41 protein-coding genes, 1 pseudogene and 1 riboswitch (1 of these 43 running past the window's edge) are annotated in these 57,671 nt (G+C 46.3%); of the genes and pseudogenes, 32 read left to right on the top strand and 10 right to left on the bottom strand.

Annotated elements, in window-relative coordinates; translation table 11 throughout:
* Positions 1–671: 671 nt before the first annotated feature.
* Positions 672–2,006 carry a sodium:proton antiporter gene (locus OU793_RS12450; RefSeq protein WP_159404025.1) on the bottom strand — a complete coding sequence of 445 codons (1,335 nt, stop codon included), beginning with the start codon at positions 2,004–2,006 and terminating at the stop codon, positions 672–674.
* A gap of 191 nt (positions 2,007–2,197) precedes the next feature.
* Between OU793_RS12450 and metH the strand changes: the two genes are divergently transcribed.
* Positions 2,198–5,878, top strand: a complete 3,681-nt coding sequence (gene metH, locus OU793_RS12455) for a methionine synthase (RefSeq protein WP_020835326.1) — start codon at positions 2,198–2,200, stop codon at positions 5,876–5,878.
* Between the two features lie 123 nt (positions 5,879–6,001).
* Here the strand turns inward: metH and lysC are convergent, their stop codons facing one another.
* Positions 6,002–7,354: a lysine-sensitive aspartokinase 3 gene (gene lysC, locus OU793_RS12460; protein WP_005480997.1), complete on the bottom strand. Its 1,353-nt coding sequence runs from the start codon at positions 7,352–7,354 to the stop codon at positions 6,002–6,004.
* A gap of 102 nt (positions 7,355–7,456) precedes the next feature.
* Positions 7,457–7,635, bottom strand: a riboswitch (Lysine riboswitch).
* A 326-nt stretch (positions 7,636–7,961) separates the two neighbouring features.
* Here lysC and OU793_RS12465 point away from each other — a divergent pair.
* Positions 7,962–9,083 carry an alanine--glyoxylate aminotransferase family protein gene (locus tag OU793_RS12465; protein WP_017449452.1) on the top strand — a complete coding sequence of 374 codons (1,122 nt, stop codon included), beginning with the start codon at positions 7,962–7,964 and terminating at the stop codon, positions 9,081–9,083.
* A 117-nt stretch (positions 9,084–9,200) separates the two neighbouring features.
* Here OU793_RS12465 and OU793_RS12470 read toward each other — a convergent pair whose 3' ends face one another.
* From OU793_RS12470 to OU793_RS12485, 4 genes are all read right to left on the bottom strand, one after another.
* Positions 9,201–10,979 (bottom strand): PglL family O-oligosaccharyltransferase, encoded by a 1,779-nt coding sequence (locus tag OU793_RS12470; RefSeq protein ID WP_140103017.1) that lies wholly within the window; start codon positions 10,977–10,979, stop codon positions 9,201–9,203.
* Between the two features lie 67 nt (positions 10,980–11,046).
* On the bottom strand, positions 11,047–13,869 hold the full coding sequence (gene uvrA, locus OU793_RS12475) for an excinuclease ABC subunit UvrA (RefSeq protein ID WP_025522377.1): 2,823 nt from the start codon (positions 13,867–13,869) through the stop codon (positions 11,047–11,049).
* Between the two features lie 137 nt (positions 13,870–14,006).
* A complete protein-coding gene (galU, locus tag OU793_RS12480; RefSeq protein WP_005466627.1) occupies positions 14,007–14,879 on the bottom strand; it encodes a UTP--glucose-1-phosphate uridylyltransferase GalU in 873 nt (290 codons plus the stop codon).
* 257 nt (positions 14,880–15,136) lie between these two features.
* Complete coding sequence (locus OU793_RS12485) at positions 15,137–15,781, bottom strand: LuxR C-terminal-related transcriptional regulator (RefSeq protein WP_140103016.1); 645 nt, start codon at positions 15,779–15,781, stop codon at positions 15,137–15,139.
* 278 nt (positions 15,782–16,059) lie between these two features.
* Between OU793_RS12485 and OU793_RS12490 the strand changes: the two genes are divergently transcribed.
* The 26 genes and pseudogenes from OU793_RS12490 to tldD all read left to right on the top strand — a co-directional run bounded on the left by OU793_RS12490 (position 16,060) and on the right by tldD (position 46,503).
* The gene (locus OU793_RS12490) at positions 16,060–16,590 is read left to right on the top strand and encodes a single-stranded DNA-binding protein (protein WP_005466625.1); all 531 of its coding nucleotides are present in this window, start codon (positions 16,060–16,062) and stop codon (positions 16,588–16,590) included.
* Positions 16,591–16,830: 240 nt separating this feature from the next.
* Positions 16,831–18,840, top strand: coding sequence for an RNase E specificity factor CsrD (gene csrD, locus OU793_RS12495; protein WP_011106082.1), 2,010 nt, complete (start codon positions 16,831–16,833; stop codon positions 18,838–18,840).
* 11 nt (positions 18,841–18,851) lie between these two features.
* Positions 18,852–20,297 (top strand): MSHA biogenesis protein MshI, encoded by a 1,446-nt coding sequence (locus tag OU793_RS12500; RefSeq protein WP_005481017.1) that lies wholly within the window; start codon positions 18,852–18,854, stop codon positions 20,295–20,297.
* The gene (gene gspM / locus OU793_RS12505; protein ID WP_140103015.1) at positions 20,294–20,944 is read left to right on the top strand and encodes a type II secretion system protein GspM; all 651 of its coding nucleotides are present in this window, start codon (positions 20,294–20,296) and stop codon (positions 20,942–20,944) included. The genes OU793_RS12500 and gspM overlap by 4 nt, the downstream gene beginning before the upstream one ends.
* A complete protein-coding gene (locus OU793_RS12510; protein ID WP_005481006.1) occupies positions 20,937–21,266 on the top strand; it encodes an MSHA biogenesis protein MshK in 330 nt (109 codons plus the stop codon). The genes gspM and OU793_RS12510 overlap by 8 nt, the downstream gene beginning before the upstream one ends.
* A gap of 20 nt (positions 21,267–21,286) precedes the next feature.
* Positions 21,287–22,892: pseudogene (gene mshL, locus OU793_RS12515) on the top strand (pilus (MSHA type) biogenesis protein MshL).
* 43 nt (positions 22,893–22,935) lie between these two features.
* Entirely contained in the window at positions 22,936–23,781 is an 846-nt protein-coding gene (locus OU793_RS12520) for an ExeA family protein (protein WP_005497278.1), read from the top strand.
* Positions 23,778–24,854: a lipopolysaccharide assembly protein LapB gene (locus OU793_RS12525; RefSeq protein ID WP_193237448.1), complete on the top strand. Its 1,077-nt coding sequence runs from the start codon at positions 23,778–23,780 to the stop codon at positions 24,852–24,854. Before OU793_RS12520 ends, OU793_RS12525 begins: the two co-directional genes overlap by 4 nt.
* Positions 24,851–26,575, top strand: coding sequence for a GspE/PulE family protein (locus OU793_RS12530; RefSeq protein WP_005456306.1), 1,725 nt, complete (start codon positions 24,851–24,853; stop codon positions 26,573–26,575). Before OU793_RS12525 ends, OU793_RS12530 begins: the two co-directional genes overlap by 4 nt.
* Before the next feature lie 8 nt (positions 26,576–26,583).
* Positions 26,584–27,807 carry a type II secretion system F family protein gene (locus OU793_RS12535; RefSeq protein ID WP_015297334.1) on the top strand — a complete coding sequence of 408 codons (1,224 nt, stop codon included), beginning with the start codon at positions 26,584–26,586 and terminating at the stop codon, positions 27,805–27,807.
* Between the two features lie 3 nt (positions 27,808–27,810).
* On the top strand, positions 27,811–28,272 hold the full coding sequence (locus OU793_RS12540) for a hypothetical protein (protein WP_025504363.1): 462 nt from the start codon (positions 27,811–27,813) through the stop codon (positions 28,270–28,272).
* Between the two features lie 294 nt (positions 28,273–28,566).
* Entirely contained in the window at positions 28,567–29,022 is a 456-nt protein-coding gene (locus tag OU793_RS12545; RefSeq protein WP_025504361.1) for a type II secretion system protein, read from the top strand.
* 70 nt (positions 29,023–29,092) lie between these two features.
* Entirely contained in the window at positions 29,093–29,323 is a 231-nt protein-coding gene (locus tag OU793_RS12550; protein WP_005432800.1) for a type II secretion system protein, read from the top strand.
* 119 nt (positions 29,324–29,442) lie between these two features.
* A complete protein-coding gene (locus OU793_RS12555) occupies positions 29,443–29,928 on the top strand; it encodes a type II secretion system protein (protein ID WP_025504359.1) in 486 nt (161 codons plus the stop codon).
* Complete coding sequence (locus tag OU793_RS12560) at positions 29,925–30,491, top strand: type II secretion system protein (protein ID WP_005481015.1); 567 nt, start codon at positions 29,925–29,927, stop codon at positions 30,489–30,491. Before OU793_RS12555 ends, OU793_RS12560 begins: the two co-directional genes overlap by 4 nt.
* A complete protein-coding gene (locus tag OU793_RS12565; protein ID WP_029828005.1) occupies positions 30,492–31,205 on the top strand; it encodes a PilW family protein in 714 nt (237 codons plus the stop codon).
* The gene (locus OU793_RS12570; RefSeq protein WP_009707649.1) at positions 31,195–31,629 is read left to right on the top strand and encodes a hypothetical protein; all 435 of its coding nucleotides are present in this window, start codon (positions 31,195–31,197) and stop codon (positions 31,627–31,629) included. Before OU793_RS12565 ends, OU793_RS12570 begins: the two co-directional genes overlap by 11 nt.
* Positions 31,630–31,634: 5 nt before the next feature.
* Positions 31,635–35,531 carry a DUF6701 domain-containing protein gene (locus tag OU793_RS12575; RefSeq protein WP_140103012.1) on the top strand — a complete coding sequence of 1,299 codons (3,897 nt, stop codon included), beginning with the start codon at positions 31,635–31,637 and terminating at the stop codon, positions 35,529–35,531.
* A 151-nt stretch (positions 35,532–35,682) separates the two neighbouring features.
* Positions 35,683–36,726 carry a rod shape-determining protein gene (locus OU793_RS12580; RefSeq protein WP_005381144.1) on the top strand — a complete coding sequence of 348 codons (1,044 nt, stop codon included), beginning with the start codon at positions 35,683–35,685 and terminating at the stop codon, positions 36,724–36,726.
* 137 nt (positions 36,727–36,863) lie between these two features.
* Positions 36,864–37,760, top strand: a complete 897-nt coding sequence (gene mreC, locus OU793_RS12585; protein WP_005461822.1) for a rod shape-determining protein MreC — start codon at positions 36,864–36,866, stop codon at positions 37,758–37,760.
* On the top strand, positions 37,750–38,238 hold the full coding sequence (gene mreD, locus OU793_RS12590; RefSeq protein WP_005461823.1) for a rod shape-determining protein MreD: 489 nt from the start codon (positions 37,750–37,752) through the stop codon (positions 38,236–38,238). The genes mreC and mreD overlap by 11 nt, the downstream gene beginning before the upstream one ends.
* A 4-nt stretch (positions 38,239–38,242) precedes the next feature.
* Entirely contained in the window at positions 38,243–38,812 is a 570-nt protein-coding gene (locus OU793_RS12595; protein ID WP_005461824.1) for a nucleoside triphosphate pyrophosphatase, read from the top strand.
* A gap of 18 nt (positions 38,813–38,830) precedes the next feature.
* A complete protein-coding gene (rng, locus tag OU793_RS12600) occupies positions 38,831–40,300 on the top strand; it encodes a ribonuclease G (protein ID WP_005461826.1) in 1,470 nt (489 codons plus the stop codon).
* 11 nt (positions 40,301–40,311) lie between these two features.
* Entirely contained in the window at positions 40,312–44,190 is a 3,879-nt protein-coding gene (locus OU793_RS12605) for a YhdP family protein (RefSeq protein WP_029797984.1), read from the top strand.
* A gap of 34 nt (positions 44,191–44,224) precedes the next feature.
* Positions 44,225–45,046, top strand: coding sequence for a carbon-nitrogen hydrolase family protein (locus OU793_RS12610; RefSeq protein ID WP_140103009.1), 822 nt, complete (start codon positions 44,225–44,227; stop codon positions 45,044–45,046).
* A gap of 11 nt (positions 45,047–45,057) precedes the next feature.
* Positions 45,058–46,503: a metalloprotease TldD gene (gene tldD / locus OU793_RS12615; protein WP_020835343.1), complete on the top strand. Its 1,446-nt coding sequence runs from the start codon at positions 45,058–45,060 to the stop codon at positions 46,501–46,503.
* A gap of 70 nt (positions 46,504–46,573) precedes the next feature.
* Here tldD and OU793_RS12620 read toward each other — a convergent pair whose 3' ends face one another.
* Positions 46,574–47,950 carry a PhoH family protein gene (locus OU793_RS12620; protein WP_029797986.1) on the bottom strand — a complete coding sequence of 459 codons (1,377 nt, stop codon included), beginning with the start codon at positions 47,948–47,950 and terminating at the stop codon, positions 46,574–46,576.
* Positions 47,951–48,507: 557 nt separating this feature from the next.
* On the opposite strand from OU793_RS12620, the gene rapA reads away from it, so the two are divergent.
* Positions 48,508–51,417 carry an RNA polymerase-associated protein RapA gene (rapA, locus tag OU793_RS12625; protein ID WP_159404027.1) on the top strand — a complete coding sequence of 970 codons (2,910 nt, stop codon included), beginning with the start codon at positions 48,508–48,510 and terminating at the stop codon, positions 51,415–51,417.
* Between the two features lie 69 nt (positions 51,418–51,486).
* Here the strand turns inward: rapA and OU793_RS12630 are convergent, their stop codons facing one another.
* The gene (locus tag OU793_RS12630; RefSeq protein ID WP_140103007.1) at positions 51,487–52,752 is read right to left on the bottom strand and encodes an NRAMP family divalent metal transporter; all 1,266 of its coding nucleotides are present in this window, start codon (positions 52,750–52,752) and stop codon (positions 51,487–51,489) included.
* Positions 52,753–53,079: 327 nt separating this feature from the next.
* On the opposite strand from OU793_RS12630, the gene rluA reads away from it, so the two are divergent.
* Together rluA and OU793_RS12640 are read left to right on the top strand one after the other, a co-directional pair.
* The gene (gene rluA / locus OU793_RS12635) at positions 53,080–53,832 is read left to right on the top strand and encodes a bifunctional tRNA pseudouridine(32) synthase/23S rRNA pseudouridine(746) synthase RluA (RefSeq protein ID WP_005461846.1); all 753 of its coding nucleotides are present in this window, start codon (positions 53,080–53,082) and stop codon (positions 53,830–53,832) included.
* Between the two features lie 34 nt (positions 53,833–53,866).
* Entirely contained in the window at positions 53,867–54,829 is a 963-nt protein-coding gene (locus tag OU793_RS12640) for a D-2-hydroxyacid dehydrogenase (protein ID WP_005478829.1), read from the top strand.
* A 72-nt stretch (positions 54,830–54,901) separates the two neighbouring features.
* On the opposite strand, the gene yjgA is transcribed toward OU793_RS12640, so the two are convergent.
* Positions 54,902–55,429: a ribosome biogenesis factor YjgA gene (gene yjgA, locus OU793_RS12645; RefSeq protein WP_005457057.1), complete on the bottom strand. Its 528-nt coding sequence runs from the start codon at positions 55,427–55,429 to the stop codon at positions 54,902–54,904.
* 110 nt (positions 55,430–55,539) lie between these two features.
* Between yjgA and pmbA the strand changes: the two genes are divergently transcribed.
* The gene (gene pmbA / locus OU793_RS12650; protein ID WP_005459755.1) at positions 55,540–56,883 is read left to right on the top strand and encodes a metalloprotease PmbA; all 1,344 of its coding nucleotides are present in this window, start codon (positions 55,540–55,542) and stop codon (positions 56,881–56,883) included.
* Between the two features lie 76 nt (positions 56,884–56,959).
* Here pmbA and mgtE read toward each other — a convergent pair whose 3' ends face one another.
* Positions 56,960–57,671, bottom strand: partial view of a magnesium transporter gene (gene mgtE, locus OU793_RS12655; protein WP_005468659.1) — the 3' portion only. It continues 644 nt past the right edge of the window; 712 of the gene's 1,356 nt are visible here — the last part of the coding sequence; the start codon falls outside the window, past its right edge; its stop codon occupies positions 56,960–56,962.

Genomic DNA, 57,671 nt, shown 5'->3' on the forward strand with positions numbered 1-57,671 from the left:
TGTCTTTATGAACCCAAGGGACAACGATAGCCTCACCAATTCCTTTTCTGGGACAGACTGAACCGAACAGATAAGCATACTCAAATTGTTATTGCTTCACGGCTCTTGGGTGAGTTGCTTTTTCAGTCCATAAGCGTGTTGTCGTGTTGTCGTGTTTTGTTGCCCAAATCTGGCTTTGTCCTGAAACCAGACATCAACACACTCTAAAGCTATATGTTCTGGGATCTTAAGGATTGTTTCGATTTTGATTTTTTCAAATCCTCCTGTGCTTGGCTTTTCTTACAGTCCTTCCGGCCCTTCTTCAAAAAAGGTTTGAACCCACTTATTGATACTAGTTCGGCTTACCTTGAGAAACTTGACGATTTGTGTGCGTGAGTCCCGTCATTTGAAATGAGCAAGGGCTAGCAGTTTCATTTTCATCTGAATGGATTTTTGCTGACTTGCGAGCTTTTTAAAGTCGATATTATTGAGGCTATCCATAGCGAATACGTTCTATTGTTGAATGGTCTCAATTAGATCATATTTTTACTTAGATTGTTATTAGGCTTGGGCTTCGCTCTGAGGAGAGTAGAACGGGGAGGGTTCTAGATAATATTGCTGGTGAAGTCTTTGAATTTTTGAGTATTTAAAAAGCAGCCCTAAGGCTGCTTTTTAAATATGGGAGAGTGGAATTAGGCTTCTGTTTGCTCCCTTTGTTCTGCTAAAGAGCTTTGAGCTAGCTTTTCATCTTCCATCTTTTTTTCTTCAGCTTTCGCCTTTTCAATCATTGGTGTAATGGTTGAACCTTGAATCAGGATAGAGAACACCACAACCGAATAGGTCATTACAAGGATGATCTCTTTTACATCGATCAGCTTGTCTTGAACCACCCAAATCCCTGATGGAATCGAAAGTGCCATTGCTAGCGCTAGGCCGCCACGTAGACCACCCCAAGTCAGAATCTTTACTGACCATGGGTTGTATTTTCTGTAACGTTTAAAGCCTATGTATGAGACAAAGACGCTGAGATAGCGAGAGGCTAGCACCAGAGGGACTGCAATTGCCATCATGATCCAGTCTTCTTCATGGAACTTAAATAGCAGCATCGACATACCAATTAATAGGAATAGCACGCCGTTTAGGAACTCATCTACTAACTCCCAGAAGTGGTCTAGGTGGTCTTCACTCTCTTTAGAGAAGCCAATAAAGCGAGTCCAGTTACCGATCATAATTCCCGACACTACCATTGCAAGTGGGCCTGAAACATGAATGTACTCAGCAAATGCGTAACCTGCTGTAGGAACACCGATGGTAAGTAGTAGTTCCATTGAGTGATCGTCAGTAGCACTGATTAGGTAGTGGAATACTAAGCCCAATAGAAAGCCATAGACGATCCCGCCAATCGCTTCTTGGATGAAGAGTAGAGTGACGCTACCGACTGTTGGTGCTTCTGAGCCAAATGCAATGGTGAAAAGCGTGACGAAAATAACCAAGCCGAAGCCATCATTGAATAGTGACTCCCCTTCGATCTGTGTCGAGATACGTTTAGGTGCATCTAACTTTTTAACGATAGCTAGAACGGCAATCGGGTCGGTAGGCGAGATTAATGCGCCAAATAGCAAGCAGTAAACCAAATCAAACTGTATGCCGATCAACATACAAAGGCCATAAAGAACGAAGCCGATGAAGAAGGTTGAGAACAGGGTTGCTCCAAGAGCCAATACCGTAATTTCCCACTTTTGATCTTTTAAGTTGGGTAGCTTGATGCCCAAGCCGCCAGCAAAAAGCAAAAATCCAAGGATGCCTTTCAACAAAAAATCTTCAAAGTTGATCCTTGTTACCGTCTCGGTTGCAATCTCCGTAAGGTGAAACCAGTTGTTTTGACCTGCGATCAAAATAAGTAGAGAAAGAACCATTGAACCAGCTGTAATGGCGATGGTGGTTTGCATCTTTCCTATCTTGCTGTTTACAAAAGCAATTAGCATTGCAGCTGCGGATAGAAAACATAAAGTATGATAGACCGACATAGAGCTCTCTATTTGTAACATTTTATGAATGGAATTCTCGGCTGATGCTGTCTAAATAGCAAACATTTTTTCGGGTTTATTTTGCAAGTTAAGAAGGAGATAAAATAATCATTAAATCTCCATTTAGACGTCTAGACTCCTGAAGTTTGTGTGATAGGATGGAATCATAACTAAAGGAATGAGGCTGTACTGTGGGAAGCAAAGTAAGACAACAGATTGAAGCTCAATTGAAGCAACGTATCTTATTGATTGATGGTGGTATGGGCACCATGATCCAAGGGTACAAACTTGAAGAGCAAGATTACCGAGGAGAGCGCTTTGCCAATTGGCACTGTGATCTAAAAGGCAACAACGACTTGTTGGTGCTAAGCCAGCCTCAACTAATTAAGGAAATCCATAGCGCTTACCTTGAAGCCGGCGCTGATATTCTAGAAACCAATACCTTTAACGCGACCACCATTGCGATGGCTGACTATGAGATGGAAAGCCTGAGTGAAGAGATTAACTTCGCCGCGGCAAAACTGGCTCGTGAAGTTGCCGATGAGTGGACGGCGAAAACGCCTGACAAACCTCGTTACGTTGCAGGTGTACTTGGTCCAACCAACCGAACGTGCTCTATCTCCCCTGATGTGAATGATCCCGGCTACCGCAATGTTTCTTTCGATGAGCTGGTTGAAGCGTATTCCGAGTCAACTCGAGCGTTAATCAGAGGTGGCGCTGATCTTATTTTGATCGAAACTATTTTCGATACATTGAATGCTAAGGCATGTGCCTTTGCTGTCGATTCTGTATTTGAAGAGCTTGGTGTTGCACTGCCTGTCATGATTTCCGGTACGATTACCGACGCTTCGGGGCGCACGTTATCAGGGCAAACCACGGAAGCATTTTACAACTCTTTACGTCATGTAAGGCCGTTATCTTTCGGTCTTAACTGTGCATTGGGGCCAGATGAACTGCGCCCATACGTGGAAGAGCTTTCTCGTATTTCTGAATCATTTGTTTCCGCACACCCTAACGCAGGTTTGCCGAATGCTTTTGGAGAATATGACCTTTCTCCAGAAGATATGGCAGAGCATGTAAAAGAGTGGGCTAGCAGCGGCTTTTTAAATCTGATTGGTGGCTGTTGTGGTACAACGCCGGAGCATATTCGCCAAATGGCGCAGGCCGTTGAAGGTGTTACACCTCGCGCTTTGCCAGATTTGCCTGTTGCTTGTCGTCTCTCCGGATTAGAGCCATTAACGATTGAGAAAGAGACTTTATTCATCAATGTCGGTGAGCGAACTAACGTCACAGGTTCTGCTCGCTTTAAACGTTTGATCAAAGAAGAACAGTATGACGAAGCATTAGAAGTCGCGCGTCAGCAAGTTGAAAATGGTGCCCAAATCATCGACATCAACATGGATGAGGGGATGTTAGACGCACAGGCTTGTATGGTGCGTTTTCTAAACCTATGTGCCTCAGAACCAGAAATCTCCAAAGTGCCAATCATGGTCGACTCTTCCAAATGGGAAGTGATTGAAGCGGGTCTGAAATGCATTCAAGGTAAAGGTATTGTGAACTCTATCTCTTTGAAGGAAGGCAAAGAGAAATTTGTTGAGCAAGCTAAACTGATCCGTCGTTATGGCGCAGCTGTGATCGTCATGGCATTCGATGAGGTTGGTCAGGCAGAAACGCGCGCGCGCAAGCTAGAAATCTGTACAAATGCTTATCGTATTTTGGTAGACGAAGTTGGCTTCCCGCCAGAAGACATTATTTTTGACCCGAACATTTTTGCCGTCGCAACGGGTATTGATGAGCACAACAACTATGCTGTTGATTTCATTGAAGCTGTAGCGGACATCAAGCGCGATTTGCCACACGCGATGATTTCCGGAGGCGTGTCGAATGTTTCTTTCTCTTTCCGTGGCAATAACTACGTTCGTGAAGCTATCCATGCTGTATTCCTCTATCACTGTTTTAAAAATGGTATGGATATGGGGATCGTGAACGCGGGGCAGCTTGAAATTTATGACAACGTTCCGGAAAAACTACGAGAAGCGGTAGAAGACGTTGTGCTTAACCGTCGAGATGACGCTACAGAAAGATTGTTGGATATCGCGGCTGAGTACGCAGATAAAGGCGTTGGCAAAGAAGAAGATGCCTCTGCGCTTGAGTGGCGAACTTGGCCTGTCGCAAAACGTTTAGAGCATGCGTTAGTTAAAGGGATCACAGAGTTCATTGTCGCAGACACTGAAGAAGCACGTGTGAATGCGGCAAAACCACTTGAAGTGATTGAAGGCCCTTTGATGGATGGCATGAACGTGGTGGGTGACCTATTTGGTGAGGGTAAGATGTTCTTACCTCAAGTAGTGAAATCTGCACGTGTAATGAAGCAAGCTGTCGCACATTTAGAGCCTTTTATTAACGCGGAAAAACAATCCGGTAGCAGTAACGGAAAAATTTTGTTGGCGACGGTGAAGGGTGACGTGCACGACATCGGCAAAAACATTGTGGGCGTTGTACTGCAGTGTAATAACTACGAGATCATCGATCTTGGCGTGATGGTACCGTGCGAAAAGATCTTAAAAGTCGCGCTAGAAGAGAACGTTGATATTATCGGTTTGTCAGGGTTGATTACCCCATCTCTAGATGAAATGGTTCATGTTGCTAAAGAGATGGAACGTCTCAATTTTGATCTTCCGCTTCTGATTGGCGGGGCTACCACATCCAAAGCGCACACCGCCGTTAAGATTGAGCAGAACTACAAAAATCCGGTGGTTTACGTAAACAATGCGTCGCGCGCAGTAGGGGTTTGTTCGTCATTACTCTCCGATGAACGTCGACCTGCCTTTATAGAAAAACTGGATGCGGATTATGAGCGTGTTCGTGACCAACACAATCGTAAGAAGCCGCGTACTAAGCCTGTCACTTTAGAACAAGCGCGTGCAAACAAAGTCGCGATAGATTGGGATGCATACACGCCACCAGTTCCTGCAAAACCAGGCCTCCATATTTTCGATGATTTTGATGTCGCAACCTTACGCAAGTATATCGACTGGACGCCGTTTTTCATGACGTGGTCGCTGGTAGGAAAATACCCGACAATCTTCAAACATGAAGAGGTGGGTGAGGAGGCTCAGCGTCTGTTCCATGATGCCAATGAGTTGCTTGATCGAGTTGAACGTGAAGGATTGCTTAAGGCTCGCGGGATATGTGGTCTATTCCCAGCGGCAAGCGTGGGTGATGATATTGAAGTGTACACCGATGAGTCGCGTACCGAGGTTGCTAAAGTATTGCGCAATCTTCGTCAGCAAACAGAAAAGCCTAAAGGCTTTAACTACTGCTTGTCGGATTACATCGCGCCAAAAGAATCTGGCAAACAGGATTGGGTTGGTGCGTTTGCAGTAACTGGCGGTATCGGTGAGCGTGAGTTGGCCGATGAGTACAAAGCGCAAGGCGATGACTACAACGCAATCATGATTCAAGCGGTGGCGGATCGTTTAGCCGAAGCTTTTGCTGAATACTTGCATGAGCGTGTCAGGAAAGAAATTTGGGGCTATGCAGCAGATGAAAATCTATCGAATGATGAGCTCATCCGTGAAAAGTACCAAGGGATTCGTCCTGCACCGGGTTACCCAGCTTGTCCTGAGCATACAGAGAAAGGCCCGCTTTGGGAGTTACTGAATGTTGAAGAGAACATCGGTATGTCACTAACAACGAGCTATGCAATGTATCCGGGGGCATCAGTGTCCGGTTGGTATTTCTCACATCCAGACTCTCGCTATTTTGCGATCGCTCAGATCCAAGACGATCAGTTAGAGAGTTATGCAGATCGTAAAGGTTGGGATAGGATCGAAGCTGAAAAATGGTTGGGGCCAAACATTAACGGCTAAATCAAGTGAACAAGCAATAAAAAGGGCTGCCAATGTGCAGCCCTTTAATTTGTCGTTGTTCCCTCAAAAACCACGTTATGCTTTTTGAACCACGGTAGTGGTCACTTGAGGAACAAACCAATATTATTGTTCGAAGAGCTCTGTATGCAGCTTCTGAATGGCTTGCTTCGCCACCGACTCATTCACAAGGAAGCACAGGTTATGAGGGCTTGCTCCATAACAGATCATGCGTAAGTTCAAATCTTCTAGCGTACCAAACACTTGCTTCGCATAGCCTTTACGTTCACTCATCTTGTTACCAATCAAGGCTACCAAACAAAGGTCATGTTCTACTTCGACCTTACACAACTCTTCCAACTCTTCACGTGCTGCTTGAGGAAGTTGTGGTGCGCCTCCTGAGGTATCAGTTTGATCCAGTGTGAGTGACACACTGATTTCTGAAGTGGTGATAAGGTCTACCGAAATTTTGTGCTTGGCTAAAATCTCAAATACTTTTGCTAAGAAGCCGTACGCATGGAACATGTTCGCACTACGTAGAGTGACCATCGTTTGATTACAACGCAGAGCGAGAGCTCGGAACAGTGGTGAGCTTTCGACTTGATGACGAATCCACGTGCCGCCTTTTTCTGGTTCTTTGGATGAGCCAACAAAAACCGGGATATCATGGCGCAGAGCAGGGACCAGTGTTGATGGGTGTAATATTTTCGCACCAAAGTTAGCCATTTCAGAGGCTTCACTAAAACTGATCTCGGGGATTGGTGACGCTTTTGGTGCGATGCGAGGATCGGTCGTGTAAATACCAGGAACATCTGTCCAAATTTCAAGTCCAGATGCTTTCACACCTTCAGCAATCAAGGCTGCACTGTAGTCGCTACCACCACGGCCTAACGTTGTTGTATTGCCTTCTTCGTCAGAGCCAATGAAGCCCTGTGTGATGACGACAGAATCAAGACATAAAGGGATAAGCTTCTCTTGGGCTAGTTGAGCAATGGCTTCGACATTCGGTTCTGCGCGACCAAAGTTGTCGTCGGTTCTTAGTACTTCACGAATATCAAATCGTACTGCATTGATACCACGCTCTCGCATGAGCTGCGCCAAAATGTGCGTCGACATTAACTCACCACATGCCACAAGGTGGTCGGTCAGTTTGGTGTTTGCTTGAATTGAGGCGGCTTCTGCAAGGCTGGTCACGGTATCTAAAATTCCGTACACCTCTGAAGAGGCTTCTGTCGCATCTTCCAATTGAGCCAAAATGGAATCATGGATCTCAGCTAGGTTTTTTAGTAACTCAGCACGGTGTTCCTGATCTTGAACGCCATTGGCCAGTTCTACCAAGATGTTGGTTACCCCAGAGCAAGCGCTGCTAACAACAAGGCGAGTATTTGGATTGTTTTCGATGATGGTGGCACAACGACTCATTGCCTCAAAATTGGCAACACTGGTCCCACCGAATTTAGCTACGTTAAATGCGCTCACTGCGTTTCTCCCACGACTTCCTAAAAAATATACACATCCAATGTTTTGTGAGGAAAGGAACAGAGCAAAAAGAGAGGTAGTTAGATTGTCATTTGAAAATGTACCCTCAGAAGCTCTTCATCAGACGGTGCTGATGACAGTTGATGGGACTCAACCCAAGTCAACCGACAAGCCAAACCCTGCAATTTTGACTTACCTCGGCACTACTCCCCCTGAATGATTGGTATTGGAATTGCGGTTCCACAAATCATCTGCCTGGGCAGTGCTCCTCTTCTACATAAAGCTCAAACATTGAACGGTTTTGACGTCACAATGTCAATCAATATTTCAACCAGAATGATGGTTTTTATTAACGAAATTGTGACAGTGGTTTGACCTCTATACTTAGGGCTAATTGCCGTGTGCAACAAAATACATTAGTGTGAAACCTTTGATGCCTGAATGTATTGCTAATCGAAATAAAAATTGCTCCTGTTTTCTGGTGAACGACTTGTTAAATAATTCAAGTGAGTTTTCTTGCAAAGCATGAAGAATGACGATGTTTTGATGGCAAATAATTCTAAAAATGACTTCTTTCAGGCTAAATGACTGCAATCAAGGAGCTGACATGCCGATCCAAAGCTTTATTCCCCCTCACCGAATTTTAATGGGCCCTGGTCCTTCCGATGTTTATCCGCAGGTATTGCAAGCCCTTAGCCGTCCAACGGTTGGTCATCTAGACCCTCTGTTTATCGCGATGATGGATGAGCTTAAACAGCTGTTGAAATACGCTTTTCAAACCGAAAATGAGTTCACTATTGCGGTTTCTGCTCCAGGCAGTGCTGGGATGGAGACTTGTTTCGTTAACTTGATCGAGAAAGGTGACAAAGTCATCGTTTGTCGAAACGGTGTCTTTGGCGAGCGCATGCGTGAAAACGTTATTCGTGCTGGTGGCGAAGTGGTGCTAGTCGATGATGAATGGGGTGCGCCTGTTTCAGTAGATAAAGTTGAACAAGCACTACAGCAACATCCTGATACAAAAATTCTGGCTTTTGTGCATGCTGAGACATCAACCGGTGCTGTCAGTGATGCGCAAACTCTAGGTAAGTTAGCCAAGCAATATAATGTGCTGTCGATTGTGGACGCCGTTACATCGTTAGGCGGCGTACCGTTAAAAGTCGATGAATGGCAGCTTGATGCTGTGTACTCAGGCAGTCAAAAGTGTTTGTCGTGTGTACCTGGCTTGTCTCCGGTGACGCTGTCTCCGGCTGCTATCGAAAAAATTCAATCGCGCACTACGCCAGTTCAAAGTTGGTTCCTCGATCAAAGCTTAGTGTTGGGGTACTGGAGTGGGGAAGGTAAGCGTAGCTACCATCACACAGCTCCAGTGAATAGCCTATATGCATTGCATGAAGCGCTGCTTGTGTTACAGAACGAGGGGCTTGAGAACGCGTGGGCTCGCCATCAATTGATGCATGAGAAGTTGAAAGATGGTCTTCAGAAACTGGGTTTTGAATTTGTAGTGGAAGAAGCTTACCGTTTACCTCAATTGAACGCGATTTATGTGCCGGAAGGGATCGATGAAGCGAAAGTTCGCGCGCATCTACTTGAAACTTACAACCTTGAAATTGGTGCAGGGCTAGGTGCGTTAGCTGGCAAAGCATGGCGTATTGGGTTGATGGGATACGGTGCTCGTGCGGAAAACGTCGCACTGTGCTTGAAGGCTCTGGAAGAGTCTTTAACTGAGTAAGAGTTGCGCATTAGAGCGTCTCAAGAGCTTGGAACTCTATTACTCATAACCAACAGGGCCTAAAATCATTGGGCTGAAAGCAAAAAAGCGAAGGAAGTCCTTCGCTTTTTTGTTTGTCTATTTCGCATCAGACACTCTAGGCGTTGTCGATTGGGCTTGTGAGGGTGGTTGATAATTTACTTGGCTAAAGTCGATGTTCGGAAATAGGAATTGAGCCTCTGCACGAATTTGTTCTGCTTTACTGCTGTCATCCAGTCCTTGATAAGCCAAGATCAAGTTATTGTAGAACGCAGGGCGTGGCTTATCTTTAATGATCTGCAATGACCAATCAATATAAGGTTGAATCAAACTTGGATCTTGCTTGTACAGACCAACATTCAAAAAGGTACTGTAAACGTCCCAGTCAAATCTGTCTTTCCATACGACCGGGTTACTTACCTGATTCAAAATATCAGGGTTAGTTGGTCGCGTAGTTTCGAACTTCGTCAGAATGTAGTTCGTGTGTAGTGCGCTCACCATATAGAAGGTAAACACGGCCGGAATCACCAAGCTAAAAACGCGCAGTAGACTTTTGGTCACTTTGCCAAACCCAACTTGGCGATAGCGCGAGACACGCTGGTCGACCCAATACAGCAAAATGATGAAAATCAGCCAGTGCACGAGAGAGTGATAAAACGGATATTCCAACTGAGAGTGAAGTACGATAGGAATGAATAACGCAAGCAACGCTAGGCGTGTGCCACGTTTGGCTTGATAAATCCGATGTAAAACCAATCCCATTGCGAGGATTATGCCTAATACAGGCAGAAGCCCACCTTCTACGCCCCAGTACAACATTTCATTGTGTGGATGATCCATCGATGGCAAGCCTGCAGGATAGTTCTCATTCAGCGCATGCTGGCGCGCGGTGTACAGCATGTACTCAGATTCAAACTTACCGTAACCGTAGCCAGTGAACGGTTTCTCGATCACCATATCCAAGGTTTGAGGGAAAGTGTACGCTCGAGGCGATTCCATATTCACTTTCTCTGTCGCCAGTCCACTTCCATCCGGGAATGCAATGCTCATTACAACGAACGAGAGCACCAAGCCCGTAACCAAAGCTGCGATCCAGCGAATAAAGCGGCCTTTGGTTGCAAAGCGATACATATACGGAATCACTAACAACAAACCGATGATGGTCGCTAGCCATCCTGTGCGCGAAGCTAACGCGACAATCAACGGCAAGGTAACAACAGGTACGGCATATAAAAGGTAAACGTCGCTTAGCTTACGTGAGTACTTATAGGGTTGACGAGCTAGAAGGTAACTGGCAATGACTAATCCAGTAGCGAGAAAGCTAGCCATCACATTCGGTTGCTGAAAGATCCCGTACGGACGGTTAGCAATCGTGTCGTAGCCGAAAGGATTCCCTGGTTTTAGAAAAAGATATTGTGTCAGACCAAATAGAGCTTCAATCACGACAGCCAGTACGATGAACCAAAGTAACCGTTGGCGATGCTTATTACTGAAATGAAATTGCTGTAAGACAACAAAAAACAGGAAACCACTCCACAGGCCGATAAGTTTGTTCGCTGCCAGAGTGCTGTCCGCATTGGGGTAGAATACTGGCAACGTCATGATGATCGCGCTGATCAGTAACCCTATGGTTAGCTTTGAATAGCGTAAAATGCGGTTACTCGCGAGCTGATAGCAACCGATACCTAACGCAAAGCTAAATGCAATCCACGTTGTTGCGTTGAAGGATAAGGCTAACCCTGATCCACCTGGATTGGGCATAAAAAAGTGCATGGCCAGTAAAAACAGAACGGCCAAGGCGATGAGAAACTTGCGATTGAGAGGAACTTGTACTTTTTCAGGAGAAAGTTTGGTTCCACTTACATGTATAGTAGCCATATATATTGCGTTGTTTTGAATGAAAAAAGACCAGCGTTGGCTGGTCTTTGTACTTTACCCGTTTTTTCTATTTCAACATAGGCTTAAGGAATCGAGCTGTGTGCGAACCTTCGATCTGAGACACATCTTCTGGTGTTCCCTGGGCAATGATCTCTCCGCCGCCTTGTCCGCCTTCTGGTCCTAAGTCGATGATCCAGTCTGCTGTTTTGATGACGTCCAAGTTATGCTCGATAACCACAACGGTATTCCCGTGATCGCGCAGGCGATGAAGTACGGTCAATAGCTGCTGAATATCATGGAAGTGCAGACCAGTTGTTGGCTCATCCAGAATGTACAAGGTTTTACCCGTATCACGCTTGGATAGCTCTCTTGCCAATTTTACTCGCTGCGCTTCGCCGCCTGATAATGTGGTTGCCGCTTGACCTAAACGAATGTAAGACAGACCAACGTCCATTAGAGTTTGCAGCTTGCGGGCAATCGCAGGAACAGGATCGAAGAAGGTGCGAGCATCCTCGACGGTCATTTCCAGTACTTCATCGATGGTTTTGCCTTTGTAGCGTACTTCCAGTGTTTCGCGGTTATAGCGCTTCCCTTTACACACATCACATGGCACGTACACGTCTGGTAAGAAGTGCATCTCGACTTTGATAACACCATCCCCCTGACAAGCTTCACAGCGACCACCGCGAACATTAAAACTAAAGCGGCCAGGTTTGTAACCACGTGAACGTGATTCCTGCGTACCTGCAAACAGCTCGCGAATAGGGGTAAAGATTCCCGTGTACGTCGCAGGGTTCGAGCGTGGTGTTCGGCCAATTGGGCTTTGATCGATGTCGATAACCTTATCGAAATGTTCTAGACCTTTAATCGACTTATAAGGCGATGGGTGTGCAGTAGTAGCGCCATTGAGTTGGGTGTGTGCAATTTTGAAGAACGTATCGTTGATCAAGGTTGATTTACCGGAGCCAGACACGCCAGTAATACAGCTAAACAATCCGACAGGAATAGACAAGTCGACGTTCTTCAGGTTGTTACCTGTTGCGCCTAGTAGCTCGACGGTTTTCTTGGGATCGCGAGGGGTACGCTCTTTAGGGACTACTATCTCTTTTGCGCCACTTAGATACTGACCTGTGAGAGAGTTCGGGTTGGCGATGATCTCATCCATCGTTCCTTCGGCAACCACATTACCGCCGTGTACCCCCGCTCCCGGGCCAATATCAATCACGTGATCGGCACAGCGAATGGCATCTTCATCGTGTTCTACCACGAGTACGGTATTACCTAAATCGCGCAAATGAGTCAGTGTTTTTAGGAGTCGTTCGTTATCACGCTGGTGGAGGCCAATTGACGGTTCATCTAAGACGTACATGACACCAACAAGACCTGCACCAATTTGGCTCGCTAAGCGAATGCGTTGTGCTTCGCCACCGGATAGTGTCTCTGCACTCCGGGATAAATTAAGGTAGTTCAAGCCCACATTTACAAGGAACTGTAGACGATCATTGATCTCCTTCATGACCTTTTCTGCGATTTGCGCACGTTGACCTTCTAGCTTGAGTGTTTGGAAGAAGGTAAGGGCATCTGCAATACTGAGCTCAACGATCTCAGGTAAGGTAGTATCGGCAATAAATACATTACGTGCTTCAAGGCGTAGACGAGTACCGCCACAGCTTGAGCATGATTTTGTCGAGATGTATTTGGCCAACTCTTCTCGAACTGAGTTGGACTCGGTGTCGCGGTAACGACGTTCAAGCGTATTTAAAATCCCTTCGAATGGGTGGCGCTTTACGCGAATGTCGCCGCGATCATTGATGTATTTAAACTCGATCTCGGTGCGGCCTGAGCCTTTGAGAATAACGTCTTGCGTTTTCTTTGGCAGAGAGTTGAACGGAGCATGCAAATCAAATCCATAATGATCCGCCAATGAAGTCAGCATTTGGAAGTAATAGTAATTCTTTTGATCCCAGCCACGAATGGCACCTTGTGCCAAACTGAGTGAGTCATCTTGAATCACTCGGCTTGGATCAAAATACTGTTGTACACCTAAGCCATCACAAGTTCCACACGCGCCTGCTGGGTTGTTAAATGAGAACAATCTCGGTTCCAGCTCTTGCATGCTGTAGCCACATTGCGGACAAGCGAAGTTCGCGGAAAAGATGATTTCTTCCCCATCGCCATCCATCGGAGCAACCACCGCAATACCACCAGAAAGCTCTAGCGTCGTCTCAAATGACTCTGCTAAACGTTGTTGCAGATCTGGGCGAACTTTGAATCGGTCGACCACGACTTCAATGGTGTGTTTTTTGTGTAGCTCCAGTGTTGGAGGATCTGAAAGATCGCAAGTTTCGCCGTCAATACGCGCTCGAATAAAACCTTGTGCGGCAAGGTTTTCTAGTGTTTTTACATGCTCACCTTTGCGCTCTTTTACGATTGGAGCAAGCAGCATCATTTTGCTGCCTTCTGGCAGTTCCAATACTTTATCCACCATCTGGCTGACAGTTTGTGCGGCTAATGGGGCGTGGTGAGTAGGACAGCGTGGTTCACCAACACGAGCGTAAAGCAGACGTAAGTAGTCGTAAACTTCGGTGATGGTACCGACGGTTGAGCGAGGGTTATGAGATGTCGATTTTTGTTCAATAGAAATCGCCGGTGATAAACCTTCGATATGGTCGACATCTGGTTTTTCCATAAGAGACAAAAACTGACGAGCATAAGCAGACAGTGATTCGACATAACGTCGTTGGCCTTCTGCATATAAGGTATCGAATGCGAGAGAGGACTTACCGGAGCCGCTTAACCCAGTAATTACTGTCAGTTTATCGCGAGGAATAGTCAGATTGATGTCTTTGAGGTTATGGGTTCGGGCACCGCGAACTTCTATTTTATCCATCATTTTTGCTCTATGTATAACCAAGTTGGGCAAGTATTACATAGTGTGAGAAATGTGCAAAGGAATACTGGACAAAAAAACAGTAAACAAAAAGCCCGGTATAAAACCGGGCTTTAGAGTCTAGGCTGATGAAAGGTTTACACTTCTTTCTTTGTTGCGTGCTTACCTAATTCAGACTTCTTTTCATCTTTTAGGTACAAGTTTTCGAAACAGTAGTTTGTTGCTTCAATGTAGCCTTCTACGCTACCGCAATCAAAGCGCTTACCTTTGAATTTATATGCGAGAACACAACCAGCTTTTGCTTGTTTCAGCAGCGCATCCGTAATTTGGATTTCACCACCTTTACCTGGCTCTGTGTTTTCGATCAGTTCAAAAATATCAGGGGTAAGGATGTAACGACCAATGATCGCAAGATTGCTTGGCGCTGTGCCTGGTTCTGGTTTTTCTACCATGTCATCTACGCGGTAGATGTCATCTTTGATCATTTCACCAGAAATCACGCCGTATTTGTGCGTCTCATCAGCAGGTACTTCTTGCACTGCCACGATAGAACAGCGGAATTGCTTAAACAGCGCAACCATTTGAGCAAGAACGCCTTCTTCCTCGTTCACACACAAGTCATCGGCAAGTACTACAGCGAAAGGTTCATCACCAACCAGTTCACGACCCGTTAGAATCGCGTGACCTAGACCTTTCATTTCACGTTGGCGAATGTAGGTAAAGTTCGCTGATTCAATGATCTCACGAATATCGACAAGTAACTCTTCTTTGTTGGTACCGCTAATTTGGTGCTCAAGCTCGTAGTTCTTATCAAAGTGATCCATGATTGAGTGTTTGCCACGGCCTGTCACAATACACATACCGTTCATACCAGCTTGAATTGCCTCTTCAACGCCGTATTCAATCAACGGTTTGTTCACTACTGGCATCATTTCTTTTGGCATTGATTTCGTCGCCGGAAGAAAGCGCGTGCCATAGCCTGCAGCAGGGAACAGACATTTTTTAATCATTGGGGGAATATCCTTTCTCGTCATTATCAAGAATCTGCGCAACACTTTAACACGAGAGTCGCGCATGAATCATGAATAAAGTAGGAAAAAATGTGAGACGCAGTGCGGAAAAAAGCATGATCAGTCAGGCCGTGCCGCTGTTGAGGAGCTATGTCTAACAATAATCAGGAAACTTACCCTCTCCTTGTGTTCACTATTCGACTCGCTGGGCTCGTAATCTCTGGTTCTATTAGTCGTCTTAATACATGAATGTAAGGTTAAGACATCAAGTTTTGATCGGCCCAAGCGATGGCTTGAACTCGGTTTTTCACTGAGAGCTTTTTAAAGATCTGATACAGGTGCGACTTGATCGTAAATTCGCTAACAAACAGTTCTTCTGCCATCTGGCTATTCGATGCTCCAGCTTGCAGACAACGCAGCACTTGCAGTTCGCGAATGGTGAGATCGACGGTTGCTGGCGCGGTGTGAGTATTTATCACATTTCGATAGTAGTGCAGCAGTTGGCTGGTTACGTTGCGTGGTAGCCAGTTTTGCCCGTTGACAATGCCTTTCAGTCCTTCGCCTACTTGTTCTAAAGAATCTTCGCTGTAAAACAAGCCTTTTAATTGACCGAAGGCGAGCAGTTCATCCGTAGTGAGGCGTTTTGGAACGTTGAACACGACCGTCTCAAAGTTCTTCCAAACCAATGGTAGGTTTTTAATCGATTGAACGAGTGATTTATGTTCACTGAAGTCAATGAGTAGAATTTTATTTCGATGTTCGGGTTTCGCTTCCATTAGGGCATCGGTTGAGATTATAGGAATGCTCATATCGATGTACTTTTCTAATGATGCGACTTTCTGCGCAGCATCGTCTTCCATACTAATCAGAAATAGCTTTCTTGCGTAAGCCGACTTTCTCACGTGTTCAAATCTCCCAAGGTTCAGTAGAGGCCGTAAGTTGGCATTAAAGTATGGGGAGAGCTATAGCTTTGGTGAATAAATGCGTTGAGATTCAAAGGTTCACGAATGAAGTCTGCAACGCGAATCAAAAATGCTACATATGAAAGTTGAACTGAGATTTTGGTTCTAGCGTAGGGCGTGATCGAACACAATGGCATTGGGCTTTAACCAAAACATCAAAGCGTGTATTCTATTGCGCTAAAATTAATATACAGATCCAGAGTGAAACGGAGCACATCATGGCCAGCCGTGGAATTAACAAAGTTATTTTGGTGGGGAATCTAGGTAACGACCCTGAAATTCGTTACATGCCTAATGGCGGTGCGGTAGCAAACATCACGATTGCTACTTCTGAGTCATGGCGTGACAAAGCGACTGGCGAACAGCGCGAAAAAACAGAATGGCACCGTGTTGTGTTGTTCGGTAAGTTGGCAGAAGTTGCTGGTGAATACCTGCGTAAAGGTTCACAAGTTTACGTTGAAGGCCAACTTCAAACTCGTAAATGGCAAGACCAAAGTGGCCAAGATCGCTACTCAACAGAAGTTGTGGTTCAAGGTTTCAATGGTGTAATGCAAATGCTTGGTGGCCGTGCTCAAGGTGGCGCTCCTGCAATGGGCGGTCAACAACAGCAGCAAGGCGGTTGGGGTCAACCTCAACAACCGGCTCAGCAGCAATACAATGCACCTCAACAGCAGCAACAGGCTCCGCAGCAACCACAGCAGCAATACAACGAGCCACCAATGGATTTTGATGACGATATTCCGTTCTAAATCCCCGCTATGTTTGAATCGAAAAGGCCGCGAATATCGCGGCTTTTTTATTGCCTGAATTCAGCATGTGAGCCCGATCTTTTTAATCACTTCACACTAACGATAAAGCTTATCAATGAAAGCAATTCTCTATATGCTTCAAACTCTCACAATCAGACTAATCCGATTGTTTGCCGAGCACTTATCAAGTATAAATATTTCAATAAGGTATATGATGAATAGAAAAGGAATTTGGTATTCATGAGGTATACCCCAACTCTTAAGCTAAGCACGCGGCTGGTGGCTTTTGTCACCATGATCGTTATATGCGCAATGTTTATCTTGTTTGTCGGCGGCACCCTCTCTTTCAAACGACTTGGGCAAGAATATCTTACCCACTACTTGGAAGGGATTGTCGAGGTTGTTGATAAAGAGATGGAAGATCCTGATGCAGCTTATTCTATGCAGCGTTGGATGCCCAAAATGTTGCAAGCAAGCAACATCGTTGAAATGACGCTCTCGACAAACAACGCCGTCGTTTATCGGTTCAAAGACACTTCGCATCAAATAGAAGCGTCGGCCTTGTTTGAAACTGAGTACCAGCTGACTCACAATCAAGACTATGTCATCCGCTTTAAAGCCATCCCTCCTTACTTAGGTTACAGCTACTCCATGCAGGCGTTGTGGTCGATCACTCTCGCCGTTATTTTGATCATCTTTTGTTTGATGCGCGGTGTTGCGTGGCTAAAAGAGCAGCTTGCTGGTTCAGAAATGCTGGAAGAGCGAGGAAGAATGATCTTGGCGGGGCGAGTTGAGCAATACGCCAAGGGAGATAAAAAAGAGTGGCCTTACACCGCGAGTGAAGCACTTGACGTGTTGATTGAAGAATTACAGGATGCGCGCCAGGAGCGCAGCCGCTTTGATACCTTTATCCGCACTCAAACTTTTCTCGATAAGCTCACTGGAACAGCCAATCGAGTGCTCTTTGATAGCAAGCTGGAATCGGCTCTTTTAGAGAGTGGCGCACGTGGCGCGGTCTTGCTGATTCGTATTCAAGATTGGAAGCTCGTGGAAGAAGAGCAAGATAAGCAAATCACCGATGAGTTTATTGTTGAAGTCGGCAGCTTGTTATCCAATTTAGTGCAGCGTTACCCTGATGTGGTGTTCTCGCGTTATTACGATGCCGATTTTGCACTGTTCTTACCTCATCAAAGCGCCAAAGATGTTGCCAACTTGGCCTCACAATGTATTCGTCAACTAGAGAAACTTACGCCGCCAGATCCGCTCGACCCCGACAACTGGTGCCATATTGGTATCACTATGTACAAAGAGGGAGAGCGACACAGCCAAATTATTGATGAGGCGGAAACGGCACTTAGAAGTGCGCAGCTACAAAACAACAATAACTGGAGCCGTTTTAAGAAATGGAACCACGATGAAGAAGCGCGCGGAAGTGTGAGATGGCGTACGTTATTTGATACGGCACTTACATCAGAAAATGTGATACTCTACGCACAATCGGTTCACTCAATAAGTGATGCGACGCATAAAAAAGCCTTACACGAAGAGTTAACATGTCGAATTCGGGATCCTGAAAATGGCATTGTTAAAGCGTCCCGGTTTATCTCTGCTATCAGACAAGTGGGCTATGAAGCTCAAATGGATAGAGCTGTACTTCATAAATTCTTAAAAGACTTTAAAGAGAATTTTGACAGCTCTAAAAATTATGCTCTAAATCTAAATGTGACGCCTTTTTCGAGTCGCGAATACTTCAAGTGGTTTCGTGATGAACTTTTACAGTTGTCACGCGAGCAGAGAAAGTGTCTCAATTTTGAGTTTGTGGAAGCACAATTTGTAAGACACTTAGACTTTATGCGACCAGTCGCTAAAATGCTGGCTGGTTTGGGATGCCATCTCATGGTGGGGCAAGCGGGACGAACCATCGTCAGCACTCACTACCTAAAAGAAGTGGACATTCGTTATCTCAAGCTTCATCGCAGCTTGGTAGCAAAAATCGATCAGCGACATGAGAACCAGCTTTTTGTCCGCAGTATGCTAGGTGCAGCGGCGAACAGCAAAACCAAAATCATAGCAGTGGGAATTGAGAATCAACAAGAGCTAAACACGCTTCTTGAATTAGGTGTGTACGGCGGACAAGGACGCTATTTTTCTGCAGAGCAGCAATATCTTCCTCGCCCACAAACAGCGCAACATTCTCAATCAGAATCCCAAGTTAAATTGGGAAGACGAAATCGCTGGCGGAAAAAATAAAGATAATAATCATGGAATTTAAAGCAGTATTCGACAAGCTGATGCGATCATCTGGTGGTGGTCGCTCTTGCTTTTTGGTTATTCAGCCAGACGCAGTTTATTTATCATCACCAGCTAAAAGTGGCCGTCCGTCTCAGTTTGAAATTTCTGAATCAAATTGGGAACGCGCTGTTGAGCAAGCGTTAAGCGTTGCCGCGAGCGCTTATGATTCTCTGACCGTAGTGCTGTCACACAACTACTATCAGATGTATCAAATCGACAAGCCAGCCATGCCACGCCAAGAGTGGTCGGCGGCGCTGCCGTTTTTACTCAAAGAGCTTATTTCTGAGCGTGCCATCGACATCATCGCTGATGCGGTAGAGCTACCAAACTCAAGTAAAGTGCAAGCTTATGTTTTATCAAGAAAGATGCTTGATAAAATTGTGCTACTGGCTAGTCGTGCTCAATTGCCGTTAGAAGCGATCATTCCGGAAGATGATGTTTGGGGTGATACCGCTGGTGAGCTTGGTAACTTTTTGTTGCTGCAACGCAGCGCTCGTGGGCATTTCCGCATCAGTGCTTTTGTTGAGCACACCATTGCATTCCATCGTTCGATTCGTAGCGTGACACCTCCTCTTACTGGCGTACCGTCAAGCGAGCTACAGATGGACAGTTTGTCTCTGGAGCTACAACGTTCGATAGACTACCTCTCTGCTCAGCTTCGTCAGGTTCAGTTGCACCAATTGAAAGTGTGCTGTGATGAAGAAGATGAGAACGAATTGGTTCAGTCGCTTAACTACCGCTTAAGCACCAAAGTATCGTCACTACTGCCTGAAGAACATGAACTCTCTGGTCATGTGCTTGCGGATGCGGCGGCGGCGTCTACAAATCGACGCGTCAATCTATATCCTGATCATTTAAAGCCGAAAAAAGATCTCCTTACGCTAAAAAATGTGGCGATTTCTTGGGGTGCGGCTGCGGCTGTGATTCTGTTGTCTTACGGCTACGTGTCTTGGCAAAGTGAAGGTTTGGAAGATGAAATCGCGATTGTGAAAGGCAAGGGCGATATTCTTAAGTCTGACTTAGATTACTACCAAGTGAAGCTGCGTAAGCATCAGCCTGATCCAAATAAGTTAGCGGCCAAAGCGCGTCTAGAGCGTGAAGTCAAAGCTAAGCGAGATTCCTTGAAAGCGGTGGGCAAGTACGATGATTCGCAACGCACGGGTTACTCAGGTGTGATGCAGTCATTAGCAAAATTGGGCAACCAAGAAATCTCTTTATCCGAAATTCGCATCAACAACAACACCTTGGATTTAAAAGGCTTAGCGAAAGCTCCGAGTTCAGTGCCGAGTTGGGTAAGCCAGTTCAAGAATGAGATCAGTCTTGTTGGGCGAACATTTGACGACGTGAAAATCGGTCGCAATGAGAAAGACATAGTGACGTTTGAGTTGAAAACGCGCGAGGATAAAGAGAAATGAACGAATTCTGGAGCTCATTAGAAGAGCGCTTTGGAGACATGAGCGCGCGCGAGAAAATGCTGGTGGCGCTGTGTGGCTTCGTGACCGTAGTTATGTTGCTGTTTACGTTGGTGCTAGAACCTAAGCTCAATCAGATCTCAAACAATGAAAGACAGCTGAGTAACTTAAAGCAGTCAAACCAAAAAACAGAAATTGATATTTTACGTGTTAAGGCTCAATTGAAGAAAGATCCAAACGCGGATATTGATTGGGAAATTTCCAACCTGTTGACGGAAAGTCAGCATCTTTCGATGCAGTTGTCACAAATTATTGAACACTTGGTAACGCCTTCACAAATGGCGGGCGTATTAGAGAGCGTATTAGAGCAGCAAAGTGGCATTCACTTGGTGTCATTGCAGACTCTGCCATCTGAGCCGATCACAGAAGATAAAGAAGCATCACAATACTCTGGCTACTACGTACACCCAGTACGCATGGAGCTAACTGGTGACTACTTTTCTATCGCCAACTACTTAAACAAGTTAGAGAGCTTACCTGCCAGCTATTTTTGGCGTAGCTTCAGTTACAAAGTAGAAGAATATCCAAAAGCGAAGTTAGTGCTTGAAGTGTACACATTAGGTTCTCGAGAGGAGTTTATCGGTGGTTAAAAAACTCATTATCTCAATCGCGGCTATCGCCTTGTCTGGTTCAGTCTTGGCAAATCAGGATCCAACTGCACCACTTGGTTGGCAAAAACCAGCAGAGGTGTCTGCCAAGCCCAAAGCGAAACAATACCGCTTGCCGACACTGAACAGCATTGTCTGTAAGCCGAATACCGAATGTGTCGCAATCATGAATAACCGACTTGTCGAACAGGGTGAACTGTTTAACGGTTATCGAGTAGCAAGCATCAATAGTGAATTTGTAACTTTAAAGCGTGGTAGCCGTCAGTGGAACCTTGAGCTTTTTGGTTTAAACGTAAAAAAATAATAACCAGAGCCTGATCAGATATGCGCAAATTAGTTGTAGGAATAACGATTGCTTCTTTAATGGGATGTTCGATGGGTCACCGCGATCCGGTTGAAGTGAAGCAAGCTCTCAATGAATCTATCAATCAAGCGAATAGCCGCGCGTTGGAGGAAATTCCTTCTTCGGTAGAAGCGGATCTTATGCCTAACTTAGACTCCAATGTTTCTTCTGATAACGGAACGTCAAAGCGTTTTCGTATCCAAGCCAATGCAGTAGAGGCGAGAAGTTTCTTTGCTTCGTTGGTAAAAGGGACAGAATACAGCGTTGCGATTCATCCAGCGGTTCAAGGCAATATCACGGTCAACCTTTCTGACGTGACATTAGATGAAGTGCTTAGCGTTGTACAAAACATGTACGGTTACGATGTCATGAAATCGGGCAAAGTAATCCAAGTTTATCCGGCAGGTATGCGTACGGTGACGATTCCAGTCGACTACCTACAGTTTAAACGCTCAGGTCGCTCACTGACGAGCATTGTCACGGGCTCCGTTACTTCGGCTGGTACGTCCAATTCTGGTGGTAGCTCTGACAGCTCAGACTCTTCAGATTCCAACAACAGCAATAACGGCAATGATAGCTCGACGACATCAACAGGCGGAACGCGCATTGAAACCATCACCGAAAGTGATTTTTGGCCAATGTTGCAACAAGCGGTGGCGAACTTAATTGGTTCGGGTAAAGGCCAAAGTGTGGTAGTTACGCCACAAGCTGGCGTGATCACCGTGCGAGCTTTCCCTGATGATATTCGTGAAGTGCGCGAGTTTTTGGGTGTGTCTCAAGAACGAATGCAACGCCAAGTGATTCTTGAAGCGAAAATCTTAGAAGTCACGCTTAGCGATGGTTACCAGCAAGGTATTAACTGGTCGAACTTATCGGCGTCAATTGGTAACTCAGGCAGTATCATTGTTAATCGCCCCGCTTCTGCTCTGCCTCCATTAGATGCGATTGGTACGCTTCTTGGCGGTCAAACCAACGTTACGATCTCTGATGGTAACTTCGAGGCGGTATTAAACTTTATGTCGACGCAAGGCGACCTCAATGTACTCTCAAGCCCACGTATTACGGCGGCGAACAACCAAAAATCAGTGATCAAAGTTGGTACCGATCAGTACTTCGTAACTGAGCTTTCCAGTAATGCGGGTAATGGTGAAAACTCTAATGCGGTTCCTGAAGTAGAACTGACGCCATTCTTCTCGGGCATTTCACTTGATGTGACGCCACAAATCGACAACAAGGGCAACGTGTTCTTGCATGTGCATCCAGCGGTCATTGAAGTCACAGAAGAAGTGAAGCAGTTAAATCTTGGTGGTGATTTTCAAAACATTCAATTGCCTTTGGCAAAAAGCTCGATTCGAGAATCTGATTCGGTCATTCGTGCGAAAGATGGCGATGTTGTGGTTATCGGTGGCTTGATGAAGCAACAAAATGTCGAACAAGTGTCAAAAGTCCCATTCCTTGGCGACGTGCCAGCTCTGGGTCACTTGTTCCGCAACACTTCGAATGTGACGCAAAAAACCGAGCTAGTTATTCTGCTTAAAAGGGCGCTCGCGTGATTTGCTGCAAGAGTGGTTCCCTGATGCGCAATAAGCGCAGAAGAAACGTTAGCTTTTCAAAGAGTTTGTGATTCGTTATGTACTTGTCGCATTTTGGATTTCGAGTTCAACCTTTCTCACTGACCCCAAATACGGAAATGTTTTTGGGGTTAGTGCCTCACTATGAGGCGATTCAAACCATCTTAGCTGCCGTGCAGATGGGTGAAGGGGTGATTAAGGTTACAGGTGAAGTTGGTACGGGCAAAACCATGGTTTGTCGCAAGCTGATTGAACAGATCGAATCGCAAGTGGAATTGGTCTATCTACCCAATCCTGTGCTCAACGGAGAGCAATTGCAGTTTGCCGTGGCAAGAGAGCTAGGTATTGATAATGACGATCCATTGCGCATTGTTTCTTTAATTCAAGAACACTTGATTCGTGTGCATTCAACCGGGAAGAAAACCGTTCTGATCGTCGATGAAGCTCAAGCTCTTTCTCCTGAGGCTTTAGAAACACTGCGCTTGTTCGGCAACTTAGAAACCGAGCAAGACAAATTGATTCAGTTGGTACTTTTCGGTCAGCCTGAATTGGATGAACGCTTGTCCATGCACGAATTACGGCAGTTTCGTCAACGCATTACGTTCAGTTGTGGGCTGCGTCCGTTATCTGTCGATGAAGGGGTTGCGTACATCAATAATCGCTTAGACAAAGCGGGCAATGGGTCGCACATTTTCTCCATTGAACAGAAAAAAGCGATTTGGCGTTCTGCCATGGGCATACCAAGGTTGATCAACCAAATTAGCCATAAAGCTCTGTTAGCTGCGTTTAACGACCGTTGTACCTTACTGAAAAATCATCACGTTTATGCGGCCATGCACGATACGTTTGATGCCCGTAAACCTAAGTTTAAAACACCCGTATTTTGGGGATGGAGTCAACCTTGAGTGCCATCAATAAAGCATTATCTGAACTTGCTGAAAAAACATCACCGAGTGAACTTACTCGTGCTGAGATTCCGAATGTCTCACGCAGTAAACCTTGGCTGTGGTTGGTTGCTGGTTTTTCATTAAGTCTTGCCGTCGGCGGCTGGGCTGTGTCCCAAGGCCCTACACCTTCGGATGAGTTCACATCGTTCCAACCAAGCGCAACGCAACCTTTAGACACCACTAATGCTGACCGTCTGGCATCTTCTCCTACCAATAAGATGACGCCAGAAACCAGCAACGTGGTTTATTCTAAACCTGTAGAAAAACCGCGAGCTGTTGCAGCATTACCAACGCCTCAACCTAGTGAGGGCGTATTTGGTTCACGTGCGGATGCGGATATGAGTTCAGACGCTCCGATGCTGATCGCGCAAGTAGCGAATGCACCGAGCAATACGACAGCCAATTTGGTTGAAGAGAGTTCAATGCGCATTGAGCAAGTTGAACTTTCACACCGTCAGTTATCGTTGAAAGCGATCAGTCGAGCAGAAAAAGCCATTGATGCAAACGATATGGAAACGGCGCTTTCTGCTTATACCGAAGCATTGCGTTATGAGCCAAGCAATATCGAAACGCGTCAAAAGCTGGCGGCGCTTTATTTCGGTAAAGGGGATACCAGAAAGTCTTACGAAATCCTGCAAGAAGGCATCAACCTTGACAAGGATAACCAACCGCTAAGACTCGCGTTGTCGAAGCTATTGGTTAAAGCCAATCAGCCTTCTGCGGCACTGAGCCCACTGGTTCACTTGCCTCCAATGCCGAGTCGAGATTACTTGGCAATGCGCGCAGCCCTTGCGCAGAAACAAAAGCAAAACGACATCGCATTAGAAAGCTACCAGCTACTGACTCAACGCGAGCCAGACAATGCCCGCTGGTGGCTTGGTTTGGCGATTCAGCAAGAGCGAGCGCTCACTTTTACTGCTGCGATTAACTCTTACAACGAAGCGTTAGGTAAAGTAGGGATCTCGAATCAGTCGCAAGCTTTCATTCGCGATCGATTAACCATCTTAAAGCAACTGGAGAGCGCACAATGAAAATTCAGTTGAGAAAACGCTTAGGTGACCTACTCGTTGAAGAAGGCATCGTATCGGAAGATCAAATCCAGCAAGCTCTATCTGCTCAGCGCAGTACCGGACAAAAATTAGGTGATGCCCTGATTGACCTCGGGTTTATTACCGAAAAGCAAATGCTGGAGTTTTTGTCTCAGCAACTAGGATTACCGTTGATCGATCTTGGACGTGCTCCAGTGGATGCGGATGCGGTGCAAATACTGCCAGAAGTGCATGCTCGTCGTTTACGTGCAATGGTGGTGGCTCGTAATGGTGACACTTTACGTGTTGCGATGAGTGATCCGGCGGATCTGTTTACCCAAGAGTCTTTAATGAACTTGCTAGGTGAGTACAACCTTGAGTTCATCATAGCCTCTGAGCGTCAGTTGATCAGCAGTTTCGACCGTTACTACCGCCGTACCAAAGAGATCGCGTCCTTTGCTGAGCAGTTACAAGCCGAGCACCAAGACGTACAAAGCTTTGACTATGGCATCGATGAAGCTGACAGTGAAGAAGTCACCGTTGTAAAACTGGTTAATTCGATGTTTGAAGACGCGGTGCAAGTTGGTGCATCGGATATCCATATCGAACCAGACGATAAAGTCCTGCGTTTACGCCAGCGTGTCGATGGTGTGCTGCATGAAACCATTCTGAACGAAGTGAACATCGCTTCTGCATTGGTATTACGCCTTAAATTGATGGCGCACTTGGATATTTCTGAGAAGCGTCTGCCGCAAGATGGTCGCTTCAACATCAAAGTTCGTGGTCAATCGATTGATATTCGTATGTCGACGTTACCGACTCAGTACGGTGAATCGGTCGTAATGCGTCTGCTTAACCAGTCGTCAGGCTTACGTCCATTAGAAGAATCGGGTTTACCGCCTGAGCTACTGGCGCGCTTGCGTCGTCAGTTATCTCGTCCTCATGGCATGATTTTGGTAACCGGCCCTACGGGATCGGGTAAAACCACGACACTTTACGGCGCGTTGAGTGAGCTCAATGAACCGGGTAAAAAAATCATCACCGCAGAAGATCCGGTGGAATACCGTTTACCACGTATCACGCAAGTACAGATCAACAGCAAGATCGACTTAACGTTTTCACGCGTGTTACGCACCTTCTTGCGTCAAGACCCTGACATTATTTTGATTGGTGAGATGCGCGACCAAGAGACGGTAGAGATTGGCTTGAGAGCAGCACTAACCGGCCACTTAGTATTGAGTACGTTGCACACCAACGATGCGGTCGACAGCGCACTGCGTATGATCGATATGGGGGCGCCAGGCTATCTTGTTGCCAGTGCCGTGCGTGCCGTTGTGGCTCAGCGATTGGTTCGCCGTGTTTGTCCAGATTGTAAAACCCAAGATCATCTCGATGAGTCGCGTCAACAATGGTTAGCGGGGCGTTTTCCAAATCAAGTTGGGGTGACTTTCCACAAAGGCGCAGGTTGTCAAAACTGTAACTTGACGGGGTATCGAGGTCGAATCGGTGTGTTTGAAATGCTTGAGCTGGAACATGAGATGATGGACAAGCTGCGCGCGAATGATGCGGTTGGCTTTGCACAAGCGGCTCGACGTTCAGAAAACTACAAACCGCTTCTTGCCTCAGCAATGGAGCTTGCACTGCAAGGTGCTGTGAGCCTGGATGAAGTGATGACCCTCGGCGAGGGTGACGCTTCGGGTAAAACTGATCCCATTTTCATGTAGGTAAGTGAATGCCAACTTTTCGTTATCAAGGCCGCACATTAGACGGCTCATCAACCAGTGGCAAAGTCGATGCGGTGAATTCAGAAGCCGCAGCGGAAGCGTTGATGAATAAAGGGATCATCCCGCTCAATCTGCGATTAGAGAAAGAAGGCGTAAAGAACCACGTTAGTTTGTCTAAATTGTTGGTTCCTGCCATTCCACTGGAAGTGATTATCCTGTTTTCTCGTCAGTTGTTCAGCTTAACTAAAGCTGGTGTGCCTTTGCTGCGCTCAATGCGCGGCTTACTGCAAAACTGTGAGAACAAACAGCTTAAAGAAGCGCTAGAAGATGTGGTTTCTGAGTTGAGTAATGGTCGTGGCTTATCGTCTGCGATGCAGCCGCACAACAAAGTGTTTAGTCCGTTATTCGTTTCCATGATCAACGTGGGTGAGAATACCGGTCGACTCGATGAAGCATTGCTGCAGCTAGCAAACTACTATGAGCAAGAGCTAGAAACACGCAAACGCATTAAAGCCGCGATGCGCTACCCGACGTTCGTTATAGTATTTATTACCATCGCCATGTTCATTCTGAACATTCTGGTTATCCCCGAGTTTGCATCGATGTTTACTCGTTTTGGGGTTGAGTTGCCGCTTCCAACTCGGATCTTGATTGCGACGTCCAACTTCTTTGTTCACTACTGGGGATTGCTCATTGCCGCTATGGTCGGTGCATTCTTTGTGTTCAAAGCTTGGGTTGCGACAGCAGATGGGCGGGAGAAGTTTGATAAATTTCGTCTCCGCTTACCAATCGTTGGCGATATCGTAAATCGCGCTCAATTGTCGCGTTTTGCTCGAACATTCTCGTTGATGTTGAAATCAGGTGTGCCGCTCAACCAATCTTTGGCGCTTGCTGGTGAAGCATTGGGTAACCGCTTTTTAGAAAATCGAATTTTAGAGATGAAAGCAGCCATCGAAGCGGGTAGCACCATTTCTGTTACCGCCATCAACAGCAATATTTTTACGCCATTAGTTATTCAAATGATTGCAGTTGGTGAAGAAACGGGTCGTATTGATGAACTTTTGCTCGAAGTCTCAGATTTTTATGATCGAGAAGTGGATTATGACCTTAAAACACTGACGGCAAGAATAGAACCATTACTTTTGGTCATTGTCGCTGGGATGGTGATGGTACTTGCATTGGGTATTTTCTTACCAATGTGGGGGATGCTGGACATCATAAAAGGCGGCTAATGCGTGGTTGAGAATCAAAGCCGAGCAACGCTCATTATGTTTGGCTTAGTTGCGGTCATCATCGTGGTTGGAATGGCGATTAAATTGCAGCCAGTCACTGAAGAAGCACAAGCGACAGGTGCAAAACTCGCAAAGGTTTGGATGCTAGACAGTGTTCAGCGTTATCACCAAGCGTGGTTAGTGCAAGGTGAGCCCAATCATATGGAAATGGATGGTTTTCAACTCACCATGACTGAAGGGGGATTGGTGTCGCCGTTCACACAACAAGGCGTACTCGATTGCGGATATTGGTTAGCTGTTCATTACCCGCAACGTAAGATTATGGCTAGTGAGTTATTAGATATTAGCGGAATAATCAAAAGTAATCGTTATATCTGCAACTATACTTACGAAAGTGGCCAAACAATTGTAGTTATGTCTACCGCTAATCGACTGATAATAGACGTCGAAATGTCGGCGGAGTGAATTTTTTGACACTTAAGTACTATAAATGGGAATGAAAGTCGGTATAATGCAAACATTACCATAAGCCTAAGGTTGTAATAAAAGGTAAACCATAAAATGATTACCTTTGTTATCAAACCTTTTCGGAATAATGGCGATTCGTCATTCTGCTCAAGCGGTAGATACAGTATCCACTTCACGGCCAGTTTTAGTGAACGTTGCTGCTCCAAACCGTTTTGACAATATCCAAAATGGTCGCGTGACCTAAACGAAACCTTGCAGTCACACTGCATGCTTACATAGAGAGAGTAAACAATGAAAAGACAAGGTGGTTTCACCCTTATCGAACTAGTAGTGGTTATTGTAATCCTAGGTATTCTAGCGGTAACTGCAGCACCACGTTTCCTTAACCTGCAAGATGATGCTCGTAACTCAGCTCTTGAAGGCCTAAAAGGTGCGATGGCTGGTGCGGCTGGCATTACTTACGGTAAAGCTGCAATCGAAGGTCAAGAAGCAATTGCAGATGGTGCTATTAGCATCGGTTCTAACACAATCGATCTAAATTACGGTTACCCTAAAGCTACAGCTAAGGATCTAAACTTAGTTGTGGAAGGTCTAGAAGATGATTGGACTATTGTGAGCGGTGGCACTGGCAATGCAACAACTATTACATATGGTTACGACGGTTACACCAAGTGTTACGTGACGTATACGCAAGCTGATGAAAATAATGCAGCTAAAGCTGAAGTTGTTGGTTCATGTAAAGACTAATACTTTGAATGTAAAGGCCAGCTAGTCTGGCCTTTATCTCTATATTTTGATGAATCTCGGAATAGTTCATATGCGTAAATCATCGGGTCTTAGTGCAATAGAGTTTGTGGTTGTGCTGATTATCTTAGGTGTGATCGGTTATGTGGTATTACCAAGATTTATCAGCTTCGAGCCAGAAACTTATGAAGCAAAGTGGGAGCAAACCAAGCAAACCGCGGAGCATGTTTCTGAGACGCTAAGCAACAAAGAAACTTACGATCGAATTGAAGAAGAATTGGAGCGCTCAAAAGGAGAGAAATGACCTTTTGGCAGTTATTTGTACACTTGCTCACAGTTCGAATTTAAAACTTATAAACCTATCATTATTCTCATAATTTCATCGTATACTTACTTCGCTTGTCCTAAGCCTAAGGTTGGGTTATGAAAATTCGCAGCTCTACATTAGGGTTTACATTAATGGAGCTGATCCTAGTGATCGTCCTCCTTTCCATTCTTTCTCTCTACGCTGCTAGCCGATTTATGGGCAAAGGTGGTGTGTCTGCATTCGCTCTTCAAGAGCAGGCTATTTCAGTGATTCGCCAAGTACAGGTGAATCGCATGCAGTCAAACACCTCGACCACAGATACCAATTTCCAATTGCAAGTTTCCTCTAATTGTATCGGCTCGGTTGCGGCTTGTTCATTAACTGGTAGTGCGAAAGAGACTCGTAGTGACTTGGTTGAAGATTCCGCTGCAACGTTCAGTTTAACTGGAGCAACAAGCCCGATTAACTTCGATTTACTGGGGAATCCATTGAATGTCGCTTCTGGTGGCGTGTCTATTCTTATCCGTGATGTAAACGGTCAAAGCCAATGTCGAGTGCTGATTAACTCTCAAGGTTATGTCTCTGAGGGTTCATGCTCATGAGAAAACAACTCGGTATGACCTTAGCTGAAATGATCATTGCTATTGTCCTGATGGGTATTGCGATGGTGGCATTTACCTCCTTTCTTGTACCTCAAATTCGCGACTCTGCACTGCCACATTACCAAACCAGAGCAACTGCGCTTGGACAAAGCTATATGTCGCAAATTTTGGCGCGTGGTTTTGATGAGAACAGTGACTTTGATGGCGGTCTATTACGTTGTGGTGAGAACTCGACTTCCTGCACCCTACCGGCCAACCTTGGTCCTGACTCTGGTGAGTCTATTCCCGAAAACTTTGACGATGTTGATGATTACATCGGTTGTTGGAGTACACCAACGACGGCGAGTCAATGCCAAGGGACAAACCGTGGCAATATCTCAGATATTTTGGGTACAAGTAGTGAAGACAAGTACCGAAACTTCCGAGTTGAAGTCGGTGTGGCATATGACAATCTGACTGCTACACCACCGACAGGAATCACTAACTATAAAAAAGTCACGATTACGATTTTTGCTAGTAACACTCAACCTCTGACACTGACTGCAATAAGAGGTAACTACTGAATGAAAACTCGTGGTTTCACCTTAATGGAAATGATCGTCACCATCGTAATTGGTAGCTTCATCATGCTTGGTATTGCAGGTTATGTGCAGTTAGGCATGAAGGGGTACGCAGACACGATTGACCGCCAACGAATGCAAACGCAAGCGCAGTTTGTGCTAGAGAAAATGTCGCGAGAAATTCGTCACGCAGTCCCAAACAGCTTTCATGTCCCTACCGGAACTACCAATTGCTTGGAGTTTATGCCGATTGAATATTCTGGTTTTTACACGCTGACGAACAACAACTTAGAGTTTCTGTTAGGAAATGACTCTACATTGAATCCTATTCCAGCAAATCGTTGGATGGTGATCAATCCAAGTCGCTATGAAGACTTACAATCTACCTCTCCACAGAGTTTAGCGGTCGGCGGTTTAGTCAAAACCGGCGATGTTTTTGTGGTCAGTGGTGCAGCCAGTACGATTGGTGGTACTTCCATTTCTAGTCGTCATTACATCTATCAAGATAACTCTGAAGTACGTTACTGCTTCGACAATGGTCAAATCACGCGTAATGACATTACGGTTGCGGATAGTGTAGATACTTCTGTTAGTGATATGCATTACCTCGAGCCAACACTTCAACGTGGCGGTATCGTGCATATCAACTTAGAGTTCACTCAAAACGGGGAGCGTAGTGTTTACCAACAAGACGTGCAGGTGCTCAATGTTCCGTAAAAAAGCTCAGCAAGGTAATGTCCTGATCGTCGTATTGTTCGTCATCATTGTGATGGGCTATCTAGCTGCATCTTTAATGAAGGTGAGTTGGTCAAACCAAAGCACGTTAACCAGAGAATTCTTAGGAACGAAAGCTTGGTTTATTGCGCAATCTGCCAATGAGTGGGCTCTAACTCAGCTTTATCCTTTAAATGACACTACTCCAGATGTGGCCGATTTTTGTGCCAATACGGTAAGTGGCGCTACACCAAATGTTACACAAGGCACAGGTTGCCAATTAAGTGCTATGACATGTTCAAACATTGGTACCTTTAATGCAGGTACCTCTGAAGCTGAATCTCTATTTAGAGTGCAAGCCACAGCAATTTGTGGTTCTGGGGTTGCACAAGTACAGCGACAACAAGAGATTTGGGTTAGGGAGTAAAAATAATGAGAAAAATAATAACGCTAATACTGGCTAAAGTACTTTTGCTTTCTTCTTTTGCGGGTTTTGCTGCTGTCAATAACAACCCTCAGTTTGAATTCGGCACAATCCGTGCTGAAGACTGTCAGGTATTAGACAATGAGCGAGGTGTCACTTGTGATATCAAGTTCCAAAATACTTACGACGAAGAACCCTTGGTCTTCGTTATGTCGACGATTGATGCATCAATGTCGAACTTTTCTCAAAAGAAAACAGAATACCCGTCAGATCTACGAGTGTGGTCAAAGTCCAAGACTCAAGCCACAGTGAAGCAGTTGTTTCCACCTCATAGTACTGCTTGTAAGCGTTTGAGATATAACTCAAGCAAGAAAAAGTGGCAATGTACAAACAACAACCAAGGTGAAAGAGTTACTTTTGTTGACGCGCCAATGGAAGACATTGATTACCTAGTTATTGAACCTGGCGTGATTAAGTTTGACGGCGATGCAATGATCGTAGCAGGTAAGGTAAGCTCTAACCTTACTTATTCGAATATCGGTGGTTCAACGTACCGAAGCAAAGACGTTAAATTTCGCAATTATGGTCTTAACACGCAGTTTGCTTCCGCTCCTGGAGTTTTGGTTCAACTCCAAACCAAAAATAACTACAAAGATAATCAACCTCTTTGGTTAAGTTCTATTGCTTTGAATCCGACCACACAAGGTTTTTCACTAATCCTTGACCGTTCAGAAGTAACAAAGAACGCTGAGTTAAAACATTCGGAAGAAGTTGGTTTTGTTGCGGGTTTAGGGCAGGGTTTCGTAAATGGCCGTAAATTTTGGTTAGGTGATGGTTCAACAAGAAACACTCTAGGGGACTTGGATGATAACGTCATCAAACCAATCACAGAAGGGTGTTTGCAGGTTAGTGACTTTCCTGTTTCTGGCTTTAAGTCGGCACCTGTGTTGCTTGCGTCTAAAAGAACCCGTAATGGTAACAATGGTGGTTGGTTACGTCGTTGTTCTGTAACGAAAACAGGCGTCGCACTGATCAATGAAGAAGATATGCAAAAAGACTCGGAACGTGGTCACGTTGTCGAGCCATTCTCCTATTTCCTTTTTGATAAACCTCCAGTTGATGGGGTTTGTGAACTTTTCCCTTCGCCAGCTCAAACATGGGATTCAAATAATAATGCCAAGCTTGAGATGAGTAATACTGCCAAAATTTCTGGCGCGCAATTAAGTAACGGTAAGCGTTACGTTGGTTTCCGCCCAGCAGATATTACGATGCATAACCAAGCTAACTGTGATGGCCAAAGCTGTCTGGGTGACTCAGGTTTGAGAGTGAAAAAACAGGAGCTTGAAAGTTTTCGGTCTCCTGATGACCCGAACTTGACTAATGTGAATATATGGCAAGATGAGCGTGAGTTTAGCAATAATGAGGTGATTGGCACCCTAACTGTAGGTAAAGGCAAGGTAACTTTTAAAACAGGTACTTATTGGGTGGGGAGTATCAACTTAAACAATTCAGGAGTCATTGAAATACCTGATGGAGAGAAAGTTACTATCCATACAAAAAGCCTATCGATAAGTAATAACGATAGCCACTTTGGTGAAGTGGGAGACGCTGAGTTAGTTGTGCTTGTACATGGTTCAAGTGATGGGCAGGTTGTACTTAGTCAAAACGCAGTTTTTACAGGTCTACTGTATAGTGAAAAAGATGTTTACCTGAGCAACTCAACGATTGTAAATGGTGCGATCACTGCAAGACGAATTCAGATGAACAACAGCTCACAAATTATAGCGACCGATAACCACTGTTTTACGCCTTCTGACAACTATGAAGTAACGCTATCACCAGCAACACAATATGCGCTGATGTGCGGGACAGAGCAACCTAGCTTTGAAATAGAAACCAAGAATGATGGCTATGCGGAAAGTACAGGGGTTACTGTGCAGGTTTATCCTGATGCCGATAAGCTCTCTGTAGAAGTTGCTGATAGCACTGGTACAGGCACTTACCCAAGCTTTACTACAAGCAATGTGTCTTCGAAGCTTGGTAAGTTGAAGCTACAAGTTACCGTTACAGATCAAAATGGTATTGAGCTTAATGACGAATATACGTTAAAGGTTACGGTGGACAATGATCCATCAAAAACGCAGACGTCTACCTTCAAATTTGTACCATTCAAGTTTGACGTAGATGACCAAACAATCGTAGCTGGTAAAAATTATCAAATAGAAACAAGAGTATTAGCTTGTAGCGATGGCCAGCAAACGGTAGTGAAAAGTTACACGGGCTCACCAAGTGTTCAGTTGGAAATCGAAACACCAGCTGACGGGCGCAGTGACGAGAGCTTATTAACATATGAGCCTAAATTTATTGACTCAGAGCAAGGTAAGACATCAGATACCTTTAAGCTAATGGAGTCGGGCTTGTACACAATCAAACTCGAAGATGCGAATTTCACGTGTGATCCTCAGTACTCAGATGGGTGTCCAATCGCTCCGGATGAAGAGAAAGGTGAGCAAGAATCAGTGGTTCTCAATGGCTCATTCAGCGTTAAGTCTCGACCATGGAAAATTGCCGCATGTAATATTGTGGCGAAAAATAGTGGAAAAACTAACCCTGCGACACAAGCTACTGGTGATGGCTTTATTGCCTCTGCTGAAAGCTTTAATGTGACTTACAAACCAGTCGTTCATAGTGACTCACGTGGTAATGCTACCAATGTTTGTGAATACCCACTGACACAAAACTATTTCTCTGATTCAAATACGGCTGCACCACTTGATGCTGAGTTTTCTGTCTTGTATCCATCGGGTGGTGATATCGCCAACTTAGACCCAAGTAAAGGTTCAAGCTTAGACTTTAGCTCTGAAGAAGCTAAAGCGGGTAAAGCAGTTGAATACGCTTGGGATGAAGTTGGCGCTTTAAACCTTAAAACTAAAGCAACGTATTTGGGAGAGAAGTTAGATGAATATGACGTCACCGTTGGTCGTTTCTATCCTAAATATTTTAAGGTTGTGGACAGCTCTTGGACTTACCCTGATGAGCTAAGTTTTGTTTACATGAATCAGCCTTTTGATGGGGTCGAGTTCAGCGTAGAGGCTTTGAATGCTAACAAAGCTGCGATTAAGAACTATGCAGACTTTGCTACAAAAGCGGAATTCAACCTAGATGATATTGACGATTATTCGGCTCGCTTTGATGCTCCCGATTTTGGCGCTGGTGACTGGAGCAACGAATCTGATAAAAGTATCGGAGACTTCTCAATTGGTAATAGTGGTCAGTGCATTGGCAGTGCTTGTTGGAATAAAGACTTTGGTGGCAATTACCCTGACGGACCATTTAACTCAGTGATCGGTACTGATAAATCACAAATTGGTTTGATATATACCTACAATGCAGACCCTGTTGAGTTTATTACTGACGGAGACTCTAACTCACGTTTAGTAAAACAACCCGATATCCGCTTTGGTCGTATTGATCTAGATGATGTTGGTGGTAACCAAGGCTCGGTATTACATGTGCCACTCCGAGTTGAATACTGGAATGGTAGCCGTTTTATCGCCAACCCTAATGACAATCAAACCGATGTGAAAGGTGTCACTGCCGCTGAAAGACATATTTGGCCAACAGGTGCTGATGCTGATCCTAAAGCGGTTACACTAGGAGCTGGTGGTGAAGTGTCTTCTGGTTCTTCTCGCTCTGTAACTGCAACTCAAGCGGAACCATACCGTCAGCAAACGCGCGTTTGGTTAGATCTAGATGACTCTGCAAATGGTTTACCTTGGCTCAAATACAACTGGGATAATAAGAGTGCTGGAGAAGAAAACCCATCTTCCGTTGTCACATTTGGTATTCATCGTGGCAATGATCGCGTGATTTATCGTGGCGAGCCGGGATTAACCGGACAGTAACAACTTCGGTTTCTTGCGTTAAGTAAGGAAACTGCAAGAAATTGAGGCTTTCTGCTCATGTTTGTGTACCAATGCCTTGCTGTGACAGCGAGGCATTGGTACATTTAGGACAATTTTTGTCTTCTAAATTTTTGCAGGATGAGCGAAGAGTATGTTTAAGAAACTTCGTGGCATGTTTTCTAACGATCTATCTATCGATTTGGGTACTGCCAACACTCTAATTTACGTAAAGGGACAAGGTATTGTCCTTGATGAACCTTCTGTAGTTGCTATTCGTCAAGATCGTGTAGGTTCTGCAAAAAGCGTTGCTGCAGTCGGTCATGCAGCAAAACAAATGCTGGGTCGTACACCTGGTAACATTTCAGCTATCCGTCCAATGAAAGACGGCGTAATCGCTGACTTCTACGTAACCGAAAAAATGCTTCAGCACTTCATCAAGCAAGTGCATGATAACAGCATCCTTAAGCCAAGCCCTCGCGTACTAGTTTGTGTTCCTTGTGGTTCTACTCAAGTTGAGCGCCGTGCGATTCGTGAATCAGCATTGGGTGCGGGCGCACGTGAAGTTTACCTAATTGACGAGCCAATGGCGGCGGCGATTGGTGCTGGTCTGCGTGTTTCTGAGCCAACAGGTTCGATGGTGGTCGATATCGGTGGTGGTACTACTGAAGTTGCCGTTATCTCTCTAAATGGTGTGGTTTACTCGTCTTCTGTACGTATCGGTGGTGACCGCTTTGATGAAGCCGTTATCAACTACGTGCGTCGTAACTACGGCAGTTTGATTGGTGAAGCTACGGCAGAAAAGATCAAGCACGAAATCGGTTCTGCTTACCCAGGTGATGAAGTTCAAGAGATTGAAGTTCGCGGCCGTAACCTTGCAGAAGGTGTGCCACGCAGCTTTAGCTTGAACTCAAACGAGATCCTAGAAGCGCTTCAAGAGCCGCTATCAGGCATCGTTTCTGCAGTCATGGTTGCGTTAGAGCAGTGTCCACCAGAGCTAGCTTCAGATATCTCTGAAAACGGCATGGTGCTAACCGGTGGTGGCGCACTACTGAAAGATCTTGATCGCCTACTTATGGAAGAAACGGGTATTCCGGTAGTTATCGCTGAAGATCCACTAACGTGTGTGGCTCGTGGAGGTGGTAAAGCACTAGAAATGATCGACATGCACGGTGGCGATCTGTTCTCTGAAGAATAAAAATGTAGGTGAAGCTCATTACGGGCTTCACCTTCTTTTCTGCTCTCTCTGTAATTCAAACATGCTCCATATCTGAACGCGTTTCAGGTTGCCAAGTAAGGCTCAATAATCATGGAAGCAATCAGGTTAAAAACAAGATGAAACCGATTTTTGGCAGAGGCCCGTCTCTGCAATTACGTCTGTTTTTTGCTGTCATCGTGTCGGCGAGCTTGATGCTGGCTGATAGTCGTCTAGATACGTTTTCCAACGTTCGCTACCTACTCAACAGTATGGTTGCGCCAATTCAGTACGCAGCGAATATGCCTCGCAGTATGTTTGATGGTGTATTCGAACGTTTTAATACTCGTCAGGCATTAGTAGAAGGCAATCGCAACTTAAAGCGCGAAGTGCTTCGTCTAAAAAGCGAATTGATCTTGCTCGACCAATATAAAGAAGAGAACCAACGCTTGCGTAAGTTGCTTGGCTCGTCTTTTGTTCGTGATGAGAAGAAGGTCGTGACCGAAGTAATGGCGGTGGATACTTCTCCTTATCGTCATCAAGTGGTGATTGATAAAGGCCAAATTGACGGTGTGTACGTTGGTCAGCCCGTTATTAACGAAAAAGGTATTGTCGGTCAGGTTACGTTTGTTGCGGCGCACAATGCGCGCGTATTGCTACTGACAGATGCAAAAAATGCCATTCCAGTTCAAGTCATTCGTAATGATATTCGAGTGATTGCGTCAGGTAATGGTGAAATGGATGAAATCCAACTGGAACACATTCCAACCAGTACAGATATTCAAGTTGGTGATTTACTTGTGACCTCCGGTCTGGGAGGCATTTACCCTGAGGGTTACCCTGTGGCGACGGTCACGAATGTGGATCACGATACTCGTCAAGAGTTTGCATCGATCAAAGCCGAACCTGTGGTGGAGTTTGATCGTCTACGATACTTGCTGTTGATCTGGCCAAACGAAGATCGTCAGCACAAAGTATTGCAATCCAATGCGAATGACGGGTTAGAGCAAGAACAAGAGGTAACTAATGGCCAGTAATGTATTGCGTAGCAGAATGGTGATTGGTGTTAGTTTCTTCGTTGCGCTAGTACTGCAAACCATTCCTTGGCCAGGTGTATTGGACCTACTTCGTCCTTCATGGCTATTTTTGGTGACGTGTTATTGGGTGCTGGCATTGCCGCATCGAGTAAACGTCGGCACGGCGTTAGTGTTGGGCTTATTGTGGGACATTCTCATTGGTTCAACGCTAGGAATTCGGGGCATGATGATGTCCATTGTCATCTACTTGGTGGCACTGAATTTCTTGCTAATTCGTAACATGGCATTGTGGCAACAGTCGATTTTAATTGCCTTTTTTACTGCGTTATTGGAAGTTTTGATATTCTGTGGGGAATATTTGAACCAGGACGTAGTATTTAATCCATTATCTCTGTGGACGGCGGCAATAAACTGTATACTTTGGCCATGGATGTTTTTATTAATGCGACGAGTTCGTCGCGCTTGGCACGTAAGGTAATGCGGTGAAAAAGAGCCTATCTCTCGTTCTCGCTTCGGGTTCTCCGAGAAGAAAAGAGCTGCTTGCTCAACTAGGCTATGACTTTGATATCGTATTACCGGACATCGAAGAAGCCAAACAGGCTGATGAGCAAGCACAAGATTACGTGCTGCGTCTTTCTTTGGAAAAAGCTCAGGCAGGCTTAGCGTTGGCTAAGCCTGATTCCGTTGTATTGGGCTCAGACACGGTCGTAGTATGCGATGACCGTGTGTTAGAGAAACCCAAAAGTTTTGAAGATTCAAAGCGTATGCTTACTGACTTATCCGGTCGTCGTCATCAAGTGATGACAGCGGTGAGCGTCGTATCATCGGAACAACAACACTCGGTGGTCGTCACCACTGACGTATGGTTCAAGCCACTGACTCACGAAGAAATCGAACAATATTGGCAGTCAGGAGAGCCATGCGATAAAGCTGGAAGTTATGGTATTCAGGGACTCGGAGGGCGATTTGTCACCCGAATCGAAGGCAGTTATCACGCTGTAGTAGGCTTACCTTTGTTCGAAACCGATCAGCTAATTCAAGAATTTTTATAATTGTTTTGAGGTGTGCACATGAGTGCAGAATTGCTGCTTAACGTGACCCCGAGTGAAACTCGTGTGGCCATGATTGAAGGTGGAGTACTACAAGAAATTCATATCGAGCGCGAATCTCGTCGCGGTATTGTGGGCAACATTTACAAAGGCAAAGTAAGCCGAGTGCTGCCTGGCATGCAAGCGGCTTTTGTCGATATCGGTTTAGATAAAGCGGCGTTTTTACATGCGTCTGATATCGTTCCGCATACTGAATGTGTGGCAGAGAACGAGAAACAGCAGTTTCAAGTTCGTGACATTTCTGAATTGGTTCGCCAAGGTCAGGATATCGTCGTACAGGTAGTTAAAGATCCTCTTGGCACTAAAGGTGCGCGTTTAACTACTGACATCACACTTCCTTCCCGTTATCTCGTCTTTATGCCTGGCGCTAGCCACGTTGGTGTATCGCAACGTATTGAAAGCGAAAGCGAACGTGAGCGCCTTAAAAAAGTGGTGAATCACTACTGCGATGAGCACGGTGGTTTCATTATCCGCACGGCCGCAGAAGGGGCGGACGAGAAAGAACTCTCTCAAGATGCTGCGTTCCTAAAACGCTTATGGCTGAAAGTCATGGAGCGTCGTTCTAAGTACAAGACACGTTCAACGCTGTATGGTGAGCTTGGTCTTGCACAACGTATTTTGCGTGACTTCGTTGGAACGGAACTCGACAAGATTTTGGTCGATTCACGTTTAGAATATGAGAACCTCAAAGAGTTTACTTCTGAGTACGTACCGGAGCTGACCGATAAGCTTGAGCTTTACGAAGGTGACAAGCCTATCTTTGATATGTACGACACTGAGAACGAAATTCAACGCTCTTTGGAGCGCAAAGTTGAGCTCAAGTCGGGTGGTTACTTAATCATCGATCAGACAGAAGCGATGACTACCATCGACATCAACACTGGTGCGTTTGTTGGTCGTCGTAACTTAGAAGAGACCATCTTTAATACCAATATTGAAGCGACTCAAGCCATTGCTCGCCAGTTACGTCTGCGTAACCTAGGTGGTATCATCATTATCGACTTTATCGATATGGCGTCAGAAGAGCATCGTCAGCGAGTACTAACTTCGTTAGAAGCTGCGTTGTCGAAAGACCGCGTGAAAACCAACATCAATGGCTTTACGCAGTTAGGTCTGGTTGAAATGACGCGTAAGCGTACGCGCGAAAGTATTGAACATATTCTTTGTTCTGGTTGTCCTACTTGTGAAGGCCGTGGCACCGTGAAAACGGTTGAAACGGTGTGTTACGAGATTCTGCGCGAGATCACTCGTGTAAACCGAGCGTACGATGCCGACAACTTTGTCGTATACGCATCGCCATTTGTTGCAGAAGCGCTTTTGGGTGATGAGTCTCATGCGCTGGCAGAACTTGAAGTATTTATTGGTAAGCAAGTCCGTATTCAGGCTGAACCCCTGTACATTCAGGAACAGTTTGACGTCGTGATGATGTAATTGGAACATTTGTGAATTCTGGTTTTAACCGTTTTGGGCGTTTTTGCGCGTGGACGTTAGTCACTGTCTTGGTTTTTTTAGCCATTCTAGTGACCACTCTACGCGTCACATTGCCACAACTTAACCACTTCCAAGATGAGATCAAAACCTGGGTCAAACAAGGCACAGGTTTTGACTTTTCTATCTCCAGCGTTGCTGGTTCTTGGCGTAATAGCCATCCCTCTATCGCGTTACTCGGCTTAGAAGCTAACTTACCGAATAACCAAGAAGCTCGATTCGCCGTTGATGAAATTCAAATTGAATTCGATTTGATTCAATCATTACTTCAGTTTAAGCCCGTCGTGGCAGACTTAACCATTCATAACTTGGCATTAGATATTCGCACGGTCGATCTTCTACCTACGTCGAGCAATCAAGAGCCGACCACTGATGTTGATCAAAATGAAATTAAGCTGATTGATCAGCTGGACTCACTATTGCTGCGTCAGTTTGAAGACTTCACCATTACGAATTCACGCGTCTGGTACAAATCGGTATCGGGCGAAACTCGTCGACTCGATATCGAACAGCTTCGCTGGAGTAATCAAGGTAAACGTCACTTAGTGGAAGGCACAGTCAGTATTGCAGACGCTAGCCTGAACTCACTGTTAGTAAATGCTAACTTTAAAGACCATGGTTCGCTGCGTGATGTGTCTGGTGAGTTTTACGTGAGTGCGCAAGATGTCTCGATAACACCTTGGCTTACCACGTACATGCAAGAAGAATCGGGTGCGGAGTCTGGCAAGGTCAGTTTGAATACCTGGCTGACTCTCAAACACAGCCAACCTAATTATGCGTACGTAGAGCTGCAACCGTCTGAGCTCGTATGGAATGAAAATGGTCGCCATGAACTGTTTATCGAATCGGGAGTGTTTAAGCTCTTGCCTGATAAGCAAGGTTGGAAAGTAAATGGTCACTCACTTCAAATTCGCACCGATGACAAATCCTGGCCTGAACTTGATGCGGCTTTTGATTGGCAACCAGATGGCTGGAAGCTCAACCTTTCTCAGCTCGACATTGAGGCGTTGATTCCACTCGTTAAGCTCGCGCCGGAATCGGAATCAACCAGTGACTTACTCAATAAATTAGCGCCGAAAGGTCGTGTTGAAGACATTCGTTTAGCCATGAATGATGGCTTAGATACGTTGCGTTATTCGGCAGATCTCGATGAGTTAGCTATGACTCAATGGGAACTGTTGCCGGGCTTTCAACATGTGCAAGGCAGCGTTGCGGGTGACTTGAAGCAAGCGAAAGCGAAAGTCACGGTCATTGATGATGTTTTCCCGTACGGGGATGTATTCCAAGCCCCATTGAACATCAAGCAAGGCGAAGTCGACATCATCTGGCAGCAAGATGAGACAGGTTGGCGTTTGTGGTCGGATAAAGTCACGGCTGCGACTCCGGACCTTCAAGTGTTGGGCGCATTTCGACTCGATTTCCCTAAAGAGCAAAGCCCATTCCTATCGTTTTATGCTGAGGCGGATCTCTACAACGCTGGTGAAACTTGGCGTTACTTGCCAACCTTGGCATTAGGCCAAGATCTGACGGATTACTTATCGACCGCCATTCAAGGCGGTAAAGTAAACACGGCCAAATTGCTGTGGTATGGCGAGTTAGGAGATTTTCCTTACAAAGAGCACAACGGCATGTTCCAGGCATGGGTTGGCTTAAAAGACGCGAAATTCAGTTTTGATACTGCGTGGCCAACCATTACCGACTTGCAGCTTGATCTATTGTTTGAAAACGACGCCATGTATCTGGATTCCAAATCGGCGACGTTAAATGGCGTTCATGCTAAACGCATCACGGGGCGCATTCCGGAGTTGGCTGAAGATGGTCATATCGAAATTGAAGCTAAAGCCACAGCTCCGGGTAATGAAGTTCGCGACTACATGATGGCTACGCCGTTGGTTGACTCGGTTGGTGCCGCTTTGACGGCCTTGCAAGTCAGTGGCCCGGTGTATTCCGAGTTCCAGCTCAACATTCCTTTTGATATGGAAAAAGACGCGCGAGCTTGGGGTTATGCGGATTTGAAAGACAACCGTGTTGATATTGATGCGCCGCCAATGACGCTAGAAAAAGCCACTGGACGCATTCAGTTCGACAACGATGTGGTGACGACATCTGGTTTATCAGCAGAGTTACTCTCGCAGCCTATTTCACTCGATTTCCACGGCGAAAGTGCGGACCAAGGCTACAACGTGACCATCAATACTTTAGGTGATTGGGATGTAGAGCCTCTCAAGCCTTATTTAGGTGAACGTTGGTTGAGCTTGGTTTCCGGTCATGCGCCTTGGCAAATGGACATTGACTTACAGCTCAACGATGTGGGTTTTACTTACCAAGTAGATGTGTTGGCGCAGCTCGGTCGATTAGCCAGTGAATACCCATACCCATTGACGAAAAAGGTCGGTGAAGCTGGTCAGGCAAAACTCCAAGCATCGGGGAATCAGGAGAGCATTTCGGCTCGTTTGCAAATTCCAAATGCGAAATATCAGACCGAAATTGATATCTCGGGCGATGTGCCAGTGTTAACCGCGACCAACTTAGTTTTAGGCAAAGGCGGTTTTAAAATTAGCCCTGTCGTTGGGCACGATGCTTCGATTCGTCTAGATGAGTTAAACCTAGATAAGTGGGCGACGTTACTGGATACGCCGGAGAGTAAAGCGCAATCGGTGCTGGCAAACATGAAGACGCCTACGATTCCTTTACCAACGCGTATTGAAGTCGAAACGCCGAACTTGTTATTGGGCGGCATTGAGTTTCACGATGTGGCATTGAACGCCAGTAAAAAGAACCTAAGTTGGCAGTTGGACGTGAATAGTCAAGAGGTGAAAGGCAAAGCAACGTACCTCAAACCGTACGATTTATCGGTGTCTCTAGACCATCTGCATTTGTACTTGCCAGACTTTGAGGAAATGACCAAAGAGCGCAGTTCGATTTTCGCTAGTGAAGATCAGAATGCGCCACTTATTACCAACTTTGACCGCAAGTTTCACGCAGAGATGCCAAACTTAACGTTGAACATCGACGATTTTTGGCTGCAAGGTTACAAGGTTGGCAAAGTGAATGTCGACTTACAGCGTCAAGATGATCGTTTGGAGTGGAAAAACATTACCTTCAGTAGCGGCAAAAACCGCATCGATATGAATGGTTGGTGGGAGCTGACCAAAGGTCGTAGCCATTCCAATCTGACGTTAAAAATGAAAGGCGATAACAACACGGATCTGATGGAGCGTTTTGGTATCACGTCTGGGATCCAGCAAGCGCCATTTGAGATCAACGCCAATATGAATTGGGATGGTGCGCCTTGGTCGATGAAGACACCAACCTTGCAGGGGAATGTCTCGACGGAGTTTGGCAAAGGAGTCGTGAGTGAAGTCAGCGGCGCGGCGCGTTTGCTTGGCTTATTTAGCTTGGACTCCATCATTCGTAAGATGCAGCTCGATTTTACCGACGTATTCGACAAAGGCATGGCGTTCAACTCCATCACGGGTACAGGCAAAATCCAAGATGGTGTGTTCATCACTAATGATATTGTGATGGATGCGCTAGCTGGTGAAATGCAAATTCGTGGTATTGCAAACATGACCAGCAGAATGGTGGATGCGGAAGTGAAGTTTACGCCGGATATTACGTCAGGGTTACCAATGCTGACGGCGTTTGCGGTAGCCCCTCAAACCGCTCTGTACGTGCTGGCGATTTCCACGGTAATTTCTCCAGTTGTAGAGGTGTTCACCCAAGTGAATTACGAGGTCAAAGGCCCGTTAGATTCACCAACCGTAAAAGAGATTTCACGTAGTAAAGGCGAATACAAGCTGCCAGAAAAACTGCGTGAGCAGGCTAAATAGATCGCCCGACTAAGTGGTAGAAGGAAGAGAACACATGGAACGTGTTGGCATCATTCAAATGACTTCGGGGCCTGATATTCAGGCGAATTTGGACTTTATTGACCAGCAATGTACTTTGGCGGCCAATCAAGGAGTGAAGCTGGTGCTCACACCGGAAAATGCGGTGTTGTTTGCCAGTCGAGAAGAGTACCATCAACATGCAGAGCCGTTAGGTAGCGGTGCTATTCAAGAGCGTTTAGCCAATATCGCGAAGAGTCATCAACTGACGATTGTCGTTGGTAGTATGCCGATTCAAACCGCGCGAGGTGTGACAACGACGACGCTCGTTTTACCACCTCACGGAAAATGCATTGCCCATTATGACAAGCTGCATATGTTTGATGTCGATGTAGAAGATGGCCATGGCAGCTACCGAGAGTCAGATACTTTCACCGCGGGCAACCAAATTGTGGTGGCAGAAACGGATATCGGCAGCGTCGGCTTGAGCATTTGTTACGACGTTCGTTTCCCCGAATTGTACAAAGCACTGCGTTTAGCGGGGGCGGATATCATTGTTGTTCCCGCCGCGTTTACTGCGGTTACTGGGCAAGCTCACTGGGAAGTGTTGCTGCGAGCTCGAGCAATTGAAACGCAATGTTGGATTTTAGCCAGTGGACAAACGGGAACACACTCTTGCGGCCGTAAAACGTGGGGGCATTCCATGGTGATTGACCCCTGGGGACGCATTCACAAACAACTTCAAGACCAAGTGGGTTTGCTGGTGGCAGAGATAGATTTGTCACAAACCCAGCAAGTAAGGCAGAATATGCCGCTGACTCAACACAGTCGCTTTCAAAATGAATTGAGACGGAAATAAAAGAGCTAACTATGAGCACAAACCAAATAGAACAGGCACTCCTTGCCCCAAATGGTCTGACAGAGCAGGACATTGCTGACACGCTTGCCAGCATTGCTACGCGCCAGATCGATTATGCGGACATCTACTTTCAGTCCAGCTGGCACGAGTCTCTGGTTCTAGAAGACAGCATCATCAAAGATGGCTCTTTTAACATTGATTGTGGTGTTGGTGTGCGTGCGGTGACGGGCGAAAAAACCGGTTTCGCTTACTCAGATCAAATCAATCCGGAAGGTTTGAAGCAAAGTGCAATTGCGGCGCGAGGCATTGCGCAGCAGGGCCAAAATGGCAAAGTTCAAGCATTCAAACGTTCGGAAAATCAAGCTTACTACGACGCAGTTAACCCGCTAGCAAGCTGGGAAAAACAACAAAAAACCGAGTTATTGATGTCTTTGGATGCGTACATTCGCACTAAAGAGCCTCTGATCAAAGAAGTCTCTATCAGCATCAGCGGTGTGCACGAGCAAATGCTAGTTGCGGCTACAGATGGCACTTTCGCTGGTGATACTCGCCCGCTTGTTCGACTCTCCATCAGTGTACTTGCACAGAAAGGTGACCGTCGCGAGCGTGGCAGTGCTGGTGGTGGTGGTCGTTTTGGCTACGATTTCTTCTTGTCTGAAACAGATGGTGTGAAGCAAGCCTTCCACTTCGCGGACGAAGCCATCCGTATGGCGTTAGTTAACCTAGAAGCAGAAGCTGCACCTGCAGGTATGATGCCAGTGGTTCTTGGTTCTGGTTGGCCGGGCGTACTGCTGCATGAAGCGGTAGGTCACGGTTTAGAAGGGGATTTCAACCGCAAAGAGTCGTCGGTATTCTCTGGCAAAATGGGTCAGCAAGTGACGTCATCGCTATGTACGATTGTGGATGATGGTACGCTGAAAGATCTGCGTGGTTCACTCAATGTGGACGACGAAGGTGTGAATGGTCAGTACAACACGCTGATCGAAAATGGCGTATTGAAAGGCTACATGCAAGACAAGCTGAACGCGCGCCTAATGGGGGTAAACCCAACGGGTAACGGTCGCCGCGAATCTTACGCGCACTTACCGATGCCACGCATGACTAATACCTACATGCTGCCAGGTGAACACACACCAGAAGAAATCATCTCGACCGTGAAGAAAGGCATCTACGCGCCTAACTTCGGTGGTGGTCAGGTGGATATCACCTCTGGTAAGTTCGTGTTCTCTGCATCAGAAGCGTATTTGATTGAGGATGGTAAAGTGACTCGTCCCGTCAAAGGGGCAACTCTAATCGGTTCAGGCATTGAAGCGATGCAGCAAGTGTCGATGGTCGGTAACGACTTAAGCATCGATAAAGGTGTTGGCGTTTGTGGTAAAGCAGGTCAAAGCGTGCCAGTAGGCGTTGGTCAGCCAACGTTGAAGCTTGATTCACTGACTGTTGGTGGCACCGAATAAATCACTCGAACCTTGATAAAAAGAGCGCTCATTGGAGCGCTCTTTTACTTTGTGCGTGAATCGATGTGGGTTAGAGGTTCTCTTCTGCAAACTCTGCCAAGCGGCTACGAACCACGCCGTTGAGGTGAATGTTCGCACTGCCTTCAAAGTTCTTGAAGCGTTCGACCATGTAGGTCAAACCTGACGTCACTGGGGTGAGGTAATGTGAGTCAATCTGCGCCAAGTTACCGGAGCAGACGATTTTGGTTCCTTCACCGCAGCGGGTGATGATGGTTTTGATTTGTGATGCAGTGAGGTTTTGACACTCATCAAGCAACACAAACGCATTTTGAATCGAACGGCCACGCATAAAGTTGATCGACTTAAACTGAATGTTGGCTTTATCGCAGATGTATTTCAACGAGCCTTCGGTGCAGTGATCGTGCTTATGCAGCGCCTCCAAAGTATCGGTTACCGCCGCCAACCAAGGCATCATTTTTTCCTCTTCTGAGCCTGGTAAGAAGCCAATCGACTCACCAATGTCTGGCGTGTTACGCGTGACGATGATTTTATCAAACATGCCTTTTTCAATAGTTTGCTCGAGCGCAGCTGCCATGGCCAATAGCGTTTTACCGCTACCCGCCGCACCAGTGAGGATCACCAAATCAATGTCAGGGTCGAGCAGGGCATCGAGCGCCATGGCCTGATAAATGTTTTTTGGTGTGATGTCCCAAGCTCGGCGGTGCATCATGCGTTCTCGGCTTAGGTCGAGTAGGGTTAGCCTGTCTTCATTGATGGTTTCAACGCGGCCTGCAAAATCGCTGTCTTCATCAATGACGTATTGGTTGATGAACGTTGGGTCAAAAGGCTCACGACTGAGTTTGTGGTAGGTTTTGCCCCCCAACGCGTAGCTTTCAACTTCATCAATGCCGCTCCAGAAATCGCCTTCTCGTTGCTGGAAGCCTTTAGTGAGGTATTGAATGTCGTCGATGAGTTGGTCGGTTCGGTAGTCTTCAACAAAGCGAACTCCGGCTCCTTTCGCGCGCAGACGCATGTTGATGTCTTTTGTGATAAGCACGACTTCTCGTGGTGCTCGTTTGTTTTGCAGATAAAGCACCGCGTTGAGAATACGGTTGTCACCGGCTTTGTCGGCGAAAGCTTTGACGGTTTCCTGCAATTCAAAATCCGCCAAAATGGAAATAGAGCCTTGGTCTGGTTTTTCTTTCGATACGGGAATGCCTTCTGAAATTTCATCTGGCGTTGCGTCTTTAAAGAGATCTTCCAAAGCGCGAATAGCTACGCGTGCGTCTCTTGCGACATCGCGTTTGCTGTCTTTAATTCGGTCGAGTTCTTCCAACACGGTCATAGGGATGACGACATCGTGTTCTTGGAAAGAGAAGATGGCGAAGGGTTCATGAAGAAGGATGTTGGTATCAAGTACAAACAGTTTCCGATCGGTATCGCCCATAGCGTCTCCTTGCCGCAGCGCGGCTTTGCTTGCGAGTGGTTAAGCCAAATTCAACATAAGAAATGACCTAACTCTGATTGCTTGCAATAGAGGTTATCGGGCTATCGTCGGTTAGTTAGCAACCGAGTAGCAAGACAACTTACTGCAAACCCGTGTTGATCCTAATCGTGTACTAATGCGCTCAAATTATATGCAATGTCTTTAAGCGCCCCTCATTAGAAGTATACGTAATATTTACTTCCAACAAGTTAATAATTGGCATGAGTTTTTTACAATTTGATTGCATTTGTAATTTGGGAAAAAAAGTTTCCGCTTGGTGCGGTTTCGGCGTGACCTAAATCACAGCTTCAAGTAAGATTAGCGACCTTTTTCTGCGCATAGGCTACGTCCGATTTATCATGTTGAGCTGGCTTAAAAATGTTCAGTCCACACTCGCATGACGAGCTCAATGTGCATAGCAGAAGCCAGAATCAGATCTAAACTATTATCCATGCCCTCGGGTGTGAGTAGACCAACAAGAAATACGAATCAAGAACTAATAACGAGGTAGTCAATTCATGACATTTGCTTTGGGGCAGCGCTGGATTAGCGATACGGAAAGCGATTTAGGTTTAGGTACCGTAGTAGCAATGGATGCTCGTACTGTGACATTGATGTTTGCAGCGTCAGAGGAAAACCGAGTTTACGCACGTAACGATGCTCCTGTTACCCGAGTAACGTTTAACGTCGGTGATGTCATCGATTGCCAAGAAGGTTGGTCTCTGAAAGTTGAAGAAGTACTGGAAGATGAAGGTCTGTACACCTATTTCGGTACTCGTGAAGACACGCAAGAAACCGCAGTTGTTCTGCGTGAGATTTTCCTTAGCAACCAAATTCGTTTCAACAAACCTCAAGATAAGTTGTATGCGGGTCAAATCGACCGCATGGACAACTTCGTTCTTCGTTACCGTGCGCTAAACAACCAGTTTGAACAGCACAAGAGTCCAATGCGTGGTTTGTGTGGTATGCGAGCAGGTTTGATCCCTCATCAGCTTTACATCGCGCACGAAGTCGGTCGCCGTCACGCGCCACGCGTTTTGTTGGCGGATGAAGTAGGTTTGGGTAAGACCATCGAAGCGGGCATGATCATTCACCAGCAAGTGCTGTCTGGTCGTGCTGAACGCATTTTGATTGTGGTGCCTGAAACACTGCAACACCAATGGCTAGTTGAGATGATGCGTCGTTTCAACCTGCATTTCTCTATCTTCGACGAAGAGCGTTGTATTGAAGCATTCGCGGACGCTGAAAACCCATTTGATACTCAGCAATACGTGCTGTGTTCTCTCGATTTCCTACGTAAGAGCCGCAAGCGTTTTGAACAAGCGCTAGAAGGCGAATGGGATCTGCTTGTTGTCGATGAAGCGCATCACCTTGAGTGGAGCCAAGACAAACCAAGCCGTGAATACCAAGTGGTAGAAGGTTTGGCTGAACGTACTCCGGGCGTGTTACTACTGACGGCAACGCCAGAACAGCTTGGTCGTGAAAGCCACTTTGCTCGTCTACGCCTGCTGGATCCCGATCGTTTCTATGATTACGAAGCGTTCGTCGAGGAAGAAGAGCAATACGCGCCTGTAGCGGATGCGATTACTTCACTATTCTCAGGCGAAAAGCTGCCTGATGAAGCGAAAAACCAGATCACTGAACTGTTGTCTGAACAAGACGTAGAACCACTTTTCCGCATTATCGAAAGCAACAGCGATGAAGAGGCGAAAGCATCAGCGCGCCAAGAGCTTATCGATAACCTAATGGACCGTCACGGTACGGGGCGTGTTTTGTTCCGTAACACGCGTGCGGCAATCAAAGGTTTCCCAACGCGTAATGTGCATCTTATGCCGATGGATATCCCACAGCAGTACACCACGTCAATGCGTGTGGCAGGGATGATTGGCGGTAAGATGAGTTCAGAAGCGCGTGCGATGAAGAACCTGTACCCGGAAGAAATTTTCCAAGAATTTGAAGGAGATGACGCAAGTTGGTGGCAGTTTGACTCACGTGTGAACTGGCTACTTGAAAAAGTAAAAGAGAAACGCGGCGAGAAGATTCTCGTGATTGCTTCTCGTGCGAGCACGGCATTGCAATTGGAGCAAGCGCTGCGTGAACGCGAAGGCATCCGTGCGACGGTCTTCCACGAAGGCATGTCGATTCTTGAGCGCGACAAAGCTGCGGCTTACTTTGCACAAGAAGAAGGCGGTGCACAGGTTCTGATCTGTAGCGAAATCGGTTCTGAAGGTCGTAACTTCCAATTTGCCAACCAATTGGTGATGTTCGACTTGCCATTCAACCCAGACTTGCTTGAACAACGTATTGGTCGTTTGGACCGTATCGGTCAAAACCGCGATATCGACATTCATGTTCCTTACCTGAAAGGTACATCGCAAGCGATCCTTGCGCGTTGGTTTGATGAAGGTCTGAACGCCTTTGCAGAAACCTGCCCGACAGGTCGTGCGGTTTATGACAAGTACTCAGACGCTCTGATTGAGATTCTGGCGTCAGGAGATACCAGCACTCTGGATGAGATCATCGAAGAATCAGCGAAGCTGAACAAAGAATTGAAATCGCAACTAGAGCAAGGTCGTGACCGCTTGCTAGAAATGCACTCTAACGGCGGCGAAAAAGCTCAGCAAATCGTTGAGAAAATTGAATCAACTGATGGTGATACAAACCTAGTCACGTTTGCGCTTTCTCTGTTTGATACGATTGGTTTGAACCAAGACGACAAAGGCGAAAATGCACTGGTGGTGACGCCATCAGAGCACATGATGGTGCCAAGCTACCCTGGTTTGCCATACGAAGGGGCGACGATCACTTTTGATCGCGATACCGCGCTTTCTCGTGAAGACATGCACTTCATCAGTTGGGAACACCCAATGATCCAAGGTGGTATCGATCTTCTGATGAGTGAAGGTGTGGGTACTTCTGCAGTATCTTTGTTGAAAAACAAGGCGTTGCCAGTTGGTACGATTCTGCTTGAACTGATTTACGCGGTAGATGCGCAAGCACCAAAACGCAGCGGTATCACTCGCTTCTTACCGAAAACGCCAATCCGTCTGATGATGGACTCGCGTGGTAACGATCTGTCGGCTCAAGTGGAGTTTGAAGGTTTCAACCGTCAACTTAGCCCAGTAAACCGTCATCTTGGCAGCAAGCTGGTGACGTCTGTGCAAAAAGACGTGCACCGTTTGATTGAAGCGGGTGATGTGCTGGTTGAAGAGAAAGTGGAAGCCGTTCGTAAGCAAGCGCAGCAAGATATGCAGCAAAGCTTGAATGCGGAGCTAGAGCGTTTACAAGCTTTGAAAGCGGTGAACCCAAACATTCGTGATGAAGAGATTGAAGCGATTGAAGCGCAAATCAAAGAGCTGACTGGTTACATCAATCAAGCTCAAGTGCAGCTCGACTCGCTCCGTCTGATCGTGGTGAGCCACAACTAATCGCGTAAAACGCATTAAAAAAGGTCTTCAATCGAAGACCTTTTTCTTTATCTGCGGTTTGCCTGCGGATTACATCAACCACTTCCACCAAATAAACAAAGCTAAGAAGCCAAACAAGTAAATCAGCCCAGCAATCGATAGCCATTTCAGTTTGCGTCCCACCGCCAGCGGTTCCGGTAAGTCCGTTTTGCTCACTAAGATGTAGTTCAGCAGCGCGAAGAATGGTGTCGTCATAAACGCCAGAACCATCGCGAAGTCGAGCATAGGTAGCAGTGCCGATGCCCAGAATACGACAATACCCAGCGCCAGCAATGATATCGCCAACATAATCGCCGACGTTGCTTTTGGATCAGTTTCCGCTTGAGAGCGTAACAGGCGTTGTGAGTCGGCAATTACGCGCGAGTAACCGTCAATAACGGTAATTGTGCTGCCGAAAATACAGAAGAAAGCGATCACTGCGATTAAGTAACGTGACCATTCACCGATGGTCGAAGCGTACAAGCCAACTAACTGATGCGAGAAGCCTACCCCGGAGCTCTTCAGTTCAATTCCAGCACCGTGCAGCATTAACGCACCGAGCGAAACAAACACTAGCGCCAAAACGGCTGTACCGATGTAGCCAACGTTGAAGTCAAACAGAGCAGAGCGAGGTGTTACTTCTTGCTGACTCGACTGGCGCTTTAGCCACGCTGAGGTTAAACACGAAATCTCAATTGGTGCTGGCATCCACCCCATCGTAACCACGATGAAACCAATTGCCGCAATTGACCAAGGGGAAGGCGATTCAAAGTTCGCGACGGGTTCCACTGGGTTACCAAACGCAATTGCAACTGCAAGCAGCGTTGCAATGGTGAGCACGGACATGATCACTTTCGAAAGTGTGTCGAGTGCTTTGTAATGGCCGGCGAATAAAATGATCAAACACGTGACCAAAACGATGATGCTCAACGATGCCATCGACAGTGAAAACGGAATGAAGTAACCCAGCAAGCTCGCACTAAACATCAACAATGCTGCGGTGTTGATCACCGCCGACACCACACTTAAGAACAGAAACAGCCAAAGGTAAGGGCGACCCAGTCTCGCGTAGCCTTCGACTAACGTAAGCCCAGTGCCCATCGTGTATTGCACGCCAGCTCGGAAAAATGGGTATTTAAACAGGTTTACGAGCAGGATGAGTGCGGCAAGTTGCCAGCCATAGATGGCGCCCGCTTTGGTTGAGGCTACAAGGTGAGAGCCACCCACCGCCGCAGAAGCCATTAGGATGCCTGGGCCAAGTGAGCGGAAAAATAGCGATATTCTGGATTGGGGTTGATCTGGTACGGCGGATTCCATTTCTTATTGTCCTTTGATGTTGTGTATAGCGGCATAACCTTCCCCGCGAGAACGGTTCGCGGGAATCCAAACGGCGTGAAACCTTATTTAATGTTATGGGGTGCTTTTCCGAACGGAATAAAGTTATTTGGGTAACCACTCTATAAATATCACTCCCGCAGTACTTGTCAAACTATATTTACAAATCAATTTTTATTTTATTTTTCGAATTTATTGACTTGATTAACCCTGTTGGTTTTGGTGTTTTCATTGGTCGCGAAATTAAAATGCGTTTTGGCTGAGCCCTCGTTATAATCGCGGCGTTTTTATTTTCTAGAGATCCCACCCATGGCAATGCTTGAGTACAACCCACCGACAGATCCTTGGATCGACATCGTTTTTGAGGACGACCATATCTTGGCTGTGAATAAGCCGTCTGGTTTGTTGTCAGTTCCGGGACGTCTTGCAGAACACCATGACAGCATGTGGAGTCGTTTACAGGAGGAGTACCCAGATATCCAAGTCGTGCATCGCTTAGATATGTCGACGTCGGGATTGATGGTACTGGCTAAAAACAAGCGAGCAGAAAGTGCGTTGAAAAAGCAGTTCCAGTTCCGCTTAACGCATAAAATTTACTACGCACGCGTTTGGGGTCATGTCGAGCAGGAAGAGGGAGAAATCGATCTGCCATTGATCTGTGACTGGCCAAACCGTCCGCTGCAAAAAGTGTGTTTTGAAGATGGTAAGCCATCAAAAACTCTCTTCCAAGTCGCGAAGCGAGAAGAACATGAAGACGGCACAAAGACGACCATCGTACGTTTACTGCCTATTACTGGCCGATCACATCAATTGCGTGTGCACATGCAAGCGTTGGGTCACCCTATTGTTGGTGACGAGTTCTACGCGACCGAAGAAGCCAAAGCTTTCTCTGAGCGTTTGGAACTGCACGCTTCTGAACTGAGCTTCTACCATCCGAAAAGTCACTGGCTCCGCAGTATTTTTGTTCCGTGTGACTTTTACCCGGAAGCCGAAGAGATGATCTTTGACTATTTCGATCCAGAGCGTAAATTACCTGATTACAAAACACTGCCACGCCCATAAATAGATTTCATTAGGCAGTGAACAAGGAGCCGTTATGTCACTGCCTAAAGTGGTCTTTCTCGACCGCGCCACCATTCCCAATCACATTCAAGTCCCGCGCCCTGAGTTTCCTCATCATTGGATGGAGTATGCACTGACACCGCCTGAGTTCGTGGTTGAACGCTTGGCTGATGCCGATATCGTCATCAGCAATAAAGTGGTGCTGGATCAATCGGTACTTTCGCAGCTGCCTCAGCTCAAGATGATTGCCGTTGCGGCGACAGGGTTTAACAATGTCGACGTGAACTATTGTGCTGAACATGGCATTGCAGTCGCGAACGTACGTGGTTATGCCACTCGATCTGTGCCAGAGCATGTGATAGCGATGTTGTTTGCTTTGCGTCGCAACCTGTTTGGGTACCATCAAGACATTGCGGCTGGCGAATGGCAGCGAAATAAGCAGTTCTGCTTTTTTACTCATTCCATCGGGGATGTTGGCGGCAGTACACTAGGTGTCGTCGGTAGTGGTGCATTGGGACAAGCCACGGCGAATCTGGCTCAAGCGCTAGGAATGACTGTTTTATTTGCGGAGCGTAAAGGAGCGGCAGAATGTCGACCAGGTTATGTGCCATTTGAGGAAGTGTTGAAACACTCTGACGCGTTGACTTTGCACTGTCCGCTTAACGAGCATACGCAGAATTTGATTGGCAAAGCCGAGTTACAGCAAATGAAACCAAACGCGATTCTAATCAACACCGGTCGAGGCGGTTTGGTTGATGAGCAAGCGTTGGTGGATGCTCTAAAACAGGGGGAGATCGCAGCAGCAGGTTTTGATGTATTTACTCAGGAGCCTGCCGATGAGAGCAACCCTCTGATCGCTAATATTCACTTACCGAATTTGCTGTTAACGCCTCATGTTGCGTGGGGAAGTGATTCGTCGATTCAACGCTTGGCCGACATCCTGATTGAGAACATTAACGCGTTTCAGCGCGGAGACCTCCTCAACCGCCTCGCTTAATGGGCATTGATTATCCGCATTAAAAAAGCAGACCTAGTGGTCTGCTTTGTCTTTATGGTTTACGAAGGAAGATTAGATTTCTTCTTCGTTTAACGCTTTCAGGATTTGGAAAATTTCACGGTAAGATTTTGCTGGTTTACCGGCTTTCTTCTCTTTCGCTGCTTGGCGTGCAAGTTGGCGTAGACGCTGACGATCCGCTTCTGGGTATAACTCCATTACGTCATCAATGGCTTTGTCGCCTTCTTCCACAACGCGATCACGCAGCATTTCCAGTTTATGCAGCGCTGCTGTTGCTTGTGAGTGTTTGTTGCGTACTTTGTCCAATGCCGCTTGGATTGGTTCTGGGTCTTCATAACGCATCAATTTACCGATACGTTGTAGCTGACGACGACGCGCTTCGTTCTTAAAGCGCTGTGCATCGGCAATTGCTTCTCGCAGGTCTTCGCTCAATGGAAACTTTTCGAGAACTGCTGGCTTTAGGCCGACAAGCTCTTCGCCAAGCTTTTGCAGCTCTTCCATGTCTCGCTTCATCTCGGATTTACTTACCCAGATGATCTCTTCTTCTGGTTCCCATGGCGCTTTTTGATTCTTACGTGCCATTTCAGTTGCCTGTGTTTTGATTAATATTATGACTATTTTAACAAGAATCGTGGGGAGAAAGCGAAATTCTTGTTATTCTATTGCGTATTGACTACAAGATGTGAAAGACAATGGATATTAAACAGCAGGTTGCTGAGCAACGTACCGAGCTAGAGCAAGCCGTGGCACGAGCATTGGAGCTCGCGTCGGCGAAGTCGGATGCAGCAGAAGTCGCAATTACTAAAAGCACAGGTTTGAGTGTTTCCACTCGAATGGGTGATGTAGAAAATGTCGAGTTCAACAGTGATGGTGCGCTTGGCATTACCGTTTACCGAGGCCAACGTAAGGGCAGCGCTTCCACATCTGATTTGAGTGAAGCGGCGATTGAACAGACAGTGAATGCCGCGCTTGATATCGCTCATTACACATCTGAAGATCCATTTGCAGGCCCAGCGCCGAAAGAATTTATGGTGAAAGAGGTGCCAGATCTTGACCTTTTCCACCCAGACTCTCCAGATCCAGACTACGCAGCACAAGTGGCGATTGCCGCTGAGAAAGAAGCGCTAAGCTACAGCGATGCAATCAAGCAAAGTGACGGTGCAAGCTACGATAGCCACTACGGCGTCAAAGTGTACGGAAACAGCCATGGTTTGTTAGCAAGCTACGCGTCTAGTCGCCACAGCACAAGCTGCTGCGTTATTGGCGTAGGCAAAAATGGCGAAATGGAACGTGACTACAGCTATACCGTTGCCCGCCATCGCGATGATTTGTGGACGCCAGAAACCGTCGGCCGCAAAGCGGCGGAAAATACTGTAAGCCGACTGGATGCTCAACGATTGAAAACGGGCCAATACCCAATTATGTTTGCGGCAGATGTGGCAACTGGCTTGATTGGTCACCTAGTGATGGCGATCAGCGGTGGCAACCTGTACCGCAAATCTTCTTTCTTACTGGATCACTTGGGTAAACAAGTCTTGCCTGAATGGTTCAATATTTCAGAGCGTCCGCATGTATTGCGCGGTTTGGCTTCCAGCCCATTCGATAGTGAAGGCGTTTATACGCAAGATCGTGAAATCATTACCGATGGTGTGTTGGCGACCTATCTACTAACCAGTTATGCCGCTCGCAAGATGAAGATGGATCCAACCGGTCACGCTGGTGGTATTCACAACTGGTACGTGAAGTCGACAGGCCAAAACTTTGAGCAAATGCTGAAGGAATTAGGCACAGGCCTTTTGGTAACAGAAGTGATGGGCCAAGGTGTGAACGTGGTAACGGGTGATTACTCTCGCGGTGCGGCAGGCTTCTGGGTTGAGAACGGTGAAATCCAATACCCAGTCTCTGAAATTACCATCGCCGGTAATCTAAAAGACATGTTCACGAAGATAGTAGCAGTTGGTAGTGATATTGAAACACGCTCACAAATCCAAACCGGTTCTATCTTGCTCGACACAATGAAAGTCGCAGGTGAATAACCGTTACTAGCGCGTAAATACCAAAAAGCCTGATGTGTTCATCAGGCTTTTTTAATGCTCATCGTTGGCTACTGGCTTAGATCAGCAAAGTTGCGAGACCGAGGAAAACAGACAAGCCAATCACATCAGTGACAGTCGTCAGTGCCATACCGCCAGCAAGGGCAGGATCGATATTCATCTTCTTCAGAAGGACAGGGATGGTTACCCCTGCAACCCCGGCGACGAACAGGTTGGTCAACATGGCGGCAGAGATGATACCTCCGAGCATCCAGTTACCTTTCCAAACCACAACGATACCACCGATGATCAACGCCCACATGATGCCGTTAAGCAAACCGATCGCGGCTTCTTTCATCAACAGTTCACGTTTGTTCGAATCACCGATATGACCTAAAGCAAGGCCACGAATAACCAGTGCAACGGTTTGATTACCTGCAACACCACCCATGGATGGCACTATGGTCATCAAGACCGCAATTGCCGCCATTTGGTCCAGAGTGGCTTCAAACATGTTGGAAACCGAAGCAGCAGCTAATGCAGCTAGGACATTGGCTCCGAGCCAAACACTTCGTTTACGCGCGGATTTGAAGACGGGAGCGAAGGTATCTTCGTCATCATCCATACCCGCCATACTCATCATTGAGTGTTCGGCGTCTTCACGAATAACGTCAACCACGTCATCGATGGTGATACGACCGACAAGGTGCTGGTTTTCATCCACTACGGGTGCTGACACCCAATTACGACGTTCAAACAGGCTAGCAACGTCTGAGTCACTGGTGTCAACG

It is taken from the genome of Vibrio sp. VP6 (assembly GCF_028823755.1).
Classification (GTDB): Bacteria; Pseudomonadota; Gammaproteobacteria; order Enterobacterales; family Vibrionaceae; genus Vibrio; species Vibrio parahaemolyticus.

Bases quoted from the DNA above. Each gene is read 5' to 3' on its own strand.
- galU (WP_005466627.1), bottom strand. From the start codon at position 14,879: ATGATTAAAAAATGTCTGTTCCCTGCTGCAGGCTATGGCACGCGCTTT.
- OU793_RS12555 (WP_025504359.1), top strand. From the start codon at position 29,443: ATGAAAATTCGCAGCTCTACATTAGGGTTTACATTAATGGAGCTGATC.
- OU793_RS12520 (WP_005497278.1), top strand. From the start codon at position 22,936: ATGTACTTGTCGCATTTTGGATTTCGAGTTCAACCTTTCTCACTGACC.
- OU793_RS12565 (WP_029828005.1), top strand. From the start codon at position 30,492: ATGAAAACTCGTGGTTTCACCTTAATGGAAATGATCGTCACCATCGTA.
- rluA (WP_005461846.1), top strand. From the start codon at position 53,080: ATGGCAATGCTTGAGTACAACCCACCGACAGATCCTTGGATCGACATC.
- OU793_RS12470 (WP_140103017.1), bottom strand. From the start codon at position 10,979: ATGGCTACTATACATGTAAGTGGAACCAAACTTTCTCCTGAAAAAGTA.
- OU793_RS12535 (WP_015297334.1), top strand. From the start codon at position 26,584: ATGCCAACTTTTCGTTATCAAGGCCGCACATTAGACGGCTCATCAACC.
- pmbA (WP_005459755.1), top strand. From the start codon at position 55,540: ATGGATATTAAACAGCAGGTTGCTGAGCAACGTACCGAGCTAGAGCAA.
- OU793_RS12490 (WP_005466625.1), top strand. From the start codon at position 16,060: ATGGCCAGCCGTGGAATTAACAAAGTTATTTTGGTGGGGAATCTAGGT.
- OU793_RS12580 (WP_005381144.1), top strand. From the start codon at position 35,683: ATGTTTAAGAAACTTCGTGGCATGTTTTCTAACGATCTATCTATCGAT.
- OU793_RS12575 (WP_140103012.1), top strand. From the start codon at position 31,635: ATGAGAAAAATAATAACGCTAATACTGGCTAAAGTACTTTTGCTTTCT.
- OU793_RS12500 (WP_005481017.1), top strand. From the start codon at position 18,852: ATGGAATTTAAAGCAGTATTCGACAAGCTGATGCGATCATCTGGTGGT.
- OU793_RS12465 (WP_017449452.1), top strand. From the start codon at position 7,962: ATGCCGATCCAAAGCTTTATTCCCCCTCACCGAATTTTAATGGGCCCT.
- mreD (WP_005461823.1), top strand. From the start codon at position 37,750: ATGGCCAGTAATGTATTGCGTAGCAGAATGGTGATTGGTGTTAGTTTC.
- uvrA (WP_025522377.1), bottom strand. From the start codon at position 13,869: ATGGATAAAATAGAAGTTCGCGGTGCCCGAACCCATAACCTCAAAGAC.
- rapA (WP_159404027.1), top strand. From the start codon at position 48,508: ATGACATTTGCTTTGGGGCAGCGCTGGATTAGCGATACGGAAAGCGAT.
- yjgA (WP_005457057.1), bottom strand. From the start codon at position 55,429: ATGGCACGTAAGAATCAAAAAGCGCCATGGGAACCAGAAGAAGAGATC.
- csrD (WP_011106082.1), top strand. From the start codon at position 16,831: ATGAGGTATACCCCAACTCTTAAGCTAAGCACGCGGCTGGTGGCTTTT.
- OU793_RS12610 (WP_140103009.1), top strand. From the start codon at position 44,225: ATGGAACGTGTTGGCATCATTCAAATGACTTCGGGGCCTGATATTCAG.
- tldD (WP_020835343.1), top strand. From the start codon at position 45,058: ATGAGCACAAACCAAATAGAACAGGCACTCCTTGCCCCAAATGGTCTG.
- OU793_RS12630 (WP_140103007.1), bottom strand. From the start codon at position 52,752: ATGGAATCCGCCGTACCAGATCAACCCCAATCCAGAATATCGCTATTT.
- rng (WP_005461826.1), top strand. From the start codon at position 38,831: ATGAGTGCAGAATTGCTGCTTAACGTGACCCCGAGTGAAACTCGTGTG.
- OU793_RS12545 (WP_025504361.1), top strand. From the start codon at position 28,567: ATGAAAAGACAAGGTGGTTTCACCCTTATCGAACTAGTAGTGGTTATT.
- OU793_RS12620 (WP_029797986.1), bottom strand. From the start codon at position 47,950: ATGGGCGATACCGATCGGAAACTGTTTGTACTTGATACCAACATCCTT.
- OU793_RS12560 (WP_005481015.1), top strand. From the start codon at position 29,925: ATGAGAAAACAACTCGGTATGACCTTAGCTGAAATGATCATTGCTATT.
- mreC (WP_005461822.1), top strand. From the start codon at position 36,864: ATGAAACCGATTTTTGGCAGAGGCCCGTCTCTGCAATTACGTCTGTTT.
- OU793_RS12640 (WP_005478829.1), top strand. From the start codon at position 53,867: ATGTCACTGCCTAAAGTGGTCTTTCTCGACCGCGCCACCATTCCCAAT.
- OU793_RS12570 (WP_009707649.1), top strand. From the start codon at position 31,195: ATGTTCCGTAAAAAAGCTCAGCAAGGTAATGTCCTGATCGTCGTATTG.
- OU793_RS12550 (WP_005432800.1), top strand. From the start codon at position 29,093: ATGCGTAAATCATCGGGTCTTAGTGCAATAGAGTTTGTGGTTGTGCTG.
- OU793_RS12450 (WP_159404025.1), bottom strand. From the start codon at position 2,006: ATGTCGGTCTATCATACTTTATGTTTTCTATCCGCAGCTGCAATGCTA.
- OU793_RS12530 (WP_005456306.1), top strand. From the start codon at position 24,851: ATGAAAATTCAGTTGAGAAAACGCTTAGGTGACCTACTCGTTGAAGAA.
- gspM (WP_140103015.1), top strand. From the start codon at position 20,294: ATGAACGAATTCTGGAGCTCATTAGAAGAGCGCTTTGGAGACATGAGC.